Below are 53,722 nucleotides of genomic sequence, written 5' to 3'. Positions count from 1 at the left end.
GCAGCAGGCCGCGCCGCGTGCCGTGGCACCGACGCCACCACCGCCGCCGCCCAAGCAGCCGGACATCGCGCTGGAGCGCGAGAAGAAGCTCAAGGAGCAGAGGGAACGCGAGCGCGAGGAAGAGCTGGAACGCCAGCAACAGAAGAAGCTCGAGGCCGCCCGCAAGGCCGCGCAGGACAAGAAGGAACGGGAAGCCAGGGAACGCGAGCGCGAGCGCGCCGAAGAAGAGGCCGAGCGCAAGAAGGAACAGCAGCAGAAACTGGCGGAGGCGAAGAAAAAGCAGGAGGCCGAGGCCGCGAAGAAGAAGGAGGCCGAGACCAAGGCCGCCGCGCAGGCCGCGGCCGATCGCGCCGCCACCCTCAAGCGCATGCAGGCCATGGCAGGCACCGGCGGCGAAGGCAATGCCGCGCGCTCCTCGGGGCCTTCCGGCAGCTACGGCGGCAAGGTGGCGGCGGCCGTGCGGCCCAACGTGGTGTTCCCCGAGGCCGATCTGGTCAACGGCAACCCGGGCGCCGAGTTCGATGTGCGCCTCGCGCCGGACGGCACCATCGTCGGAACGCCAGCGCTGGTGAAGAGCAGCGGCCTCGGCAACTGGGACGAAGCCGCGCTGCGCGCGTTGCAGAAGACCGAGAAGCTGCCGCGCGACGTCGACGGCACCGTGCCGCCGCGCCTGATCGTCACGCTGCGGCCGAAGCGCTGAGAGAGATCGACGGCGCCGCCGTCATTCGTACACCACCGTCGCCTTGCCCGCCTCGGCCTGCGCCATCCAACTGGCCAGCGCCGCATCGGTGGGAAAGAACTTGGCGCGCTCGCCCAGCTGCAGCTCCACCTGCGCGCCGTTGCGCGCCATCGACAGGCGCACGCCCAGGCCCTGCAGCAGCTCGCCGTGCTCGCTCTGCTCGGTGCGCGGCGGAAACTCGCGCACCAGGCGCGCGATGTCGGGTGCCTTGCCGTTGACCGCCACCCGCAGGAACTTGCCGAAGCGGCAGCGCGCGGTCGCCAGGTCCCAGACCTGCTGCACCTGGAAGCGCGCCTCGAAGCCGCCGCGGCCGGGCTGCAGGCGGCCGCTGACGATGACCAGCTCGTCGTCCTTCAGCGTGTTGCGGTTGTTGTTGATCAGCGCCTCGTCGGCCGTGGCCTCGATGGAGGCCGACTTGTCGTCGAGCTTGAAGATCGCGAGCCGGCCGCGCTGGCCGTTGATCACGCGCATGTCGCTCACGATGCCGGCGATCACCTGCTGCTCGCGGCTGTCGATCAGATCGTCGATCTCGCGCTTGCAGAAGCGCCGCACCTCGTGCGCCACCTCGTCGAACAGGTGGCCCGAGAGATAGAAGCCGATCGCCGTCTTCTCCAGCGTCAGGCGCTCCTTCACGCCCCAGGGCGTGGCATCGACCAGCTCCGGCTCCTGTGTGGCCGAGCCGTGCTCGCAATCGCCGAAGATGTCAGCCTGCGCCGCATTGGCCTCGGTCGCGCTGGCGAATTCGAAGGCGCGGTCGATGGAGGCCACCAGCGCCGCGCGGTTCTGCTGCAGCGCATCGAAGGCGCCGGCCTTGATCAGCGCTTCCACCGTGCGCTTGTTGATGCGCTGGCGGTCCACCCGCACGCAGAAGTCGAACAAGCTCTTGAACGGGCCGCCCTCCTCCCGCGCCCGCACCACCGCCTCCACCGCCAGCTGGCCGGTACCCTTGACGGCGCCCAGACCGTAACGGATCACCTTGTCGGTCACCGGCTCGAAGCGGTAGTTGCCGCGGTTCACGTCCGGCGGCTCGAAGGTCATGCCGAAATTCTTCTGCGCGTCCTCGAACAACACCTTGAGCTTGTCGGTGTCGTCCATTTCCACGGTCATGTTGGCGCAGAAGAACTCGGCCGTGTAGTGGACCTTGAGCCAACCCGTGTGATAGGCCAGCAGCGAGTAGGCCGCGGCGTGCGACTTGTTGAAGCCGTAGCCCGCGAACTTCTCCATCAGGTCGAAGATCTCGTCGGCCTTCTCCTCGCTGATGCCGTTCTTGGCCGCGCCCGCACGGAAGATCTTGCGGTGCTCGGCCATCTCCTCGGCCTTCTTCTTGCCCATCGCGCGACGCAGCAGGTCGGCGCCGCCGAGCGAGTAACCGCCCAGGATCTGGGCGGTCTGCATCACCTGCTCCTGGTAGACCATGATCCCGTAGGTCTCGGAGAGCATCTCCTCCACCATCGGGTGCGGGTACTCCACCGGCTCGCGGCCGTGTTTGCGGGCCACGAAGCTGGGGATCAGGTCCATCGGACCCGGGCGGTACAGCGCGTTCAGCGCGATCAGGTCTTCCAGCCGGGTCGGCCGAGCGTCCTTCAGCATGCCCTGCATGCCGCGCGATTCGAACTGGAACACGGCCTCGGTCTTGCCTTCGGCGAAGAGCTTGTAGGTCGGCGTGTCGTCCAGGCGGATATTCTCGAAGGCGAAGTTTTCCTGGCCCTTGTGGCGCTTGACGATGAACTCCTTGGCGATCTCCAGGATGGTCAGCGTTGCCAGGCCCAGGAAGTCGAACTTCACCAGGCCGATGGCCTCCACGTCGTCCTTGTCGTACTGGCTCACCGCCGAGTCGCTGCCCGGCTGCTGGTAGAGCGGGCAGAAGTCGGTGAGCTTGCCCGGCGCGATCAGCACGCCGCCGGCGTGCATGCCGATGTTGCGCGTCATGCCCTCGAGCTTCTGCGCCATCTCGACGACGGTCCTGACCTCTTCTTCCTTCTCGATGCGCGCCGCCAGCTGCGGCTCCATCTCGATGGCGTAGTTGTTCTTGTCGCCCTCGACCTTCGGCACCGGCGGGTACTGCAGCGTGACCGACATGCCCGGCTTGTTAGGGATCAGCTTGCTGATGCCGTCGCAGAAGGTGTAGCTCATGTCCAGCACCCGGCCCACGTCGCGGATGGCGGCGCGCGCGGCCATGGTGCCGAAGGTCGCAATCTGGCTCACCGCGTCCCGGCCGTACTTCTGCTTGACGTAGTCGATCACGCGGTCGCGATTACCCTGGCAAAAGTCGATGTCGAAGTCGGGCATCGACACGCGCTCGGGATTCAGGAAGCGCTCGAACAGCAGCTTGTATTCGAGCGGATCGAGGTCGGTGATCTTCAGCGCATAGGCCACCAGCGAACCGGCGCCCGAGCCCCGGCCCGGGCCCACCGGGCAGCCGTTCTGCTTGGCCCAGTTGATGAAGTCACCCACGATCAGGAAGTAGCCCGGGAAGCCCATCTTGAGGATGGTGTTGATCTCGAACTCCAGGCGTTCGACGTAGCGCGGCCGCTCGGCATCGCGCTTCGCGGTGTCGGGGTAGAGATGCGCGAGCCGTTCTTCCAGGCCTTCGAAGGAGGCATGGCGGAAGTACTCCTCCATCGGCATGCCGTTGGGCGTGGGGAAATTCGGCAACTGCGGCTTGCCCAGCGTCAGCGTCAGGTTGCAGCGCTTGGCGATCTCCACCGTGTTGGCGATCGCGCTCGGCACATCGGCGAAGAGCTGCTCCATCTCGACCGAGGACTTGAAGTACTGCTCCTGCGTGAAGCGGCGCACCCGGCGCGGATTGCCGAGGATCTCGCCCTCGGCGATGCACACGCGCGCCTCGTGCGCCTCGAAGTCCTCGGCGGTGGCGAACTGCACCGGATGGGTAGCGACCACCGGCAGGTTCAAACGGGCGGCCAGTTGCACCGCGGCCACCACGTGCGGCGCGTCCTCGGGCCGGCCGGCACGTTGCAGTTCGATGTAGAAGCGATGCGGAAAAAGCCCTGCCAGCTGCAGCGCGAGCTCGGCCGCGCGCTCGGCCTGGCCTTGCAGCAACGGCGCGCCCAACGGGCCGGCCTGCGCGCCGGACAACGCGATCAGGCCGCCCTGCAGCTCCTGCAGCCATTCCAGCTTGCACACGGCCTGCGCCTGCCCGCGGCCCACGTTCTGGGTCCAGGCGCGCGCCAGCAGCTCCGACAGGTGCAGATAGCCTTCGAAGTTCTGTACCAGCAGCACGATGCGGCTGAGGATGCCGGGTTCGCTGCCCAGGCCGTCCACGAAGACTTCGGCGCCCAGCACCGGCTTGACGCCCTTGCCGCGCGCTTCCTTGTAGAACTTGACGCCGCCGAAGATGTTGTTGAGGTCCGTGATCGCCAGCGCCGGCTGCTTGTCGGCGGCGGCGGCCTTGACGGCTTCGTCGATGCGGTTGGTGCCGTCGACGACGGAAAACTCGGTGTGCAGGCGCAGGTGAACGAACATGGGCTCGATTGTAGAAAGCCCCCCTTCCACCCTGTGAGTTGGTGATCCCTACAATCCCCGGCCGTGCAAAAGATTTTGAATATCGCGGCTTACCGTTTCGTGCCGATCGAGGATGGGCAAGCCCTGCGCGAGGCGTTGCGCGCACGCACGCATGCGCTGGCACTCAAGGGCACCATCCTGCTCGCGCCGGAGGGTATCAACCTGTTCGTCGCCGGCACCGAGGCCAGTGTCCGGACCTTCCTTGAAGAGCTGTGCGCCGACCCGCGCTTTGCCGGCCTTGAAACCAAGGAAAGCTGGTCCGAGGCCCAGCCCTTCCGCCGCATGCTGGTCAAGCTCAAGCGCGAGATCATCCGCATGGACCATCCCGCCATCCGCCCCGCGGCCGGCCGCGCGCCAGGCGTCGATGCACCCACGCTCAAACGCTGGCTGGACCAGGGCCACGACGACGCCGGCCGGCCGATCGTGCTGCTCGACACGCGCAACGCCTTCGAGGTGGAGCACGGCAGCTTCGAGGGCGCCATCGACTGGCGCATCAGGAAGTTCACCGAATTCCCGCAGGCCCTGCGCGATCATCGCGAACAACTGGCCGGCAAGACGGTGGTGAGCTTCTGCACCGGCGGCATCCGGTGCGAGAAGGCGGCTATCCTGATGCGCGAGGAAGGTGTGGCCGACGTACTGCAGCTCGAGGGCGGCATCCTCAAGTATTTCGAGGAGGTAGGCGGCGCCCACTACCGCGGCGAATGCTTCGTGTTCGATGGCCGCGAGGCGCTGGCGCCGGATCTGCGCCCGCGCGCGAACGGAATCAGCGCCCGGGCGCAGGAAGACCCAGACCTCGCGATCAAGCGTTGAGATGCCCCCCCAAGCGCCCCCACTTCGTGTGGGTCGCTGCCCCCCGAGGGGGCCGCAGGCCGCCTCGGGGCGGCCCGGCGGCGGCCTGGGCTCACACCGGCGTGGTGCCGGTATCCGGCGGCGCCTGCACCTTGAAAGGATGGCCCGGCAGCGGGATGAACTCGCTTTCGCCGGGCACGTGGCCCATGCGCTGCGCGGCCCAGTCCTCACCCGCCTCCAAGATGCGCTCGCGCCGGCTGGAGACAAAGTTCCAGGTGATGTAGCGCGGCGCGTCCAGCGGCTCGCCGCCGATGACAACGGCGCGCACTGCACCATCCGTCTCGATCAAGACAGCCTGGCCTTCGGGCAGCACCGACATGGTGTGCTGTGCCACCGGCGCTCCGTCCAGTCGCAGCCCCGCATCGACCGGATAGAGCGCCATCTCCGCGGCCAGCGGGGGCAGCTCGAAGCGCGCGCCGGATGGCAAGGCCAGATCCAGGTAGAGCGTGTTCGAGAAAGTCTTGACCGGTGAGCGAGCACCGAAGGCCTCGCCCACCAGCACCCGAACCGCCGTGCCCTGCACTTCGACAGCCGGGATTTCATCCGCCGCGGTGTGCGCGAAACTCGGCTCGACTTCTTCGTGCGCCTGCGGCAGCGCAGCCCAGAGCTGCAGGCCGTGGTTGACGTAGGTCGCATCCAGCAGATGCTCGGGCTTGCGCTCCGAGTGCACGATGCCGCGGCCGGCCGTCATCCAGTTGATCGCGCCCGGGCGGATCTCCTGCACCACGCCGAGGCTGTCCCGATGCATCATCGCGCCCTCGAACAAGTAGGTGACCGTCGCCAGCCCAATGTGCGGATGGGGGCGCACGTCGTGCTCGTTGCCCGGCGTTTCGGTGGCCGGACCGAAATGGTCGAAGAAGACGAAGGGGCCGACCGAGCGCCGCTTCGCCGCGGGCAGCAGGCGCCGGACCTTGAAGCCGCCGCCCAGGTCCTTGTCGTGCGGCTGCAGTTGCAGCAATGGTTCGTTCATGATGATTCTCCGTGGGATTGTTCGATGGGGCCGGGTTCAGCGGCGCGATGCAGCCACCCGGGCCACCTCCTCGCCGAAGGCGAAGGCGGTCTCCAGGTCGCCCTTGGCCATCTCGGCCGGGCTGGCATCGGTGGGCGAGGTGGTGAGCAGGCCGGCGTAGCCGCCGACATAGTTGAGCGAATCGCGGCGCGCCGCCTTGTCATGGCTGGGCGGGATGCCCAGCGGCACCCACAGTCCGCCATGCTGACTGGCGAAGTGCCACAGGTACGTGAGGGTCGCGTCTTTGTCGCCGTTCATGCCGGAACTGTTGGTGAAGCCGGCGAACAGCTTGCCACGCCAGCCCTGCACGTACCAGACCTTGGAGGACGCATCGGCAAACTTCTTGAACTGCCAGCTGACCCCGCCCATGTAGGTGGGCGAGCCCATGACGATGGCGTCGGCCGCGGCCAGCAGTTCCCAGCCGCCGGCCGGCAGGTTGCCGTCGGCGTCGATCTGCAGCAGTTGAGCATTGGCGCCGTCGGCCACCGACTGCGCGACGCGCTGGGTGTGGCCATAGCCCGAATGGAAGACGACGACGATCTCGCTCATAGATAACCTCCGCGCTGCGCGCGCCGGTATTCGCCGTGGGAACGGCCCGGCGGTTCATGGAATCCCCTGCGCATGAAAAAGCGCCGCCGGGGCGATTGCCCGGCGGCGCTCATTCTCTTCGATCGGGCTCAGCGGCGATCGATGCTGAAGCGGCCGGCGCCGAAGGCGACGAAGGCCAGCAGGCCTCCCGCGACCGCGATGTTCTTGAAGAACATCAGCTGGTTCACGAAGGCCTTGTCCGCCGGCAGGGCCCAGTAGTTGTGGAAGAACACGCTGGCCGCGACGGTGAACAGCGCCAGCACGATCGCCGCGATGCGCGTCTTGTAGCCGACCAGGAAGGCCAGGCCGACGCCGATCTCCACGATGACCGCGATCGCTGCGCCCAGTTGCGGCAGCGGCAGCCCGACCGAGCCGATGTAGCCGACGGTGCCGGCGAAGCCCATGAGCTTGCCGAAACCGGCGGGAACGAACAGCAGCGCGATCAGCACGCGGCCGACGAGGGCCAGAACGTCCTGCGAGGCGCTGGAGGTTGCAGGGGCGGCGTAGGCCGATGCAGTGGTGGTGGACATGGAACGAACTCCTCAGGTTGATGAAAGAAAAAAGAAAGCGGGCTTCAAGCTGCCAGGTCGAACACGAGCACCTCGGCCTCCTTGCCGTCACCGAGCTTGAGCTGCGATTCGCCCTCGATCAGCGCCGCGTCGCCGGTTGCAAGGCGCGTGCCGTTGACCTCGAGCTCGCCCCTGACCAGGTGCACGTAGCTCTTGCGCGAGGGGTCCAGCGTCAGCTCGGCCTGCTCCTGGCCGTCCAGCAGGCCGGCGTACAGGCGCGCATCGGCATGCACCAGCACTGAGCCGTCCGCACCGTCGGGCGAGGCCACCAGGCGCAGACGGCCGCGCTTGTCGGCCTCGCTGAAGCTCTTCTGCTCGTAGCCCGGGGCGATGCCGCGCACGTTCGGCTCGATCCAGATCTGCAGGAAGTGCGTGGTCTGGTCGGGCTTGTGGTTGAACTCGCTGTGCATCACGCCCCGGCCGGCGCTCATGCGCTGCACGTCGCCGGGCGGGATCGACTCCACGTTGCCCATGCTGTCCTTGTGCGCCAGCTCGCCCGAGAGCACGTAGCTGATGATCTCCATGTCCTTGTGGCCGTGGGTGCCGAAGCCTGCACCGGCCGCCACCCGGTCCTCGTTGATCACCCGCAGGTTGCCCCAGCCCATGTGGGCCGGGTCGTAGTAGCCTGCGAAAGAGAAGCTGTGAAACGACCGCAGCCAGCCGTGATCGGCATAACCGCGTTCCTGGGACTTGCGAACCTTCAACATCATTGAACTCCTGCTCCGGGCGTCTTGCCTCGGGAGCCTTGGTATGCCGCGCCGCATGCGCAGCGGATGAGCAAGACTTTAGGTCGCGACCCTTGAAGCAAAAGCGTCTGGATTTGATGGCATCATTCAATTTATTTGAATGCTGATCGGCCATGCACAGCCCCCGCGACGTCCTCACGCCCGACGCCCTGGCCATGCTCCAGACGGTGGTCGACACCGGCAGCTTCGCCGCCGCGGCGCGCCGGCTGGACCTGGTTCCCAGCGCCCTGAGCTACCGCGTGCGCCAGATAGAGGATGCGCTGGACGTGCTCCTGTTCGACCGCAGCGCCCGCCAGGCCCGCCTCACCGAGGCCGGCGCGGAACTGCTGCGCGAAGCTTCCTGGCTGCTGAACGAAATCGACGCGGTGGCCAACCGCGTCAAGCGCGTCGCCACCGGGTGGGAACCGATGCTCACCATCGCCATCGACAGCGTGATCGCGCGCGACCCGATGCTCGACCTCGCCACCGCGTTCTTCGCCCTTGACCCGCCCACCCGCCTGAAGCTGCGCGACGAAACGCTGCTCGGCACCATCGAGGCGCTGAGCAGCGGCGAGGCCGACCTCGCCGTCGGCGCGGTGCTCGACGCCTCCAGCCTCGCCTTCGGCGCCACCGGCATCCGCAGCCGGCCGCTGGGGCATCTTCGATTCGTCTACGCGGTGGCACCGCACCATCCGCTCGCGCGCATCGAAGGGCCATTGTCCGATGCGGTGCTTCGCCAGCATCGCGCCGTCGCCGCGGCCGACTCCTCGCGCGCCGGCCCGAGCATGACGGTCAACCTGGTCAGCGGGCAGGACGTGCTGACGGTGCCCACCATGCAGGCCAAGCTCGCCGCGCAATTGCACGGCCTGGGTGGCGGCTTCCTGCCTGAACCGATGGCGCGGCCCTACATCGAAGCCGGCCACCTGGTCGAGCGCAAGACCGAACGCGCGCCGCCGCTGGCCACCATGCACTGCGCCTGGCGCGAACGCACGGCGGGCAAGCCGGGACGCGCGCTCAAGTGGTGGCTCGAGCAGTTCGAGCACGAGGGCACGCGCCGCGCACTGCTGGAGCGCCATCGCGGCCGTTGAGGTCGCGCGCCGGGTTAGAGTCCCCCCAAGCCCGTCCAACCATCGACTGCGAGACAGCACCATGACCCTCCGCCCGCCCGCCGACCGCCACCGATCCACCGCCCCGCGCCACTACGCCATCGTCGGCGCCGGCATGGCGGGCGTGGCCTGCGCCCGCACCCTGGTCCAGGCCGGGCACCGGGTCAGCGTCTTCGAACGCGAGGCCACGCCGGGCGGCCGCATGGCCAGCGAGTCGACGCCCTTCGGCCGCTTCGACAGCGGCGCCCAGTACTTCACCGTGCGCGATCCCCGCTTCGCGCGTGCCCTCGAGACCGCTACCGCCATCTGCCGGCCCTGGAGCGCCAACCTCGTGCGGGTGCTCGACCCGCACGGCCGAGTGGCCGAGGCCGCGCTGCCCGGCATGGAGCAGCACTGGGTGGCCCAACCCGGCATGGATGCCCTGGTCGCGCACTGGGCAGCTCCGTTGGGCGATGCGTTGATCACGCGCACCCGAGTCACCGCCATCGAGCCCGACGCGCTCGATGCCAAGCGCTGGCAACTGCGCACTGCGGGCGATGGCGATGCGCAGCACGTCTACTCGGGCTTCGATGGCGTGCTGCTGACGGTGCCGCCGGGCCAGGCGCGTGGACTGCTCGATGGCGGGCGCCTGTCGCCGGCGCTGCGCGAGAAGATCGAGGACGTGCGCATCGCGCCCTGCTGGACGCTGATGATCGCCTTCCCGCAGGCCAACCAGCCCGACTTCTCATACCTCGGCCCGCAGTGGAACGCCGCACGCAGCAACCACCACCGCGTGGCCTGGCTGGCGCGCGAATCCTCCAAGCCCGGCCGCGACCGCATCGAGCGCTGGACCCTGCAGGCCAGCGCGGCGTGGTCGCAGGAGCACCTGCGCGACGACTCGGCCCGCATCGAGGCCAAGCTGCTGCGCGCCTTCTCGGAGATCACCGGCATCCGTGCCACCCCCTCGCACGCACAGACGCGCTGCTGGCCCGAGGCGAAGACCGAGCATCCCGTGGGCGAACCGCACCTGTGGGACACCAAGGCCCGCATCGGTGTGGCCGGTGACTGGTGCACGGGGCACCGGGTGGAAGACGCCTTCCTCTCCGGCCTCACGCTGGCGCTGAAACTGGCCTGAAGCGAGGGGCGTGGATGACGACAGCCGTCGGCCGCTTCGCACCCTCACCCACCGGGCCGCTGCATGCCGGCTCCCTGGTCGCCGCGCTGGCGAGCTGGCTGGACGTGCGCGCGCGCGGCCCGCAGGCGCGCTGGCTGGTGCGCATCGAGGACGCCGATACCGAGCGCTGCCTGCCCGGCATGGGCGAGCACATCCTGTCCCAGTTGGCCGACTGCGCCCTGCTGCCCGATGCAACGCCGGTGTGGCAGACCCGGCGCGGCGCGCTGTATGCGCGCGCACTGGAGCACCTCAAGGCCTTGCACCTGGCCTACCCCTGCGGCTGCTCGCGCAGGGAAATCGACGCGGCGCTGGCCAAGCGCGGCGTGATGCATCAGCGGCACGGCGAGCGCATCTACCCGGGTACCTGCCGAGAGGGCCTGCACGGCAAGATGCCGCGCGCCTGGCGTTTTGCGACCGAGCAGTACGAGGCGGCCCGGACCTCGAAGCGGCTGTGCTGGACCGACCGCCGCCTGGGCTGCCAATACCAGGACGTCGCGCACGAAGTCGGCGACTTCGTGCTCCAGCGCGCCGACGGCCCCTGGGCCTACCAGCTCACGGTGGTGGTGGACGATGCCGACCAGGGCGTGACGGATGTGGTGCGCGGCGCAGACCTGGTCGACAACACCGCGCGCCAGATCCTGCTGCAGCGGGCCCTGGGCCTGCCGGCGCTGCGCTACCTGCACACGCCGCTGGTACTGGGCGCCGACGGCGAGAAGCTGTCCAAGCAGAACGGCGCCGCGCCTGTCGACACGGCCACGCCGGCCGCCGCGACGGCCGCACTGGATGCCGCCGCCAGGGCGCTGGGCCTGCCCGCGACGAACGCGACGACACCCGTCGAAGCGCTGGCAGGATGGATCGAGCCCTGGCGCGCTCTCTACAATCCGCGCCCGTGATGACCCTGCCCACCCACGACCCTGCGCGCAACGGGGAGCCGTCTGCCGACGACCCGTCGCCCCATCCCCTGCACCGCCGCCTCAAGAGCTTCGTGCGCCGCGCCGGACGCACCACCGAGGGCCAGGCCCGCGCCTTCGCCGAGCTGGGGCCGCTGTTCCTGCTGCCCTACCAGGCCGCGCCGCTGGACATCGAGGCCGCCTTCGGCCGCGCGGCACCCACCATCCTCGAGATCGGCTTCGGCATGGGCGAGGCCACCGCGCACATCGCCGCGCTGATGCCCGAAAAGAACTTCCTGTGCTGCGAAGTCCACGAGCCGGGTGTCGGGGCACTGCTCAAGCGCATTGGCGAGCAGCAGCTCGCCAACATCCGCATCTGCGCGCACGACGCGGTCGACGTCGTCGACCACATGCTGCAGCCCGGCATGCTGGCCGGCGTGCACGTGTTCTTTCCCGATCCCTGGCACAAGAAGCGGCACAACAAGCGCCGCCTGATCCAGCCGCTCCTCGTTCGCAAGCTGGCCCAGCGCCTTGCGCCCGGCGGCTACCTGCATTGCGCCACCGACTGGCAGCCCTATGCCGAGCAGATGCTGGAGGTGCTGCAAGGCGAGCCGCTGCTGCGCAACATGGCTGCGGACTACGCGCCCCGGCCGGACTACCGTCCGCTCACCAAATTCGAGAACCGCGGCCTGAAGCTCGGCCACGGCGTGTGGGACCTCGTCTTCCGGCGCATCTGATGCTCAGTGCGTGAGCCCGCTGTAGACGTTCTCGGACTGCTGCTCGCCCTGGGCCGCCAGCACGTGCTTCTGCGCCGCCATGATGAGCGCCGCGCGATAGGCGGAGCGGCTGGCGATCTTGGTGTGGGCGACGATGGCTTGCCACTCGCGTTCCAGCGTCTGCGGTGATCGGTCCACGCTGCGGTTCATCAGCGCCTGGCTCACGTCGATCAGCGCCGCGGCCGAGCCCAGGCAGAGGTTGATGGCCGACTGCGCGGCGCTGACGCGGAAGCGGTTGTCACCGTCGGCCGCCACAGGCAGCGCATCCAGCGGCAGGTTGAGCGTAGGGCCCAGGTAGGGCGCGCCCTGCATGTCGCTGTCGGCGCGTGCCAGCACCTGCTCGATGGTCGCCAGAGCGCTTTCCAGAAGGGTGTGATCAGAGGGTTTTTTCTTCATGTCGATCGCCGTGAGGCGAGCCGGAGTCCAGCGGGAATGTTGCCATCGGGGTCCACTTTTCCCTTGTGCAAAAAGCCACATACGAAAAACAAAAGTTAACAAAAATCGATGCTCCAGCGCGACAGCAACGCCAAATGCCCCCCGTGCGCTCTCGCTCCGAGGCCCGGAAGTTGCTACATTTTTATGATCTTTGTTGCGAAAGGTGTCTCATCATGGATCTGTCACGCAGGCACTTACTGGGCCGGGCCGGAACGGCCCTGCTTCTGGGCGGCGGACTGACCGCCGCCGGCAGGATCGGTCACGCTCAGACCGCAGGTGCGGCAGGATCCGCGCCGCGCACCGTGGTCCTGGGGCAGTCGGTCCCCTTGACCGGCGCGGCCAGCGAGATCGGGCTGGCCTTTGCCGCCGGCTGCCGGCTGTACGCCACCCGGTTCAACGAAGGCAACGGGGCCAGCGGCCTGCAGCTCAAGCTGCTGCAGCTGGACGACGGCTATGAAGCCCAACGCGCCGCCGCCAACGCGCGCACCCTGCTGGTCAACGACAAGGCCGACCTTCTGTTCGGCTTCGTCGGCACCGCCAGCAGCGAAGCCGGCGCAACCGCGGCGGCCCAGCAGGGCACGGTGCTGTTCGCGCCCTTCGCCGCCGCCGACAGACTGCGCGGCGCGGCCCATCCCAATGTGTTCCACGTCCGCCCGAGCATGGCCGACGAGGCCATCAAGATCGTGCGCCAGTGCGCGACCGTGGGGCAGACGCGCATCGCCTTCGTCGGCGACGACGATGCCATGGGCCGTGCAGGCCTGGCGGCCGTGGAGCAGGCCCTGGCCGACCAGAAGATGGACGCGCTGGTGGCCAAGGCGCTCGTGCCACCGGCGGGCAACAAGCTGGATGCCGCGCTGGGAGACGTGCAGAACGCTTCGCCCCAGGCCATCGTGCTGGTATCGCTCTCCGGCACCACGGCCGAGGCGATCCGCAAGCTGCGCAAGAGCGGCTACGGCGGGAGCTTCATGGCCTTCTCGATCGTCGGCATCGACCCGCTGTACGCCGAACTGGGCAAGGACATCCGTGGCATCGTGATCTCGCAGGTGGTGCCTTCGCCACGCTCATCGGCCATCCCGATCGTCAAGGAATACCTCGCGGCCATCGACAACTCCGACCAGACGGCGTCGTACGAGGGACTCGAAGGCTTCATCGCCGCCAAGGCGGTGGGCGAGGCGATTCGCCGCGCGGGGCGCGCCTTCACGCCGGCCACGCTGCAGCGCGTGATGGCCGGCATGACGGACTATGACGTCGGAGGCTTTCGCATCAACCTGCGGCCGGGACTACGGGATCCGCAGCGCACGATCGACCTGATCAGCATCACGGCGGATGGGCGCGTGCTGCGCTGAAGCCGCAAGCCCGCGCCAGTCGCCTCACAGCCCTGAACCGAGCCCGATCACCCCTCCCGGGCCAGCGCGTCCAGTTCCTTCGACAAGGCCTGCCGGGTCACCCCAGGCGTTCCGGCGGGGTTTTCCAGGGCGCCGGATTGTCCGATTCTTGACAGTTGAGCGTCATGCACGGGTCTACAGTGGCGGCACACCATGCAGACGGCAAGCAAGCCCGCCTCTCCCACCGAAGGAAGCCCCATGAACGCCACCACCCCCTCCGAAGTCCAGAAGCTCGTCTCCGCCGAGGAATGGCAGCTGCGCGTCGACCTCGCCGCCTGCTATCGCCTGGTTGCGCTGTACGGCTGGAGCGACCTCGTCTTCACCCACATCAGCGCACGCGTGCCCGGGCCCGAGCACCACTTCCTGATCAACCCCTACGGCCTGATGTTCGACGAGATCACGGCCTCCAGCCTGATCAAGGTGGACCAGGACTGCAACAAGATCATCACTTCGCCCTACCCCGTGAATCCGGCCGGCTTCGTGATCCACAGCGCGGTGCACGCGGCGCGGCCCGACATCCAGTGCGTGCTGCACACCCACACGCGTGCTGGCATCGCCGTGAGCGCGCAGAAGAACGGGGTGCTTCCGATCAGCCAGCAATCCACCTTCGTGCTCGCCTCCCTGGCCTACCACGACTACGAGGGCGTCGCCTTCCGCGACGAGGAGAAGCCGCGCCTGCAGGCCGACATGGGCGAAGCCAACTTCCTGATGCTGCGCAACCACGGCCTGCTCACCGTCGGCAAGACCGTCGCCGATGCCTTCCTCTCGATGTACACCTTCGAGAACACCTGCCAGATCCAGATCGCCGCACAGGCCGGCGGCGGCGAGCTCACGCATGTCGACCCGCGCATCGTCGAAGGCGTGGGCCAGGCCATGAAGGTGCAGACCGGCGGGCTGGGCGGCGCGTTCGTATGGCCGTCCCTCATCCGCAAGCTGGACCGCCTCGACCCGGGCTACAAGCAGTAACTGCATTTCCGGCCGACCCGTACAAACCCTGACCGCACTGACGGCGAATCGACAGCTTCGATTTCTACGATTTCTCCGAGGAGCCCGACACGCGGGCCGCCCACGGCGCAGTTCGCGCACCACCAGGAGACATCGACCATGCAGATCACAGGCATGTTGCACGGCGCGCGGCTGCTGCACTTCGCCGGCTTCCCGGCCACCGAGGTGCTGGGCCCCGCGGCCAGCGAAGAGGAGATCAAGGCGCTGATCGACAAGTACGGGCTCGTCTTCATCAAGCCCGTCTTCAAGGGCGGCATCGGCAAGAAGGGCAAGGCCGGGCTGCTGGGCCGCGCCAGCGACCTGAAGACCGCACTGGCCGAGAAGGAGCGCCTCTACTTCGCTGAGCACCAGGTCGGCCACGTCAAGGCCAAGGCCAACGGCGTCACCTTCGAGGCCGGCGTGCCTGCCAAGCACGAGGTGTATTTCTCGATCACCGACTCCACGCGCTACCGCGCGCCGACCATGACGCTCACTCACATGGGCGGCATGGACATCGAGGAGCTCGACAAGACCCAGGTCGCGACGGTCCCCTTCGATCCGCTCACCGGCCTCAAGGCCTTCGTGGTGGCCAACGCGCTGGGCGAGATCGGCGCGCCCAAGGAAATCATCTCGCCGCTGGTGCAGCAGTTGCCCAAGCTGTGGGAGCTGTTCCACGACTTCGGCATGACCACGCTGGAGCTCAACCCGATACGCATGCGCGAGGACAAGAAGGGCCGCCTCACGCCGGTGGCCTGCGACTTCAAGTGCGGCTTCGACCGCGACGACCCGCGCTGGCTGCGCCTGGGCCTGCCGCCGCACCTGTTCGCGGCCGACTATTCCGACTTCGAGCAGGAGATCAACACCCTGCGCACGCACCAGGGCCAGAGCGACGTCTACGTCATCAACGACAAGGGCACGGTGCTTGCCCCCACCTTCGGCGGCGGCGCCAACTCGCTGGTGACGGAAATGCTGGGCGACGACGCCATCATCAGCTCCGACTTCGGCGGCAACCCGCCCTACGAGAAGATGAAGGAGGTGGCGCGCATCTGCTTCAAGCATTGGCTGAAGCAGGCCAACGTGCTCTTCATCATCGGCGGCAAGAGCAACAACACCGACATCTTCGAGACCCTGCGCGCCATGGCCGATGCGCTGCGCGAGCACTTCAGCCAGCACGGGCCTACGCCCCTGTACGTGGTGCTGGGCCGCGGCGGGCCGAACCTGGTGCGCGGCATGGGCGCGCTGCGCGACACCTGCGACGCGCTGGGCCTGCCCTACCGGCTCTTCGGCTTCGACTCCGACATGAGTGAGGTGATCCAGTTCGCCCGCAAGATCAATGCGTGGATGAAGGACGGCGGGCGCGAGCAGGTTGCCGCGCGCCTCGGCATCCAGCCCACCACCGCCGCCTGAAGGAGAACAGCACATGCAAGCCAACTGGCAGAAAACGGGCGTGGGCGATTTCAAGTACCACGTCGGCATCAGCTCGCTCACGCAGGTCGCCTCGCGCGAGGACCGCGTCTGCGTGCTCAACATCCTGGGCGGCGAATCGAGCGAGGTGACGCCGGTGAGCCATGCCTACTCGGGCGGCAACGTGGTCTTCGGCACCGCACCCGGCAAGGGCGGCGCGGTGCTGGAGACGACGATCGGCAATATCCCGGTCTTCAACAACGTGCGCGACGGGCTGGCCGCCGGCCACCGTTTCAACTGCGGCGTGGTGTACCTGCCGCCCTCGGCCGCGCGCGACGGCGTGGCCGAGCTGATCCGCGTCAACCCCGACCTGCGCAAGATCTTCATCATCACCGAGAAGATCGCGGTGCACGACGCGCGCGAGATCCGCGCCATGGGCCAGCACAACGGCATCGACATCTTCGGCGCCAACGGCCTGGGCGTGGCGGACACGTGGAACCAGGTGCGCATCGGCGGCGCCTTGGGCGGCGACAAGCCCAGCGACTCGCTGCGGCCGGGCTCGATCGCGATCTTCTCCAACTCGGGCGGTTTCTCCACCACCATCGCGCAGTACCTGCGCATGGCGGGCTGGGGCACCACCACCGTGATCTCCTCCGGCAAGGACGTCTACATCCACTACGCCGCGCCCGAGTTCGCCTTCGCGCTGGCCAACGACGCACGCAGCAAGGCCGCGGTGCTGTACTGCGAGCCGGGCGGCTACTACGAGCTCGATGCGAATTTCACCAAGCCGGTGGTGGCCTGCGTGGTCGGGCGCTGGAAGAGCAAACTCACCCGCGCCGTGGGCCATGCCGGCGCGATGGCGGGCGGCTCGGACGACGCGACGGCCAAGGAGCGCTGGTTCATGGAGAAGTTCGGCGTCGACGGCGTCTTCACGCCCGACAACCCCGCCTTCTCGGCCAAGGGCGCGCTGGTGACCAACATCGCCCACATCCCGGCCGCGCTCACCGCCGTGATGCGCGCCAACGCGACTCTGCCCGACTTCGCGCCCGAAGGTTCGCTCGCACTCAAGCCGTGGTTCGGCTCCGATGAAGGCCTGGACCTGCCGGAAGAACTGAGACCACAGGTCGTCCAGGCCCTCGCGCCCTACAACGAGCAGGTCGCGCTGCTCAACACGCAGGTCGGCGGCGTGGTGCCGCGCCAGGCGATGAAGGACGCCTCCGGTGCCTCGCAGATGGATGCGAAGACCCAGGTCAGCAGCCTGCACGGCACCAGCATGCTGGACGCGGCCACGCTGCCGCTGGAATCGAACGTCGCGCTGGCCCTGGTGCACGACGCCGGCGGCGAGAACGATCGCAAGCTGATCGCCCCCGCGATCGCGGCCTACGTCAACCTCCACGGCCGGCCCGAGCTGGCCGCGGCGCAGGCCAGCCGCGAGGCCGGCAACGCGCCCAACGCGGTGCTGGCCGCCGCGGCCGCGATCGTCGGGCCGAAGCGCCAGCAGGCCGCGCGTGAAGCATTGAGCTTCATGCTGGAGCGCTTCCATGCCGCCGAGCTGGGCAACGAATTCGGCGCCTCGCTCAGCGAGAGCTTCGACATCGCCAAGGTCGATGCGGCCGGCGCGCCTGCGCTCACGGCCGACACGCCCGATCCGCGCGCGCAGGCCCTGCTCGCCGGCGTGCAGGCACGCGGCGCCCGCTCCGTCTTCCTGCGCTGGCTGCAGGGCCAGCCCGGCCATCCGACCGAAGCCGCGGTGCTGGCCGCAATCTCGGCCACGCTGGCCTGGGGGCCGCTCTCGCGCAAGCGCATCTCGCTGCTCACGGCGACGAACTTCCCGTGGTGGCTGCAGCTCTTCGGCACGCTGATCGGCGCCTCCGCCGATGCGGCGCGGCACGAGGACGGCCGCTTCTGCGGCCTCGCGCAGCAGCGGATGCTGCAGGAACTCAGCCTGGGCGAGATCGCCTTCGCCGCCCTGCTCGGCCACACCCCCGGCGAGGCCGACCTGTTCGCCTTCCAGACCCTGGTCGGCCTGCTGCTGACCAACGGCCCCGGCGCCATCTCGGCGCAGGGCGCCAAGGGCGCGGTCTCGGCCGACGGCCCCGAGCAGCCGGAGCGCGTGCAGCTCAACAAGGGGCTGGTCGGCTTTCTCACGCACACCGGCTATGCGCACGGCGGCAACGGCTACGAGGGCATCGCCTACCTGATCGAGCAGTTCAAGGGCAGCGGCCTGGACGATCCGGGCGCCGCCGATCCGGGCGTCGACCTGAAGGCGCTGGCCGAGAAGGCGGTGGCGCAGTACGCGCAGTACAAGACCCAGAAAAAGAGCGTGGGCAGCCTCGACATCGCCAAGCTGCCGGGCGTGAACCACCCGGTCTTCAAGGACAAGCCGGTCAACTTCGACCCGCGCGAGGTCTTCATCGCGAAGCTGCGCGAGGCGCGCGGCGACCACAACGTGTTCCACGACTTCTACCGCGCGCTGGTGCAGCAGCTCTTCGATGCCGGCGTCTCGCGCAACGTCTACTGCGTGAACGTGGACGCGGTGATCGCAGCCCTGCTGCTCAAGATGCTGTGGCAGCCGCTGCAGTCGGGCCAGATCGGCGAGCGCGAGCTGGAGACCGCCGCCTTCACGATCTTCCTCTACCCCCGCATGCTGGGCTGCGCCGCCGAGATCGACGACCACCTGAACCGCGGCCGCAACATGGACACGCGCACAGCGGCGTCCCTTTGCAAGTTCGTGGCCTGAGCAGGCGCGAATTCAGCTGCTGGTCAGGGTGCCGCAAGCACGCCTGAGATAGGGTCTGCAGACCCTGGTCATTTCCATTCTCCGCAAAACCTCATACACCACTGGAGATCCCCCATGAGTTCAGCCATCCTGGCCGAAGGCACCCCTGCGCCTGCGTCGAGCTCCAAGCTCGGCGCCGTGCTGCGCGTGACCAGCGGCAACTTCCTCGAGCAGTTCGACTTCTTTCTGTTCGGCTTCTACGCGACCTCGATCGCCAAGGCTTTCTTCCCGACCAGCAGCGACTTCGCCTCGCTGATGCTGACCTTCGCGGTCTTCGGCGCCGGCTTCCTCATGCGGCCGCTCGGCGCGATCGTGCTGGGCGCCTACATCGACGAGGTCGGCCGCCGCAAAGGCCTGATCGTCACGCTGGCGATCATGGCCAGCGGCACGGTGCTGATCGCCTTCGTGCCGGGCTATGCGGCCATCGGCTTCGTCGCGCCCGTGCTGGTGCTGATCGGCCGGCTGCTGCAGGGCTTCTCCGCGGGGGCCGAGCTCGGCGGCGTCTCGGTCTACCTGTCGGAAATGGCCCCGCCCGGCCACAAGGGTTTCTACACGGCCTGGCAGTCGGCCAGCCAGCAGGTGGCGATCATGCTGGCGGCGGCGCTGGGCTTCGCGCTCAACGAACTCATGCCGCCGGCGGCGCTGGAAGCCTGGGGCTGGCGCATTCCCTTCTTCGTCGGCTGCATGATCATCCCGTGCATCTTCGTGCTGCGCCGCTCGCTGCAGGAGACCGAGGCCTTCCAGGCCCGCACGCACCATCCGACCACGCGGGAGGTGGCGGCCTCGATGCGGCAGAACTGGCGCATCGTGCTGGCCGGCATGCTGCTGGTGGCGATGACCACCGCCACCTTCTACCTGATCACCGTCTACACGCCCACGTTCGGCCGCACCGTGCTGCACCTGAGCGCGAAGGACAGCCTGGTGGTCACGCTGCTGGTGGCCGTCTCCAACTTCATCTGGCTGCCGGTGGGCGGCGCGATCTCCGACCGCATCGGCCGCAAGCCCCTGCTGGTGGCGATGACGGTACTGGCCATCCTCACCGCCTATCCCACCATGTCCTGGCTGGCCGCCGCGCCCAGCTTCGGGCGGCTGCTGGATGTGCTGCTTTGGTTCTCTTTTCTCTTCGGCATGTACAACGGCGCGATGGTGGTCGCGCTCACCGAGGTGATGCCGGTGCAGGTGCGCGTGGTCGGCTTCTCGCTCGCCTACAGCCTGGCCACTGCGGTCTTCGGCGGCTTCACGCCGGCGGTGTCGACCTGGCTGATCGAGGCGACGGCGGACAAGGCGGCGCCGGCATTCTGGATGAGCTTCGCGGCGGCGTGCGGGCTGGCGGCGACGCTGATGCTCTACCGCCGGCCGACACGCTGATCAGCGACTCCCGTCCGAGGTCAACCGGCCTCGCGCCGCTCAATCGCCCCACGGGATCGGGGACATGGTTTTTGGTCAGGAGACCGGGAGGTGGGCCTCCATAGAATGCGCATCGACGCTTTTGCATCGACCCGCTTTCCCCGATACCCGCATGCTCGAGATTGATCTGTCCGCCCAGACCGAGGCGGTTCGCAGGGTCCTTGCCAACCATGGCATCCGGTCCGCACTGGCCCTGCTCAACGACCGCGCCACCTACCGCTACACCGCCCTCTACAAGCTGATCGGCGAGACCATGCATGCGACCCACGTCTACGACCGCCAGTCCGAATACCGCACCTGGCTCAAGGCGGTGCCGCTGGACAGCAGCTTCTGCCAGTGGGCGATCCGGGAGGGCGAATTCCTGACCCATCACGCCTCCGCCGATCCGCGGCTGACGCACAACCGTCCGCTCGCCGGCCTCATCGAGTCCTACTACGGCCGCGTGCTGCGGCGCAGGAACGGCACACCCTGGGGCACCTTCATCCACTTCGACCTGGAGCCGCGCGCCATCGCCGAGGGCGAGGTGCGCTTCCTGCAGGAAGTGACGCCCCTCTTCCTCGACTACCTCGACTGACAGGCCAGCCCGCAACCGGGCCGGCCCCCCGCTAGAAGTTGTGCCGGATCCCGAACTCGGTGCCGCGCGCGGCCCGGTTCGCCGCGGTGATCGTACCGGCGAGCGACTGCGTCGCACCGTTGCGGTTGCGCAGGTAGGCGAGCGTGCCGTAGAGCGCGGTGCGCTTCGACAGGTTGTAGACGTAGCCCAGCGCCAGCTTGTCGCTCGTGGGATCGGGCACGCTGCCCACCGGGTCGCGCTTGTAGCGCGCATAGGAGGCCTTGATCTCGCCCGCCCCCACCGACAGGATGAAGCCCAGCAGCGCGCCCCGGCCGTCCACCGCGCCCAGCGACTCGGTGTAGTACTCGCCCATCAGCCTGAGCCCACCGAGCGACTCGAAGGTATAGGACGCGCCGAGGTTCGACACGCGCAGGTCGCCGGTCGCGTAGCGGGTCTTGCCGGTGGCGATGGTGATGTTGACGGGCCCGCCGAGCCAGCCCACGCGGATGCCCGCGTAGTTGCCGTCATCGCGGTTCGAGATCAGCGTACCCGGCAGCACCGAGCGGTTGTCGTTCTCGCCCATGGCATACATCACCTGCCCGTAGAAGCCGCCCAGGTTCGGCGGCAGGAAGTAGCCGATGCTGTTCGACGCGCGCGTACCTGTCGCAGCCAGCAGGCCACCCAGGCCCGAGAAGTAGAGCTGGTTCGCGCCGATGCCGCCGCCGGTGCCGAAGGGGTCGTACAGCGCGGTGTTCCAGAAGGTGGGCGTGTAGTCGCGGCCCAGGCGCAACTCACCGAAGGGGCCGGAGAAGCTCACCGTGGAGCGGCGGTTGAAGCTGATCGCGCCCACGCCGGCCGCGCCGCTGGCCTGATTGTTGGTGTTCGAGTTGAAGCCGGTGCCGTTGTCGCTCTGCAGCCCGGCCTCGAGCCAGAAGCCCGCGGCCAGGCCGCCCCCCAGGTCCTCCGTGCCGCGGAAGCCCAGGCGGCTGAAGCTGTTGCCGCTGTTCGTCAATTGCCATTTGTGCGTGGAGCCGTAGCCCGAGCCGGTGGTGTAGGTGACGGCGGTGTCGATCACGCCGAACACCTGCACGGAGGTTTGCGCGCATGCGCCGGCCGCAGCCGCGCATGCGGCCGCGGCCACAAGAGTTTTCTTCATTGGTTTTGTTGAAGCGAGAGTTGGAAAACTAGATGTCCAGCACCAGGGGACCGCGCTTGCACTGCGAGACGCAGATCATCATGGTCTTGTTGGCGGCGCGTTCCGCCTTGGTGAGGATGCCGTCGCGGTGATCGATCTCGCCGGCCGAAACGATCTTCGTCTCGCAGGCGCCGCACACGCCTTCCTTGCAGCTGTGATCGGGATTGAGGCCCGCGTCGATCAGGCTGTCGAGGATGGACTTGCCGGGCGGCACCTCCACGCTCTTGCCGCTCTTCGCGCACTCGACCACGTAGGTCTCGGTGGCGCTGGGCGCCTCCACGTGCGCGGCAGCGAAGCGCTCGACGTGCGCATGGGCGTAGCCGAGCTGCTCGCAGGTCTTCTCGAAGGCGTCGAGCATGGGTCCCGGGCCGCAGCAGTAGAAGTGGCTCTCGGCACCCTTGCCCGCCAGCAAAGCGGCGAGATCGGGCGGGGCGGCCTTGTCGGCGTCGAAGTGCCAGTGCAGCGCCACGCCGTGCTCCTTCGCGAGCGCTTCGATGGCATCGCAGAAGGCGGCCTCCTTGCGGTTGCGCGCACAGTAGATCATCTCCACCGGCTTGCCGATGGCGACCAGGCGCTGCAGCATGCACCAGATGGGCGTCACGCCGATACCGCCGGCCACCAGCACCGAGCGCTCGGCGCCCTCCTCCAGCTTGAAGTTGTTGCGAGGCGCCGAGATCGGCAGCGTCATGCCCACGCGCAGCTGCTGGTGCACGTAGCGCGAGCCACCGCGGCTCTTGCGGTCGTTCGCCACGCCGACCACGTATCGCTGGCGGTCGCTGCAGGGGTTGCATAGCGAGTAGCTGCGCACCAGGCCGTTGGGCAGGTGCAGGTCGATGTGCGAGCCGGCCTCGAAGGCGGGGAAATCCACCTCGGGCGATGACGGCCGAAACTCGACGCTGACGATGCCGTCGGCCTCGTAGCGCATGGTATGCACCAGTGCGTTCAGCGTGGGGGAAGACATGGCAATGGACCTTCAGAAAGAGCGGCGGACGGATCAGGCTCCGGCCTGTTCCAGCTGGGCTTGGGCGAGATTGCGCATGTGCCGGCGCAGCCGCACGATGCCCAGGTCGTGCTGGTACAGGTTCTCGTGCCGGTTGGCATCGGGCTCCATGTCCTCCAGCATCACGCGGTCCTGCTCCAGCACGTGCCAGTGACGCGCCTCCAGGCGGTTGCGGTAGAGGAAGCGCCAGGTGTCGCGCTCCCAGCCCGGCGAGAGCTTGCGCACGCGCCAGAAGAAGGTGGCGGTCATGCCGTTCGGCATCGGCGCGAAGGAGCCGATGATGATGAAGTTGCCGCCAGGGCCGCCGGTCTTCGGATAGGGGATTTCCAGCCGCATCCAGTGCAGGCCGGTGTCGGCCCACTCGGTCCAGTCGAAGTTGACGTTGCGCTGGCCTTCCTTCTCGAACACGAAGCCGTTGTCGGTGGCGCGGATGCCGAACTTGGCCTGCGAATCGCCTTCGGCCATCGAGTGCGACTGCTTGTGCAGGAAGGTGCCGTGCATCGGGTCCATCACGTTGTCCAGCACGTAGCGGTAGTCGCCCTTCCACTCGGTGTAGCAGAGGAAGGCCGCGTACTGCGCTTCGTCGGAGAGCTCCTCGGGCAGCACCAGCGGCGGCGGCACATCGACCGGCTCCTTGGCGTTGTAGAGGAAGACGGCGCCGGCGCGCTCCTCCACGTGGAAGTGGCGCGTGGCCTGCGAGCCCTCGAGCTTGCAGCCGGGGCTGCCCGGCACCCGGGTCACCACGCCGTCGCAGCGCACTTCGACGCCGTGGTAGGGGCAGGACAGCCGGTCGCCCAGGATCACGCCCTGCGACAGCGGCGCGCCGCGGTGCGGGCAGCGGTCCTCCAGCGCATGCAGCTTGCCGGTGCCGTCGCGCCACAGCGCGATCTTGCTGCCCAGGCGGCGCACCGAGACGGGGTTCTCGCGGATGAAGTGCGAGGGGCAGATCGCGTACCAGAGATCCTTCAGCCCGATCTCGAGCAGCTGGTCCACGGGGTCCTGCGCAACGGGTTGGATGGCGATGGTGGTCATGTGCTTGTCTCCTCAGGCGGCCAGCTTGGCCATCTCCTGGCGATAGTTGTCTTCGGTCCAGGCCTGGCCGCCGGGGGTGGCCAGGCCGCTGTCGTTGAGTCGCTCGACGAGGCCCGCCAGGTCATGGACGCCATCGCCGAAGGCGCGCTCGATGGCGTCGCCCAGCAGGTCTTCGTAGGTGGTCGCGGGGCGCTGGCGCGCCTGGTGCGGTTGCAGGTAGCGGTCTTGTTGCATCGTGGGCCTCCGTGGAAGGGGAATCGGGGTATCAGGCGGCGTTGCGCCTCATTCGGCCACGATGTTGCGGGCCTTGATGATCCTGGCCCACATCGCGGTCTCGTCGCGCATGGAGACGGCAAACTCGGCCGGCTTCATGGTCGCCTCGGTCATGCCCTGGGCCTGGAGGCGCTCGCGCACCTCGGGCTGGGCCAGCATCTGGGCGGCATCCTTCGCGAGCTGCTCGGCCACGGCCGGCGGCGTGCCGGCCGGGGCGAGCAGGCCGTACCAGGAGGTCACGGCCACGCCCTGAATGCCCTGTTCCGCCAGCGTCGGGATCTCCGGCGCCGCCGGGCTGCGCCTGGCTTCGGTCACGCCCAGCACCACCAGCTTGCCGTTCTTGATGAAGGGCAGCGTGGCCGGCAGGTTGCTGAACATCAGCGGCACCACGCCGCCCAGCACGTCGTTGAGGGCCGGCGCCGTGCCCTTGTAGGGCACGTGCAGCAGGTCGATGCCGGCCTGCTGCTTGAACAGCTCGCCCGCCAGGTGCAGGCCGCTGCCGACGCCCGGCGAGGCATAGGAGAGCGTGCCGGGCCTGGCCTTGGCCTGCGCCACCAGCTCCTTCGCGCTCTTGATGCCGGCCGAGGGCGAGGCCACCAGCACGTTGGGCGCCTTCGCGAGCATGGTGACGGGCACGAAGTCCTTCTCGATGTTGAACGGGAAGTTCGGCATCAGCGTCGGGTTGATGGTCAGGTTGCCGGCCGGCACGACCAGCAGCGTATGGCCGTCGGGCTTCGCGCGCTTGACCTTGTCGATGCCGATGTTGCCGGCCGCGCCGGGCATGTTTTCGACCACGGCCGCCTGGCCGTAGCGCTTGGCCAGGCCGTCGGACAGCACGCGTGCCAGCGTGTCGACCGGGCCGCCCGGCGGGAAGGGCGAGACGATGGTGAAGCGGTCGCTCGACAGCTGCTTCTCGACCGCGCTCTGCGCATGGGCACCGGCGAATCCGAGAGCTGCGAGCGCAGCGACGCAGCATGTTCGGGAGACACCGCGGAACCGGCTTTGCCGGGCCGCTGGTGTCGCCCCCTTGAGGGGGGAGGCGGCTACACGAAGTGAGCAAGCAACGGGGGTGGTCATCATTTCTTCTCGGTGAGGAACTTGCCTTGAGGGCCATCCGCGTTCTTCTGGCGACGGGTGTTACCGTCGAGGCCCCCATCGACGGCCCACTCCGCGAACACGGTTGGTCCCGGCTCGAACTCGCGCGGCTGCCAGTCGGCGGTGAGCTGGTCCTCGTCGGCGTAGTACTCGATCAGGCCGCCGGCCGGGTTCTTGAAGTACCAGAAGTACGCCGAGGAGACGGGATGCCGGCCCGGGCCCAGTTGGGTTTCCCAGCCGCAGCGCGAGAAATGCAGGCCGCCGCCGAACACCTCGTGGATGTCGCGCACGGTGAAGGCCACGTGGTTGAGCCCGCGCTTGCCCGAGGGCAGCTGCAGCAGGAACAGGTCGTGGTGCCCGCCCTCGGGTGCACAGCGCATGAAGGCGCCGCGGTTGGGGTAGCTGTCGGAGCCGACGAAGCCGAAGCGGTCGGCATAGAAGGCGCTGGTGGCCTGCACGTCCGCGACGAAGAAGACCACGTGACCCACCTCGATCGGCGTCGCGCGCTCGTAGATGGGGGCGGCCTGGTTGATGCGCGGCTTCGCGTTCCAGGTGTTCATCGCGCCGCATTCGACGTCGATCGCGCGCTTGCGGCTGACCTGCAGGCGCACCGCCAGGCCGTTCGGGTCGGTGCAGCCGATGCGGCGTGCGCCTTCCACTTCGCCGTCGGTGAAATCCTTGTCCTTCGCGATGGCGGCGGCATAGCGCGCAAGGTCGGCCTCGCTCTCCACGCCCCACACCACTTCCAGCAGTGTGGGCCCCTCCTCCATCGCGGCCGGCAGCCCGGCCTGGCCCAGCGCGGCGACGACGACGCGGCAGCCGTTGAGGCATTCGAAGATGAACTGGTCGGCCGTCTCGGACTTCAGCGCCAGGCCCCAGTCGGAGAAGAAACGGCGGCAGGTGGCGAGGTCGTCCGCGCCGTAAGTGATCTGATCGATTCCAAGCACGCTCATGGCATGTCCCTTATTGGTTGGCCCACGGCAGGGGCTGCGCGTTGGTGCCCCAGTACATGCTCTTCTGCTCCATGTACTGGAAGATCCCTTCGCGCCCCTTCTCGCGGCCCAGGCCGCTGTCGCGCCAGCCGCCGAAGGGCGTGGAGACGGAGAACTGCTTGTAGGTGTTGATCCACACGGTGCCGGCCTGCACGGCGCGGCCGAGGCGCCAGGCGCGCTTGAAGTCGCGGCTCCACACGCCCGCGGCGAGTGCGTAGACGCTGTCGTTGGCCTGCTCGATCAATTGCTCTTCGCTGTCGAAGGGCATGGCCACCAGCACCGGCCCGAAGACCTCCTCCTGGCTGATGCGCGCGCTGTTGGTCAGGCCTTCCAGGATCGTCGGCGTGTAGAAGTAGCCGCGGTCGAGGTCGGTGCCGTGCGGGCGCACGCCGCCCGTGCGGATGTGGCCGCCTTCGGACACGCCCAGCTCCACGTAGCGCTCGATGCTCTCGCGGTGCTTGGCGGTGATCAGCGGGCCCATCTGCGTGCGCTCCGAGGCCGGGTCGCCCACGCGCAGCGCCTTGGCGGCCTCGGCCACGCGGGTGACGAACTCATCGTAGATGCTGCGCGCCACGAAGAGGCGCGAGCCCGCGATGCACGATTCGCCCGAGGAGCTGAAGATGCCGTAGAGCACGCCGTTGACCGCGTGGTCCAGGTCCGCGTCCTCCAGCACCATCGTCGGCGACTTGCCGCCCAGCTCCAGCGAGACCGGCATCATCTTGTCGGCCGCGATGTGCGCGATGTGCTTGCCGGTCGTGGTGCCGCCGGTGAAGGACACGCGCTTGACCAGCGGGTGCTTGGTGATGGCGTCGCCGATCACCGAGCCCTTGCCCGGCAGCACGCTGACGATGCCGCGCGGCACGCCCGCCTTCTCGCAGATGCGGGCCAGCTCCAGCGCCATCAGCGGCGTGACCTCGGCCGGCTTCACGATCACCGCGTTGCCCGCGGCCAGCGCCGGCGCCAGCTTCTGCGCCTCGCTGGCGATGGGCGAGTTCCACGGCGTGATGGCCGCGACCACGCCCATGGGCTCGTGCACGCTCATGGTGACGAAGGGGCCGCGCGAGGGCGTGATGGTCTCCTCCAGCGTCTCCAACGCGGCCGCGAAGAACTGGAAGGTGCCGGCCGCGCTGGCCACCAGCGCGCGCGTCTCGTTGATCGGCTTGCCGTTGTCCAGGCGCTGCTTCTGCGCGAGCGGCTCGGCCTCGTCGCGGATGAGTTGCGCCACGCGGTGCAGCACGGCGGCGCGCTCGTGCGGCAGCTTCTGGGCCCAGCCGCTGGTGCGGAAGGCTTCGTCGGCGCGCGCGATGGCCTCGTCCACGTCGGCCGCGCTCGCGGCCTTCAGGCGCGCGATCGGCTCGCCGGTGGCCGGGTACAGGCTCTCGTAGGCATCGCCGCCGCCCAGGCGCCATTCGCCGGCGATGTTGAGGGGGAGGAGTTCGTTGGAGATCATGGTGGGGTTCTTTCGCGCCGTCAGATGGCGAGGGCCGCGGCCCGGTTGCGCAGCGCACGCACGGCGCTGTAGACGGTGAGCGCCGAGGTCTTGGGATTCGCTGCCAGCGGCTTGTTGCGCATGCTCAGCTCGAAGCGCCCGAAGGCGCCCTCGGCCTCGACCGTGTGCACGTTCTCGTCGACCGACGGGTCGGCGATCAGGCGCACCTGCGTGCGGTCCAGGCCCAGGCCGGCGAGCGACACGGTGGCGGCGACGTTGGCGTTCTTGGGGTAGAGCGTGGCGGCCTCGCGGGCGCTGCCTTCGAAGATCACGACTTCGCTGCGCAGGGCGTCCAGGTCGCGCCCCTGCTCGGCCGGCGTGCCCTTCCAGGCCTTGGGCGGCTTGCGGCCGGTGTAGCGCACGCTGTCCAGTCCGCCGATGCGGGCCGCGGCCAGCGCATCGATGGCGCCGATCGCGCCGGCGATCAGCTGCACCTGCGTCTTGCCGGTGATGGCGGCGACCTCCAGCCGCTCGGCCAGGCCCTGCGCGGACAGCGCGCCCACCGAGGCGACCACGCAGGGCGTGCCGCGGCGCAGCGCCGGCAGCACGTGCTCCTCGATCGCCGCGTGGCCGGCGGTTTCGACGACCAGGTCGATGCCGCTCGCAGGCACGGCCGTCGCGGCCTGCACGCCGGGGGCGAGCTTGTCCAGCAGCGCCTGGGCCGCTTCCAGGCCCTCGGCCGGGACCACGACGGCCACAACCGCGAGCGAGGCGTCGCCCTTCAGCAGCTCGATGACCGAGCTGCCGATGGCGCCACAACCGATGAGTGCCACGCGCAGCATGTCGGGTCCTTACTTGTTGAGCGCAGGGATCTGCGTGATGGTGTTGGTCGGCGGGCCGGCGAAGGTGCTCTTGAAGCCACCGATCGACAGCATGTCGATCTCCAGCAGGAAGGGACCGCGCGCGGCCAGCGCCTCGTCGAGCTGGCCCTTCAGGTCCTCCAGGCGCGAGACGCGCGCATGCGGCAGCGCGATCGACTTGCACAGCAGCGCGTAGTCGGGCGTGTGCAGGTCGGCGTAGCAGCGGCGGCCGCCGTACTGCACGTCCTGGATGTTCTTGATCACGCCGTAGCTCTTGTCGTTCATCAGCACGATCACCATCGGTGCCTCTTCCTGCACCATGCAGGCCAGCTCGCCCAGGTTCAGGATGAAGCCGCCGTCGCCGGCCAGGCAGAAGGTCTTGCGGCCCGAGCCGGTCACGGCCGCGCCGATGGCCGCGCCGATGGCCATGGGCATGCCCTGGCCGATGCCGCCGCCGGTGGCGTGCACGCCCGCGCTGGGCTCGAAGATGCGCAGCTCTCGGTTCCCCCAGGTGCTGTTGGAGACGGTCACGTCACGCACCCAGTTGAAGCTGCGGCCCGCCACCGACTGGATCTGCCGCACCAGCTCGGCGTAGGGGCCGAGGCCGTCGCGCAGCGTGGCGACCGCCTGTTCGTGGGCGGCGCGCAGGTCGGTGAGCAGGGCCGGGTCTGCCTTGTAGTTCGCGGCTTCCAGCCGGTCGGCCAGCCCTTCGAGCGCGAGCGCGGCATCGCCGCAGACGAAGGCATCGGTCGCGTAGCAGCGGCCTTCGGCGGCTGCATCGGCATCGACGCGGTACAGCGGGCGCGGCAGCTTCAGCTCGTACTTGAGCGTCTCGTTGCCGCGCAGGCGCGAGCCGACCACCAGCATCGCATCGCAGGTCTGGTAGAAGGCCTCGACCGGCTTCTGGATGTTGTAGGCGCCGAGCGAGCCCGGATTGTCCTCGGGCACCGTGCCGCGGCCCTGCGTGGTCGTGACCACGCCGAAGCCGAGCTTCTGCAGGCGCTGGATGGCTGCACGCGCGTGGCGGGCGCCGCCGCCGATCCACAGCATCGGGCGCTTGGCCTTGGCCAGGCTGGCGGCCAGGGCATCGAGGCCGGACTTCGACGGCACCGCGGCCTCGATGGGCAGCGGCGACAGGTCGGCGGGCATCGCCATCATGGCCGACTGGATGTCGATCGGGATCTCCACGCTGACCGGGCCGGTGGGCGCGGTGAGCGCGACCTGCACCGCGCGCTTGAGCGTGCCGAGCAGGTTGTCGATGCTGCGCACGCGGAAGGCGGCCTTGGACACGGCCTTGAGCATGGTCAACTGGTCCGGAGCCTCGTGGATGTACGACATGCCCTTGTCGATGTAGGGCGTCTCGATCTGGCCGGTGAGGTGCAGCACGGGGGCGCCGGCGGTCAGCGCCTCCACCATGCTGCCGGCGATGTTGCCGGCGGCCGGGCCGGTGCTGGTCACGCACACGCCCAGGCTGGCGGTGGAGCGGGCATAGGCATCGGCCATGTTGCCGGCACCGGCCTCGCCGCGTGCCGAGACGAAACGCACCGCGCCGCGCTGCGCGAAGGCATCGAGGATCGGCATGTTGTGGATGGAGATCACGCCGAAGGCGGCCTTCACGCCACACTGTTCGAGGAAGGCGGCAACGACGGCACCGCCGGTGACCTGCGTGGGGTTGGATGGGTTATGCATAGCGGGACAAGCCTCCGGAGATATCGATGTGGCTGCCCGTCGTGTAGGACGCGAGGGGCGAAGCGAGGAAAAGAATGGCGCGCGCGGCTTCCGTCGGAAGTCCCAGGCGACCCAGGGGAATGTGTTTGTTCTTGGCGAGCTGGCCGCTCCAGGCAGACCAGTCCTGCGACTTGTCTTCGCGCGCCTCGAAGCGGCGGCGCCACTGGCCCGACTCGACCAGGCCGATCAGGATGCCGTTGACGCGCACGCCCTGCGGCGCGAACTCGGTGGCCATGGAGCGCACCAGGTTCAGCAGGCCGGCACGCGCGGCCGAGGTGGCGACCATGTGCGGCTCGGGCTGGCGCGCCAGCAGCGAATTGGCGCAGACGATCGCGGCATCGCCCAGCACCGCGTGCTGCGCCGCGAGCTGCGGCAGGAAGGCGCGGGTCGGATGGATGACGGAGAAGAACTTGAGGTGCAGCTCCTCGGTCCAGGCGCTGTCCTCGGTGTCGGCGAAGGTGGAGACGCGGCCCTGGCCGGCGTTGTTGATCAGCATGGAGGCCGGGCCGAGCGCGGCCTCGCTGGCGGCGGCGAAGGCCTTCACCGAGGCGGGGTCGAGCACGTCGCAGGTCTGGGCGAAGAGGCGCGCCGAAGGCCGCGCCTCGCGCAGGGTGGCGACCGCGCGGTCCAGGCGCTCGGCATTGCGGCCGCACAGCGCCACCGCGGCGCCGGCGGCCAGCAGGAGTTCGACGGTCGCCAGGCCGATGCCGGAGCTGCCGCCGGTGACCACGGCCACGCGGCCGGCCAGCGCGTCGGCGGCGAGGAAGGAGGGAGAAGTCGTTGTCGTCATGTCCACGTCCTCAGGCGCTGCGCAGCGGCACGACCTTGGCGCTGCCGGCGGGCGAGTAGTTCAGGAGGCCCGAGATCTCGTCGGCCGTCTCGCGCACGCGGCGCACCATCTCGTCCATGCGGTTCTCGTCGATGTGGCCGGAGGTGATGGTCACGCCCAGCGCGGCCACGATGTGGGCGCTGTGGTCGCGCACCGGGGCCGCGATGGTGGAGATGTTCGATTCGAAGAAGCCCTCGCCCAGCACGAAACCGCGCTGGCGGTCGGCCTGGACCATGTCGAACAACTCGTTGACGGTCTTGGGGGTGGACGGCGAGAAAGTCTCCAGCCGCTCTTCCGGGTAAAGCGCGCGCAGCTGCGGCAGGGTCAGGTCCTCCAGCAGGATGCGGCCCAGCACCGTCGCATGGGCCGGCAGGCGCGTGCCCACGGTGACCGAGCTGGCGAAGGGCGTGGGCGGCGCCACCTTGGCCACGTAGACGATGGAGCGGCCATCGCGCACCACCAGGTTGCAGGGCGTGCGCAGTTCCTCGCACAGGCGGTTGAGCAGCGGCGTGCCGAGCTGGGTCAGCTCCAGCGAGGCCAGGTACTCGAAGCCCAGGCGCAGCACGGCCAGGCCCAGGCGGTAGTCGCGGCCGCCCTCGGCGCGCTCGAGAAAACCCATGTTCTCCAGCGTGGTGAGCAGGCGGAACACGGTGGAGCGCGGCAGGTCGAAGCGGCGCGCCAGCTCGGGCGCGGAGAGGGTGCGGTTCTCGCGGCTGAACTCGCACAGCATGCGCAGGCCGCGCTCCAGGGCCGGCACGTTGTAGCGGTCGGCGCCCTCTTCCATTGAATCCTTGTCGGTGCTCATCGATTTCTCTTTCTTGTCGTCGGTGCGATCAGGCCGCCAGCACATCGCGCAGCAAGGCGGCGACGGTTTCGGGCTGTTCCACATAGCTCGCGTGCCCGGCACGCGGCAGTGTCTCGAGCGGCACGCCGCACTGCTTCGCCACCTCGGCGCAGGCTTCGGGCGTGGTCACCACGTCCAGGGCGCCGCAGGCCACGCGCACCGGCATGGCAGGCGGCAGGTCGGCCAACAGGTCGCCGCCGCACAGCAGCTCGACGGCCTGGCGGTAGCCATCCTCGTTCAGGCGCGCCATGTTCCAGCGCACCCATTGGCGCGCGGTGTCGCTGGCGTGATCGGAAACCAGGCGGGCAGAACGCTTCGCGGCCATGCCGGCGATGCCGAGTTGTTCCAGCGTGCCCAGGCGCTCGGCGCGCACGCGGGCTTGCGCCTCGGCACGGGCCGGCGCGCCGTAGCCGGCTGCCGGGCTGATCAGCAGCAGCTTCGAGATGCGCGAGGCCAGTGCAGACCCGGGACGGGCCGCGGCGGCGGCCATCAGCGCACCGAGCGAATGGCCGACCAGCACGCAGCGATCGATGTCCAGCGCGTCGAGCAAGGCTGCGAGGCGTTCGGCATAGTCGGCGGCCTTCGGTGCAGCGGCGACGAACGGCGTCGATGCGCCATAGCCCGGCGCGTCCCACGCGATCAGCCGGGCCTCATCTTCCAGCGCAAGTGCCGCGTCCAGCCATGAAGCCGCACCCGAACCGATGCCATGCAGGCACACCAGCGCCGGGCCGGTGCCGCATTCGCGCACCGAAACGCTCGCGCCACCGGCCACCTGCACACTGCGCGCCGCAAAGCGCGCATCGAGGCGCGCCAGCTCGGCGGCCGGCAGGGGCTGGAGGTCGGTCATGGCTGCACCGGTCATGGCGTCGCGTTCCTTGAAGCTCAGCGCTTGATCTTGGCGAGGGGGTGATCGGCGGGATAGGTCGGCGTGACGGGCTTCTTCGCACCCAGCATCACGCACATCAGCGCATCCTCGTCGCCGACGTTGATCTCCTCGCGGTACACGCCCGGCGGGACCGAGATCAGGTCGCGGTCGGTCAGCACGGTCTCGTAGCGCTCGCCCTCGGCGGTGGTCAGCACCACCTTGAGCTTGCCGCGCATCACGAAGAACACCTCCTCCACGTCGATGTGCAGGTGCGGCGGGCCTTCGTGGCCGGCCGGGATCACCATGGTCGAGAAGGTGAAGTGCTCCGAGGGCACGGTGTTGACGTCGGCGGCCACGCCGGTGCCGCCGGTGCCCATGTAGCGCATCTGCGCGCGCCGGAACTTGGGGTCGTAGTCGGCCTGGAACTTCAGGGCGTTCCAGTCGTACTGGCGGGTCGAATAGCGCGCGATGCGGCCGTTCATCCACGCTTCAAGGCTCGCGCCCTGGGGGCGGCGCAGGGTCTCGCCGACCTGGCTGTCGTCGAATTTCTTCTGTTCGGACAAATCGCTCATCGAATTACTCCTTGCAAGGAAATCAGTGCATCACGAAGCCGCCGTTGACGGCGAGCAACTGGCCGGTCACGAAGCGCGACAGGCCGGACAGGGAAAACAGCACCGCGCCGCAGACGTCCACCGCCTGCTGCTCGCGCGGGATGGCGCGGCCTTCGAGGTATTTCTGGTGGCGCGCCATCGGCACGTACTCGGTGGCCTCTACCAGCGTGAGGCCGGGCGCGACCGCGTTGACGGTGATGCCGTGCTCGCCCCACTCGCGGGAGAGCGAGCGCGTCATCGAGATCACGGCGCCCTTGCTGGAGGCATAGGCCAGCAGCTTCGGCGCGCCCCACAGGGCGGTGTCGGAAGCCAGGTTGACGATCGCGCCGCGGCCGCTGGCGGCCAGGGCCGGCTGGCAGGCCCGGCTCATGAGCCAGGTGCCGCGCACGTTGACGTCCATCACGCGGTCCCAGGTCTCGATGTCCAGCGCATGGGCATCGCGACCGCCGGAGTTGGTGATGGCGGCGTTGTTGACCAGACCGTCGAGCCGGCCCAGCAGGCGGGTCGCCTCGGCCGCGCAGGTGTCGATGGAGGCCGGGTCGCACAGGTCCACCGCCAGCGCATACGCATCGAAGCCGCCGTCGCGCAGGGCCTGCGCCTCCTGCTCTGCCAGGTCCGCGAGGATGTCGGCCAGCACCACCGACGCGCCCGCGGCGGCGATGCACTTGGCGAAGGCGAGGCCCAGCCCGCGCGCCGCGCCGGTCACCAGCACGCGGCGGCCGGCCAGCAGGTCGTTCGGCAGCTCCGCGAGCAGCGCCTGCAGGCTCTCGGGATCAGGGATGGCCTTGATGCTTTCAGTACTCATACAACCAGCTTTCCTAGGCAGTGGCGCGGCCCGCGAAGCGCGGCCCGTTCGGGGAACACCGCGGAACCGGCTTGGCCGGGCCGCCGGTGTTGCCCCCGGTGAGGGGGTTGGCGGCTACACGAAGTGAGCAAGCCTGGGGGAGAGCCATATCAGTCGGCTTGAATGCCGAGTTCCTTGATGATCTTGCCGAAGCGCTCGAAGTCCGCCGCGTTGGTCTTGGCCAGCACGTCCGGCGCGCCGCCCAGCGGAAGCGCACCCAGCACGGCCATCTTGGACACCACGTCCGGCATCTTCAGGATCTCGTTGAAGTGGGCGTTGAGCGTCTTCACGACCTCGGGCGGCATGTTCTTCGGGCCGAAGAGGCCATGCCAGGCCGTCACTTCCACGTTCCTGTAGCCCAGCTCGGCGAAGGTGGGCACGTTGGGCGCGAGCGGCGAGCGCGCGCGGTCCGCCACCGCGAGCGGCAGCATCTTGCCGCCGGCCAGGTGCGGTGCGATCGGGCCATAGGTGATGTAGGTCAGCGGCACATGGCCGCCCAGCACGTCGTTCACCGCCGGCGCCACGCCCTTGTAGGGAACGTGGCCCAGGCTCAGGCCCGCGGCCTTGTTGACCATCTCGCCCAGGATGTGCATCGGTGAGCCGCTGCCGGGGCTGCCATAGGACAGGGTCTTGTCCTTGGCGCCCTGCACGTCCTTGAAGCTCTTGAAGCCCGAGCCCGAACCGGCCACGAGGAACAGCGGCAGCGTGCCGGTCTGCACGATGGGGGTGAAGCCGCCCTGCACGTCGTAGCCGGTGCTGCTGCCGGTCTTGAGCACCAGTTGTGCGATCGAGAAGGTGCTGGGCGCCAGCAGCAGCGTGTAGCCGTCGGCCGGCGCCTTCGCCACGAAACTGCTGCCGATCACGCCGCTGGCGCCGGGCCGGTTGTCCACCACCACCGGCTGGCCGATGCGCGTGGAGAGCTTCTCGGCGAACAGGCGGGCGAGCGCGTCGGTGTCGCCACCGGCCGGATAGGCCACCACGATGGTGACGGGCTTGGCCGGATAGCCTTGGGCCCAGGCGGGGGCGGCGGCGCCGGCTGCGGCGAGGGACAGGGCCAGCGCGAGTGCCTGGCGACGGGAGGGCTTCATCATCGTGCTTTCGATCCGTGGCGAATGGTGGGTCTTGTTTGTTCCACTAATAAAACAATGATTTATTAATGGAACAAACAGGTGAAGAATAAGCCTGAAGTGGTCGATTTGTCTAGGGGTCAACCCTGGATTGAGCGCGTTAACCCTGAACTTGATGAAGGCGGAATGACAGGTCCACGCCCTGATATGGTCGCTCCCGTCAAGGGGCACGGATTGGTTGTTGATCCAGTGGCACGGGGTGATGCGGCCCAAGTCTGCTGCTGCGACGATGGATCAGACTGATATCCGTGGGTTGGTTACCACCGTGCATCGATCCGTCATGGAAGCAGCCTCGATCTAGTGGCGCAGGTTGCCCCGAGGGGTTCTGTAGATAGGGCCGGCGAGGGTTCTTCCCATCGTGATCGGGCCGCATCGCCTCGTGCCATTGGCAGTCGCTATCGAGCAGCAGGATGGGTCGCTGGCGCTGCCTGCTGGGCGATGGACCAGACGAATCCGGCCAACTCGCGTGCCACCGCCACGCAGACCTTGTTGGCCTGCAGGCCTCGCCTGGACAGCTGTGCGAATCGTGAACATAGGCGCACCTGTGCCTTCCACGCGTGGGTGCGGATGCCCGGCGGCAGCGCCTTGCTGCGCTCGCGCAACTCGTTGCTGATTCGCGCCGGGAAACGGTAGTTCCAAGCCGCCTCGGTCAACAGGCGCCGCGCGTGGGCATTGCCGGTCTTGGTGATCGAGCCGCGGCGCACGCTGTTGCCGCTGGAATGCTCCGAGGGCACCAGGCCGAGGTAGCCCATGAGCTGGCGTGCAGTGCCGAAGCGGCCGATGTCCCCGATCTCGCACACCAAGCCGATGGCGCTGACTGTGTCGACGCCGCGTAGTGCCCGCAGGGCCGCCACGACCGGCTCGAAGCGCCAGCCCTGGACTGCCTGCTGCAGTGCCGCCGTCAGCCGCTGCACGCGCTCGTCCGCAACTTGCACCGCCAGTTGATATTCGGTCATCGCGATCTGGTCTGCCGTGTGCTCAAAACGCTGATCTGCGATCCATCGTTGGTGCATCCTGGTCCAGGAGGTCTTGCCGGCATAGCGTCGGTCCTGGCGCAGCAGGAACCCCTTGAGCTGCTGGCGCACCTTCAAGCGCATGTTGACCGCGTCTTCGCGCGCGCGCCACAGGTTGCGCAATGCCTCGTGGGCTTCGTCGGGCACCCAGATGGCCTTGAGTTCGCCTGCGCGAGACAGCTCGGCCAGTCGGGCGCAATCGCGCCGGTCGGTCTTGATGCGGTCGCCCGCTCGCCGTGGGATCAAGGATGGAGCGATGATCTCGCAGCGATAGCCGCGCTGGCTCAGCACTCGATGCAGCCCATAGCCGGTCGGCCCAGCTTCGTAAACCACACTCACTTGCTGCGCGGGGCCGTACTTGCGTAGCGCCTTGAGTAGGCCCTGAACGTCAGGCCCGAGGGTTCCCACGAAGCGGCTGGGCTCTCGCCCAGCTTCGCATACGGCCACCGCAATGCTGTCCTTGTGCGCATCCAGACCCACGAAGAACTTGATACTCTCGTCCATGGCTCGTCTCCATACGGTTTGCGGCTGGCTTTGCCTCACCGCATGTGGCTCGGCGCACCAAAGTGCGCAATCCACGATACCGGAGACGAGCCCCTCGCTGACCTATCGAGCGACCATGATGTCTAGTGGCAGCACGCATCGTTCGCCGTACTCTGTATACAGAGTTCAGAATCACGTCTACCACCCGATGCCCGCCCAGCTGGTCCAGATCGCCGCCGCACCCGACCTCGTCGATCAGGTCTACCGCGCCCTGCTCGATGCCATCAGCGGCGGCTCGCTCGCGCCCGGCGAGCGCATCACGCAGGAGGACCTGGCGCGACGCCTGGCCGTTTCGCGCCAGCCGGTGCTGCAGGCGCTGCGCCTCTTGAAGAAAGACGGCTTCGTGCTCGACGCGCCCGGCCGCGGCCTGCTGGTCGCGCCGCTGGACGTGGAATGGACGCGCAAGCTCTACCAGGTGCGCGGCGCGCTGGAGGTGCTGGCCGCCAGGCTGGCCGCCGCACAGCGCGCGCGCATCGACCCGAAGCTGATCGAGCGCGGCCGCCGTGCCGCGCGCGGGCGCAGCGTGGAGGCCATGATCGAGGCCGACGTCGCCTTCCACCACGCGATCTACGCCGCCTCCGGCAACCCGCTGATCGCGCAGAGCGCCGGCCAGCACTGGGTCCACCTGCGCCGCGCGATGGGCGCGGTGCTGCAATCCGTGCCGCAGCGCGAGTCGCTGTGGGACGAGCACGAGGCGATCGCCGAGGCCATCGGTGCCGGCGACGTCGAACGCGCCGCGCAGCTCAGCGAGGCGCATTGCACCCGCGCGGGCGAGACGCTGAGCATGCGCCTCGCCGAGCGCCTTTCCAGATCTGGAGACACCGCATGAAACTCACCCCGGCGCAGCGCGCGCAGTTCGAGCGCGACGGCTACCTCTTCTTCCCCGGCCACTTCTCCCCCGATGAGACCAAGGTGCTGACCGATGCGGTGCCCGCGCTCTACAGCCGGCACGAGGCCTTCAACGTGCGCGAGAAAGGGTCGGACGCGGTGCGCACCAATTTCGCGGCGCACCTGATCAGCGAGCCCTTCGCGCGCCTGGCGCGCCACCCGCGCATGGTGGCGCCCGTGATGGATCTCTTCGAGGAGGAGGTCTACATGCACCAGTTCAAGATCAACGGCAAGATGGCCTTCGAGGGCGACGTCTGGCAGTGGCACCAGGACTACGGCACCTGGCTCAACGACGACCTCATGCCCACCGAGCGCGCCATGAACGTGGCGATCTTCCTGGACGACGTGAGCGAGTTCAACGGCCCGCTGATGTTCATTCCCGGCAGTCACGTGAAGGGCGTGGTCGAGGCGCAGCACGACCTCACGACCACCAGTTACCCGCTCTGGACCGTCGACAACGACCTGATCGCGCAGCTGGTCGAGCGGGCCGGCGGCAAAGGACACTACGACGCGGCGGGCCGCCACGTCGAGGGCGGCATCGTCTCGCCCAAGGGCCCGGCCGGCTCCATGATCCTGTTCCACAGCTGCCTGGTGCATGCCTCCGGCAGCAACCTCTCGCCCTTCAACCGCGTCGCGGTGTACCTGAGCCTGTGCGCGGTCAGCAACCACATCCGGCGCTTCAAGCGGCCGGAGTACATCGCGCACCGCGACTTCACGCCCATCGCGTTGCTGCCGGACGACTGCCTGCGCAAGCCCTACCCGGTCGAGACGCCGTGGAAGGACGGCCTGCCCGAGAGCGCCCTGCGCACCTCGCTCGAACGCATCGATGCGGTGGCCGCCTGATGAGCCTGCACCAACGACTCCAGCAGCGGGCCGCCGCGGGCAAGCCGGTGCGCATCGGCCTGATCGGCGCTGGCAAGTTCGGCGCCATGTACCTCGCGCAGATTCCTCGCACGCCCGGCGTGCACCTGGTCGCCATCGCCGACCTCTCGCCCGAGGCCGCCCGCACCAACCTCGAACGGGTGGGCTGGCCGCGCGAGCGCGCCGCAGCCCGCTCGGTGCAGGAGGCCGTGCGGCACGGCACCACCTGGATCACCGAGGACTGGCAGGCCGTCACGCGAGAGAGCGCCATCGACATCGTGGTCGAATGCACCGGCAACCCCGTGGCCGCGGTCGAGCACTGCCTCGACGCCTTCGCCCACGGCAAGCACGTGGTCAACGTCACGGTGGAGGCGGATGCCTTCTGCGGCCCGCTGCTGGCGCGCCGCGCGCAGCAGGCCGGGGTGCTCTATTCGCTGGCCTTCGGCGACCAGCCGGCGCTGATCTGCGACCTGGTCGACTGGGCCCGCACCTGCGGCTTCCCGGTGGTGGCGGCCGGGCGCGGCCACAAGTGGCTGCCGCATTTCAGCGAATCGACGCCCGAGACCGTGTGGGGCCACTACGGCCTCACGCCCGAGCAGGCGAAGCGCGGCGGGCTCAACCCGAAGATGTTCAACAGCTTCCTGGACGGCTCCAAGCCCTCGATCGAGAGTGCGGCGGTGGCCAACGCGACCGGGCTGGGCGTGCCCTTCGACGGCCTGCTCTACCCGCCCGCCAGCGTGGAGGACATCCCCTTCGTCACCCGCCCGAAGAGCGAAGGCGGCGTGCTGGAGCGCAAGGGCATGGTGGAAGTGGTGTCCTCGCTGGAGGCCGACGGCCGCCGCATCCCCTACGACATCCGCATGGGCGTGTGGGTCACGGTCGAGGCCGAGACCGAGTACATCAAGAACTGCTTCGAGGAATACAACGCCCACACCGATCCGAGCGGGCGCTACTTCACGCTCTACAAGCGATGGCATTTGATCGGCCTCGAGGTCGGCATGTCGGTCGCCAGCGTGGCGCTGCGCGGCGAGCCCACCGGCGTGGCCACCTGCTGGAACGCCGACGTGGTCGCCACCGCCAAGCGCGACCTCGCACCCGGCGAGATGCTCGATGGCGAAGGCGGCTACACCGTGTGGGGCAAGCTGCTGCCGGCCGAGCGCTCGCTGCGCCTGGGCGGGCTGCCGCTGGGGCTCGCGCACAACGTGAAGCTGGTGCGGCCGGTGAAGAAGGGCCAGAGCCTGAGCTGGGCCGACGTGGCGATGGACACGTCCACTCCGGCTTATCGGCTTCGCAGCGAGATGGAATCGATGTTCGCACCAGCGCGCGCAGGCGGCTCGAGATGAGGCTCGCGCCGCGTGCGACGAGGAGGCCGTGACGGCGTTCCACGACATGACGGCCGTCGTGCTGCGCCGCGCCATGGCCAGCGGCCAGCTCAGGGCCGAGGCCGTGGCGCGTGCGGCACTGGAGCGCATCGCGGAGCGCGAGCCGGCGGTCCACGCCTGGCGCGCGCTCGATGCCGAGGCCGCGCTGGCCGCCGCACGCGCCCTGGACGCGCGCGGCGTGCCCGGCCTGCTCGGCGGCCTGCCGCTCGGCGTGAAGGACATCATTGCCACCGCCGGGCTGCCCACGCGCTACGGCTCACCGATCTACGAGGACTTCCAGCCGGACGCCGACGCGCACTGCGTCACCTTGGCGCGCGCCGCCGGCGCCGTGGTGCTGGGCAAGACGGTGACCACCGAGTTCGCCTACTTCTTTCCCGGCCCGACGGTCAACCCGCACCGCGCCGGCCACACGCCCGGCGGTTCGTCCAGCGGCTCGGCCGCCGCGGTGGCCGACGGCATGGTGCCGCTGGCCTTCGGCACGCAGACCGCAGGCTCGCTGATCCGGCCGGCCTCCTTCTGCGGCGTCTTCGCGCTCAAGCCCAGCCACGGCAGCGTGGGACTCGACGGCATCAAGCCCTTCGCGCCTTCGCTGGACACGCTCGGCTGGCTGGCCCGCAGCGCCGAAGACCTGGAGCTCATGCGCTGCGCCATGGCCGGCACGGCCTTCGAGCCGCTGACGCCGCCCGGCTCGCGTGCGCTTCGCATCGGCGTCTGCCGCACCCATGAATGGCCGGCCGCCGATGCAGGCGGTGCGGCCGCGTTCGAGCAAGCCGTCCGCTGCCTGGCCGCGGCCGGCGCGGGCCTGCGCGAGGTCGACCTCCCTGCGTCGATGGCCGGGCTGCTGGAGGCGCAGAAGACGGTCATGGCCTGCGAGGCTGCACGCCACCTGGATGCGGAATGGCGCCAGCACCCGGGGCAGCTCAGCGGTGCGCTGCAGGCCCTGCTGGCAACGGGCCGCGCGTGCGACGATGCCGGCTACCGGCACGCGCGCGACCAGGCGGCCGAGGCCCGGCGCATGACGGGCGCGCTGATGCAGCCGTTCGACGCGCTGCTCGTGCCGGCCGCACCCGGTGAGGCGCCGGCCGGGCTGTCCGCTACCGGCGACCCGGTGTTCAACCGCATATGGACGCTGCTCGGCCTGCCTTGCGTCAACGTACCGGGGCTCTCCGGTCCGCAAGGCCTGCCGATCGGCGTGCAGCTGGTCGGCCATCCGGGCCGCGAGCGTGCCCTGCTGGAGGCGGCTGCAGCCGTTCATACGCTGCTGGCGAACGCATGATCGGCGCGCGCGCAGCCGGCAGGCGCAGGTCCGGATCCGGCCAGCGCCGGGACCGCATCGGGGCGAGGATCGGGTCGAACCCGCTTCGAGAACACAGCGCATGCGCACCGCCCTTCCCCGCCCCTTCCTCCGCCTCGCCGGCGCCAACCTCGCCGCCCAATCCGCCGAACAGCTGAGCCTGGCCGCCGTGCCGCTGCTGGCGGTGCTCGCGCTTCATGCGGGGCCGGGCGAGATCGGCCTGCTGGCCGCCGTCCAGACCCTGCCCTTCCTGCTGTTGTCCATCCCGCTGGGCCTGCTCGCCGACCGCTGGTCCCGCCAGCGCCTGATGGTGCTGGCCGAGGCGCTGCGGGCGCTGTCGCTGCTCGGCCTGCTGGGCGTGGCGGTCAGCGCCTCGCCGTCGATCGCGTGGCTGGCCGTGCTGGGCTTCGCCGGCGCCGTGGGCACGGTGGGCTTCAGCGTCGCGGCACCTGCGCTGGTGCCGTCCCTGGTCGGGCGCGCTGCGCTGGCGCAGGCCAACGGCCGACTCGAACTGGCGCGCAGCGCGGCCTTTGCCGCCGGGCCGTCGCTGGGCGGCGCGCTGGTCGCATGGCTGGGCGCGCCCGTGGCCTTCGTGCTGGCCGCGCTGCTGTCGCTGCAGGCGGTGGCGCTGCTGCTACGCATCGCCGAGCCGGCACGGACGCAGGCACCGGCCCGCCATCCGGTCGCCGAGCTGCGCGAAGGGGCCGCCTTCGTCTGGCAGCACGCGTTGCTGCGGCCAATCCTGCTCACCGCGATGGCATGGAATCTCTCGTGGTTCGTGCTGCAGGCAGCCTACGTGCCCCATGCGGTGCGCGCGCTGGGCCTGGGTGCGGAAGCGGTCGGTCTCACACTGGGGGCCTGCGGGGCCGGCATGGTGGCCGGGGCATTGCTCTCGCCGCGCATCCTGCGGTCCCTGCCTCTGGGGCGGGCAATACAGCTCGGCCCCGCGCTCTCGGTGCTGGCGGCGCTGGCGATGGTGGCCACGCTGGCCTGGCCGAGCGGTCTCCTGGCGGCGCTCGCGATGTTCCTCTTCGGTGTCGGCCCGATCGTCTGGGTGATCGCCTCCACCACCCTGCGGCAGACCGTCACGCCGCAGCAGATGCTCGGCCGCGTGTCGGCGCTGTTCCTCACAGCCAACGCCGGCATGCGCCCGCTGGGCGCGGCGCTGGGCGGCGCCGTGGGCGCGGCCTGGGGCGAGCCGGCCTGCCTGCTGCTGGCAATGGCGGGCTTCGGGCTGCAGGCGTGGCTGATCCTGGCCTCGCCGATGCGCGGGCTGCGCGCACTGCCGACGCCGGCCTGACGCAGGCATGAAAAAAGCCGGGCCCGTCGTGCGGGTCCGGCTTCGTCATGCGCCGAAGCGCTTCGCTGGATTTACAGGCCAGCCTGGCGCGTGAAGGACACGCTCGGCTTCTTGTAGGCGGCCGGCACTTCGTCGCGGAAGAACGCACGGCGGTCCAGGCTTTGCAGGGGGTCATGCGCCTTGGCGACAGCTTCGGCTTGGATCTTGGCGCGGTCGGCGGTCGAGACGATCGTCTGCACGCCAGAGTCGGCCACGTCGCTGTACGCGTTGCCGCTGCGCGCGGCGGCGACGCCTTGAGACTGCACTTCGGCACGGCTGTAGCCGTTGGTCAGCGGATGGACGCCTTCATAGGTCTCGGCGTGGGCGCCGGCAACAGCCAGCAGCGAGAGGGCAGCGGCTGCGATGAATTTCGTGTTCTTCATGGTGATCTCCTTCGGATGCTTTGTAACGATGTCGAACCGGTGTCTTGGCCTGTTCGTTCGGGTTCGCTCATGGCCAGCCCGTTGAAAGAGTATGGAGCCGATTTCTAGGTGGAAACCCTTGTTTTTGGAATCGCGGTGTCACCAAACTGGAAACAATCGCGGGGCTTGTTTTTCTGCAGAGCGCAACCAGCCCGTGTCGAAATGCCGGCTTGCCAGCCGTCATGGGCTTGAGCGATCCTGCTCGACATCCCCTCCAGGAGCTTCCTCATGCAGTACATGCTGATGTTCTACCAACCCCAGTCCGAATTCGAACAGCGCGGCAGCGCCGACGCCCAGGCCTACATGGCCGGCTGGATGGCCTACGTGGGTGCGGTGCGCGAATCCGGCATCTCGCTCGGCGGCCACGGCCTGCAGCCGCCGATGACCGGCACCACCCTGCGCATCCGCGGCGACAAGCGCCAGGTGCAGGACGGCCCTTTCGCCGACACCAAGGAGCAGCTGGGCGGCTACTTCATCATCGACGTGCCGGACCTGGACACCGCACTCGAATGGGCGGCCCGTGCGCCCTGCGCCACCACCGGCGGCGTGGAAGTGCGGCCGGTGTTCACCGCGCCTTGACCGTGGGCGGTGTGGACGGCGTGGATGGCGCGGCCCCGCCCGAAGTCCACGAGGCAGCCGAGCGCGCCGCGCGCCAGTCCTATGGCCGTCTGGTCGCCATCCTGTCCGCGCGCACGCGCGACATCGCCGCCTCGGAGGACGCGCTGGCCGACGCCTTCGCGCGCGCCCTCGAGCGCTGGCCCGCCGAGGGCATCCCGCGCCAGCCCGAGGCCTGGCTGCTCGCCGTGGCGCGCCATCGCGTGCTCGATGCCTGGCGCCACAGCCGCGTGCAGGACGAGGCATCGCAGACCCTGCTCGCACTGGCGGACACCTTCGCCGCCGACAGCGGCGGCGAGGCGGTGCCGGACGAACGATTGCGCCTCTTCTTCGTCTGCGCGCATCCCGCCATCGATGCGGCGGCGCGCGCGCCGCTGATGCTGCAGACCGTGCTCGGCCTCGATGCCGCCCGCATGGCCGGCGCCTTCCTGGTCGCGCCGGCCACGCTCGGGCAGCGCCTGGTGCGGGCCAAGGCGCGCATCCGCGCCGCGCGCATTCCCTTCGAGTTCCCGCGCGCGCGGGACCTGCCGCAGCGGCTGCAGGATGTGCTCGACGGCATCTACGCCGCCTACGGCACCGGCTGGGACGACATCGACGGCGCGGACAGCGCGCAGCGCGGGCTCACCGGCGAGGCCATCGACCTGTGCCGCATCCTCTGCGGCCTGATGCCGCGCGAGCCCGAGCCGCTCGGCCTGCTGGCGCTGATGCTGTTCTGCGAGAGCCGCGCCGCTGCGCGGCGCAGCGAGGACGGCGCCTACGTGCCGCTGGACCAGCAGGACAGCCGGCGCTGGGACCTCGCCATGCACACGCAAGCCGAGCAGGCGCTGCGGCACGCGGCCAGCCTGGGCATGGCCGGCGCCTACCAGCTGGAGGCGGCGATCCAGTCGGCGCACTGCGCGCGGCACCTGGGCGCCGAGGTCCCGGCTGGAGCCGTGGTCGCGCTCTACGACGGCCTGCTCGCGCTGCGGCCCAGCACCGGCGCCCGCGTGAGCCGCGCCTGCGCGTTGGCGCGTGCGGAAGGGCCGGCAGCCGGACTGCAAGCGCTCGATGCCATGGCCGCGAACGAGGTCGCGAGCTACCAGCCTTTCTGGGCTGCTCGGGCACATCTGCTGAGCGCCATTGGCGAATGCGATGCCGCACGCGCGGCCTATGCGCGCGCCATGGGACTCGCCACCAGCCCAGCGGTGCGCGCCCACCTAGCCTCGGAGGCCGAGCGCTGATGAAGATCACGTCACGCCCCGCTTCGGAAAATGCCGCAAGCGCTCCAGGCCGAATTGCAGCGCCAAGTGATATGGGTGAATTGGATCGCTGTACTTGGCCTTGTGCGCAGGCTTGTTGATCACGACCGCAATCAGCATGAAATCGCATGCGCCGATCAAGTCAGTTGCCCCATGAACTGCGCGCGCTGTTCAAGTGAGCGTGCCCAAGATGCCCTTGCGGCGCCGGATGTCGGAGCCTTGTTCCTGAGCCTCGACTCAGGGGCGAGCAGAATCGACCTGATGCGCGCCCTCCTCTTGAGCTTCTCCCAGCAAGAGCTCCGCCACCACCCCTGGCGCAGCGCGGCTGCCGTGCTGGCCGTGATGCTCGGCGTGGCGCTGGCCTTCTCGGTGCACCTCATCAACGCCTCGGCGCTGGACGAGTTCTCCAGCGCGGTGCGATCGGTCAACGGCCAGCCCGACCTGGAGCTGCGCGCCGCCCAGGGCAGCTTCGACGAGGCCGTGTTCGCACGCGTCGCGCAGTTGCCGCAGGTGCAGCTTGCCAGCCCCGTGCTCGAAACGCAGGCGCAGGCGCTCGCCGCCGATGGGAAGCGCCTGCCCCTGCGTCTCGTCGGCGCCGATGCGCTGGTGCTCCCGACGATCGCCCCCGCGCTGATGCCGAAGCCGGCCGCCGATGCCGAACGCCTCGCGCTGCTCGCCCCCGACACCGTGTTCCTCAACGCGGCCGCGCGCACCGCGCTCGGCGAGGACGCGACGCGGCTGCGCCTGCGCGTCGGCGGCGACACGCGCGAGCTGCGCATCGCCGGCCAGGTCGCCGCCGGCGGCGCGGCGCTGGCGGTGATGGACATCGGCGCCGCGCAGGACCTGCTCGGCCGCGCCGGCCAGCTCAGCCGCATCGACCTGCGGCTCGCGCCGGGCACCGACCGCGCCGCCTTCATGCGCGCACTGCGCGACGCGCCCGGCTGGCCGGCGAACATCCAGATCGCCGAGCCCGGCGATGCGGCCGAGCGGGTGAGCAACCTCTCGCGCGCCTACCGGGTCAACCTCACGGTGCTGGCCCTGGTCGCCCTCTTCACCGGCGCCTTCCTGGTGTTCTCGGTGCTGGCGCTGAGCGTCGCCAAGCGGGCCCAGCAGTTCGCGCTGCTGGGCGTGCTGGGCCTCACGCCGCGCGAGCGGCTGCAGCTGGTGCTGGCCGAGTCGCTGGCGCTCGGGCTGGTCGGCAGCGTGCTCGGCCTGCTGTTGGGCACGGCGCTCGCCGCCTTCGGGCTGCGGGTGCTGGGCGGGGACCTCGGCGGTGGCTATTTCGAAGGCGTCGCGCCCGCACTGCACTGGCGCTGGGGCCCGGCCCTGCTCTACGGCGGCCTGGGCCTGCTGGCCGCGGCGGTGGGCGGCTGGTGGCCGGCGCGCGCGGCGCAGTCCCTGCCCGAGGCACAAACGCTCAAGGGCCTGGGCGGCACCCACGCGCAGAGCGGAGCGCCTCGGCTCGCGCTGCTGCTGATCGCGGCCGGCGCGGCGCTGGCGACGGCACCCGCGGTGTTCGGCATTCCGGTGGCGGCCTACCTGTCGGTGGGCTTCCTGCTGGTGGGCGGCATCGCGGCATTGCCCGGGTTGATCGCGCTGCTCTACGACCGGCTCGCGCCCCTGTTCGCCCTGCGCGTGCTGCCCATGCTGGCCATCGAGCGCGCGCGCCGCATGCGCGCCACCGCGGCAGTGGCCGTCAGCGGCGTGGTCGCGAGCCTGAGCCTGGCGGTGGCGCTCACCGTCATGGTGGCGAGCTTCCGCGAATCGGTGACGCGCTGGCTGGACGTGGTGCTGCCGGCCGATCTCTACGTGCGCAGCGCCGCCGGCGGTGGCGGCGGCTCGGTGGGCGGCGAGCAGGCCGCCTTCACGCCGGCCTTCGTGCAGGCGCTGAATGCGCTGCCCGGCGTCGCGCGCACCGGCACGCTGCGCACGCGCGCGCTGCTGCTCGATCCGGCGCGGCCCTCGGTCACGCTGATCGCGCGCAGCATGGACGGCGACGCAGCGCGCGCCCTGCCGCTGCTGGGTGCCCTGCGGCCGACGCCGGCGGGCACGGTGCCCGTCTACGTGAGCGAAGCGATGGTCGAGCTCTACGGCGCGAAGCCCGGCGACGAGTTTCCGCCGCTGGCCCGTGCCTTCGGCGGCGGTACCCGCTTCTTCGTGGCCGGCGTGTGGCGCGACTACGTGCGGCAGTTCGGCGCGATCACGATCGACGCGCGCGACTTCGAGCGACTCACCGGCGACCGCAGCGTCAGCGACGTGGCGCTGTGGCTCGCCCCCGGCGCCGAGGATACGCAGGTGCAGCAGGCCGTGCGCGCACTGGCCGCGCGGCAGCTGGGCGCGGCGGAGCCGGTCGAGCTCGCCTCCGTCGGACAGTTGCGCGCGACCTCGCTGCGCATCTTCGACCGCAGCTTCGCCGTCACCTACTGGCTGCAGGCGGTGGCGATCGGCATCGGCCTCTTCGGCATCGCGGCCAGCTTCAGCGCGCAGGTGCTGGCGCGGCGCAAGGAGTTCGGGCTGCTGGCGCACCTGGGCTTCACCCGCGCCCAGGTGCTGGCGGTGGTGGCCGGCGAGGGCGCGGCCTGGACCGCGATCGGCGCGGCCGCCGGCCTGGGCCTCGGCCTCGCCGTGGCGGTGGTGCTGGTGCACGTGGTCAACCCGCAGAGCTTCCACTGGAGCATGGACCTGCTGGTGCCCTGGCTGCGGCTGGCGGCGCTGTGCGCCGCGGTGGTGGCGGCCGGCACCCTCACCGCCTGGCTAGCGGGCCGCGCGGCGGCCTCGCGGGATGCGGTGCTGGCGGTCAAGGAGGACTGGTGAGGGCATCGCGCCGCGCGGATGTCGCCGGGCGTGCGTCGCCGGCGAGCCGGAGCAGATCTTCGACTTCCCAATGGTCGTCCGCATGCAGGCCGTACTTGCAGGCGAGTACACGGCCTTGCGCATCGATCAGGAAGTCTGCCGGCAGCCCCAGAATGCCGTTCTCGGCCTTGCGGTAGAACCGACCGGTTGCCAGCACCCAGCGCATGCCGCTCCAGAACACGCCGGGGTGGAGCAGCGCACGCCAGGACGTTTCCACCCCGTAGGCGCGGTAGTGCTTCTTGCGCGGGTCTGCAATGCAATCGAAGGGCAGTTGCGCCTGGTACTTGAGCATCTCCTCGAGCGAGGAATGGAAGAACACCAGTTGCCGGATGCCGGCAGCGGCGATCTCGGCCTGGCGCAACGCCATGCTCCTCAGATGGAAGTTGCAGACGGGACAGCCGGCAAAGCGGCGGAACTGCAGGTGGGTGTAGTGCGCTTGCGGAGCCGGCACGCGAACGCTTCTGCCGGAGATCGCCTGGGCTTCGAATGCGGGCGCGGCGCGCCCCGGAGCGAGTTTCATGAGCATCTCTTTCATGGCCGATCGAAGGCCGACGATGGGGCTTTTCGATTAAACGTACAGTGTACGTATTTGACTATAATCACGCTTCCGATACCGTGTCAACGAAGAAGAGATGGGACGACCGGCGAAGTTCACGCATGCGCAGTTGCAAAGCGCAGCATTGCGGCTGCTCGACAAGCAGGGGCTCGCGGGCCTGTCGATGCGCTCGCTGGCAGCCGAGCTCGGCACCGGGGCGATGACGCTCTACAACTACGTGCCGCAGCGAGAAGGGCTCGACCTGCTCGTGATCGAAGCGGTGATCGCCGAGGTACGTTGGGAGCGCGATTCCTTCGCGGATTGGAAGGACGAGGTGCGCACGATCGCTTCTGCCCTCTGGCAGGCGTTGCGGGCCCACCCGAATGCCATCCCGCTGATCCTGACCCGCCGCAGCCGGGCGCCGGCGATGTTCGAGGTCACGGAGGCGCTGCTGACGGCCTTGGCGCGCAGCGGCCGGTCGGACACGGACTTGCTGGTCGCCTTCCGAGCCGTGTCGGCGCTGGTGATGGGCTTGGCCCAGGCCGAGCTGGCCGGCCCTCTTTCCCTGCAGGCCATGGAGTCGGCCGAGGAGACGATCGCCCGGTTCCGGGCGCTCCCCGCCGCCCGCTTTCCCAACCTGATCGACATCGCATCCGCCGCGCTTCGAAGCACGGCGGAGCAGGAGTTCCAAGCCAGCCTGGACTTGCTGCTCGCAGGTTTGTCGTGAGCGGCTTTGGTCATTCGCACCGGACTTATAAACTCGGGCGCGTGACGCATACCTCTTCCGACAGCCGCTGGCTCGACAGCGCGATCCGCCGCATCGAGGCCGACTACCAGCGCAGCGCCGACACGCACCTGATCCCGCTGCCGCTGCCCCAATTCGCCACCCACGGCATCGACCTCTACCTCAAGGACGAATCCACCCACCCCACCGGCAGCCTCAAGCACCGGCTGGCGCGCTCGCTCTTCCTCTACGCGCTGTGCAACGGCTGGGTCGGCGAAGGCACGACCATCGTCGAGTCCTCCAGCGGCTCCACCGCGGTGAGCGAGGCCTACTTCGCGCGCCTGCTCGGCCTGCCCTTCATCGCCGTGATGCCGAAGAGCACCTCGCCCGAGAAGATCGCGCAGATCGATTTCTACGGCGGCCGCTGCCACTTCGTGGACCATGCGGCCCAGGTCTACGACGAGGCCCGCGCGCTGGCGCAGCGCGAGCGGGGCCGCTACATGGACCAGTTCACCTACGCCGAGCGCGCTACCGACTGGCGCGGCAACAACAACATTGCCGAGAGCATGTTCGAGCAGATGAGTCGCGAGCGGCATCCGGTGCCGGCCTGGATCGTGGTGGGCGCGGGCACCGGCGGCACCAGCGCGACCATCGGCCGCTACCTGCGCTACCGCTGCCACGACACGCAGGTCTGCGTGGCCGATCCCGAGGGCTCGGTGTTCGCGGCTTATCACGCGAGCCGCGATGCAACCCTGACCGCGCCCGGCTCGCGCATCGAGGGCATCGGCCGCCCGCGGGTGGAGCCCAGCTTCATCCCCTCGCTGGTGGACCGCATGATCGAGGTGGCCAACACCGATTCGGTGGCCGCGATGCGTGCGCTCTCGCAGCTGCTGGGCCGCAAGGTGGGACCGTCCACCGGCACCAACTTCATCGGCATGCTCGCGCTCGCGCAGGAGATGCGTGCGGCCGGCCGGCAGGGATCGATCCTCTCGCTGCTGTGCGACGCGGGCGAGCGCTACCTGCCCAGCTACCACGACGCCGGCTGGGTGGCGCAGAACTTCGGCGACTGCAGCGCGGCCGAGCAGCGCGTGCGAGACGCGCTCGCCGGCTGATGGCCTTCATGCGGCGGCGCACCCTGCTCGCCCTGCCGGCCCTCGCGTTGCCCGCGGCCTGGGCGCTGCCGCCGCGCACCCTGCAGTTCCCGCGCGACTTCGGCAGCCATCCCGAGCTGCGCACCGAGTGGTGGTACATCACCGGCCATGCGCAGGCCGGGGAGCGCGCCTTCGGCTTCCAGCTCACCTTCTTTCGCTCGCGGGTGGACGAGGCCCAGGCCATGCGCTCGGCCTTCGCAGCGAAGCAGCTGGTCTTCGCCCATGCCGCCGTCACCGACCTCGAAGGCCGCAAGCTCTGGCACGACCAGCGCATCGCGCGCGCCGGCTTCGGCGTCGCATCGGCCGGCGAGGACGACACCGACCTGCGCCTGCGCGACTGGACCCTGCGGCGCGAGAACGGCGCCTACGTCGCGAGCCTGCCGGCCTCCGGCTTCGGCATCGCGCTGCGCTTCGCGCCCACCCAGCCGGTGCTGCTGCAGGGCCAGGCCGGCCTCTCGCGCAAGGGCCCCGAGCCCGAGCAGGCCAGCTACTACTACAGCGAGCCGCAGCTCGACACCAGCGGGCGGCTGAGCCTGCAGGGCCGCGCCTTCGAGGTGCGCGGCCGCGCCTGGCTGGACCACGAATGGAGCGAGGCGCTGATGCATCCCGACGCCGTGGGCTGGGACTGGATCGGCATGAACCTCGACGACGGCGGCGCCCTCACCGCCTTCCGCCTGCGCCGCCGCGACGGCTCGGCCCTGTGGTTCGGCGGCTCGCTGCGCGGCGCGGACGGCCGGCTGCGCGTGTTCGGCCCAGATGAAATCCGCTTCGAAGGCCTGCAGCCGTGGACCAGCCCACGCACCCGCGCCACCTACCCGCTGCGCTGGCGCATCGACACGCCGGCCGGCGCCTTCACCGTCCAGGCCCTGCTCGACGACCAGGAACTCGACAGTCGTGGCTCCACCGGCGGCGTCTACTGGGAAGGCGTGAGCGATCTGCTCGATGCCACCGGCCGGCGCATCGGGCGCGGCTACCTCGAGATGACCGGCTACGCGCAGCCGCTGAAGCTTTGAGCGCTGTTGCGCAATCATTCGACCATGAGATTCCGCTTCGTTTCGAGCACGCTGCTGTCGTGCTGCTTCTTCCTGATCGGCTCGGCCCACGCCCAGACGGGTTCGCGCCCGAGCTGGGGCGCCATCGCCACGCTCCAGGGCTGGTACGGCTACGCCTACGACCAGCCCACCCGCGATGCCGCAGAGAACGCCGCGCGCGCCCGCTGCGAGCGCGCGGCGGGACGCGCGGGCGCATGCATCGTCCGCGCCTACTTCGACCGCGCCTGCGGCGCGCTGGCGACGGGCAACTACGGCGAGTGGGGCACCGCGATCGCGCCCACCGCCGAAGCAGCGGGCAAGGGCGCGGCCGCACAGTGCGAAAGCCATCTGCCGACCGAGCCGTGCAAGGTAGTCGTGCGCGTGTGTTCGCGTTGAGCGCAAGCGGTCGATGACGGTGGATGGCGGGCCGTTCTACTGCCGCAGGCCCTCCGCTACCAATCGCCGGCGGCGGACCATCAGAGGCCCAGGTCGCTGAGGCCGGGATGGTCGTCGGGACGGCGGCCGAGCGGCCAGTGGAACTTCCGCTCCGAAGCCTGGATGGGCATGTCGTTGATGCACGCGAAGCGGCGCTGCATCAGTCCGTCCTCGCGGAACTCCCAGTTTTCGTTTCCATACGAGCGAAACCAGTTGCCGGAGTCGTCGCGCCACTCGTAGGCGTAGCGGACGGCAATGCGATTGCCATCGAAGGCCCAGAGCTCCTTGATCAGGCGGTAGTCCAGTTCCTTGTGCCACTTGCGCTCGAGGAAGGCCTGGGCTTCCTCGCGGTTGCTGGCAAATTCGACCCGATTGCGCCACTTCGTGTCGCTCGTATAGGCGAGTGCGACCTTCGCCGCATCGCGAGTGTTCCACCCTTCTTCGGCGAGTCGGACCTTCTGGATGGCTGATTCTCTGGTGAATGGCGGTAGCGGCGGGCGAGTTTCCATGGCGGGACCTCCAAGGTTGATGGGGTTTGGCATGTAGACAGACTCGTCTACATAGCCTCAATGTAGCAAACGTAGACGAAGCTGTCTACACTGGCGTCATGCCCATATCGAGAAGTCCGGAACTTGCCGAGCTGCCCGCGCGAGAGCGCATCCTCGCGACCGCTCACGACCTCTTCTATGGAGACGGAATTCGAGCGACCGGCATCGACAAGCTGATCGCAGCGTCCGGTGTCACGAAGGTCACCTTCTACCGGCACTTCCCGAGCAAGAACGACCTGATTCGTTCCTACCTCGACTATCGGCACCGATTGTGGATCGACTGGTTTCGGGACGCGCTGGCCCGGCATGGGAGCGCAAGGATTGGAGCGATGGCACTCCTTCCGACGCTGAAGGAATGGTGGTCCGACGCGCGTTTTCGCGGCTGTGCATTCATCAACGCATCGGTGGAACTCGGTACGTCCAGCGACGAGGTGCTCGAGGTGAGCCGCGTCCACAAGGAAGAGATGATCGAGGCGATCTCATCGACGCTGCCGCCGGGGCGGCGCCGGCGTGCCCTCGCGCAATCGCTGGCGCTGGCTGTCGACGGCGCGATCGTTCATGTGCAGCTGGGCATGGATGCCGAACAGGTGTCATCCGGATTCGAACAGCTCCTGAAGGCGACGCTGAAGACGAGCGCTTGAGCTGCGTCAATCCGCCTGATGGCCGAACTCGCCAAATCGTGGGCAATACCTGCCGGCCCCGAGGCGCCCACCTTCGAGGTCCTCACCAACCCCACCGCGAAGCAGCAGCGCGTCGCCAGATCGCAGCCAGCGTGTCATTGACGTTGCCCATCCGCGGCCAGGATCAGGGTGAAAGCCGTCGTTCACCCACCTGCCGACGCCGGGACCTAGGTACGATCTTCGATCGCCCGACATGGCCGGTCAGCAATGATCGGAGGTCCGCCGCGGGCAACCGCCGGTTGCGGCCAAAACCTGCCGCTCGCCCTGCTGCCGGGAAGAGCCGAGCCTGCACGGCACGTTCGGCGCCGAATACGAAGACTCATGCGCCAATGTGTGGCGACCGATCTCACGGCTGCGGCCGTGGCCGTGCTTTTGGCCCACGGTGCAGGGCGAGAACGTTTCGGACGGTCAGCCCGCCCCGCTTGACATCTTGCGGTCAGAGAGTAGCATGTATATCCATGAAGGGATATACATCATGGACCTGCAAGTGGCAAAGTGGGGCAACAGCCTAGCCCTTCGGATTCCGTCCGAGGTCGTGCGCCGGCTCGGCCTGCACGAAGGCGCAACCGTCGA

Annotated in this window: 52 protein-coding genes; 26 read left to right on the top strand and 26 right to left on the bottom strand. The window is 69.2% G+C overall.

Features of this window, described 5'->3' with window-relative positions; all coding sequences use genetic code 11:
• On the top strand, positions 1-700 hold a 700-nt coding region (gene tolA, locus A8M77_RS28665), incomplete at its 5' end, for a cell envelope integrity protein TolA (RefSeq protein ID WP_143694790.1).
• A 21-nt stretch (positions 701-721) separates the two neighbouring features.
• Here the strand turns inward: tolA and dnaE are convergent.
• Positions 722-4,222 carry a DNA polymerase III subunit alpha gene (gene dnaE / locus A8M77_RS28660; protein WP_086924866.1) on the bottom strand — a complete coding sequence of 1,167 codons (3,501 nt, stop codon included), beginning with the start codon at positions 4,220-4,222 and terminating at the stop codon, positions 722-724.
• A 63-nt stretch (positions 4,223-4,285) separates the two neighbouring features.
• Between dnaE and A8M77_RS28655 the strand changes: the two genes are divergently transcribed.
• Positions 4,286-5,071 (top strand): sulfurtransferase, encoded by a 786-nt coding sequence (locus A8M77_RS28655; RefSeq protein WP_086924865.1) that lies wholly within the window; start codon positions 4,286-4,288, stop codon positions 5,069-5,071.
• 91 nt (positions 5,072-5,162) lie between these two features.
• Here A8M77_RS28655 and A8M77_RS28650 read toward each other — a convergent pair whose 3' ends face one another.
• The 4 genes from A8M77_RS28650 to A8M77_RS28635 form a co-directional block, all read right to left on the bottom strand.
• Entirely contained in the window at positions 5,163-6,080 is a 918-nt protein-coding gene (locus A8M77_RS28650) for a pirin family protein (RefSeq protein WP_086924864.1), read from the bottom strand.
• A 36-nt stretch (positions 6,081-6,116) separates the two neighbouring features.
• Complete coding sequence (locus A8M77_RS28645) at positions 6,117-6,668, bottom strand: flavodoxin family protein (protein ID WP_086924863.1); 552 nt, start codon at positions 6,666-6,668, stop codon at positions 6,117-6,119.
• Positions 6,669-6,796: 128 nt separating this feature from the next.
• Positions 6,797-7,237 (bottom strand): DoxX family protein, encoded by a 441-nt coding sequence (locus tag A8M77_RS28640; RefSeq protein WP_086924862.1) that lies wholly within the window; start codon positions 7,235-7,237, stop codon positions 6,797-6,799.
• Between the two features lie 44 nt (positions 7,238-7,281).
• A complete protein-coding gene (locus A8M77_RS28635) occupies positions 7,282-7,983 on the bottom strand; it encodes a pirin family protein (RefSeq protein WP_086924861.1) in 702 nt (233 codons plus the stop codon).
• A gap of 152 nt (positions 7,984-8,135) precedes the next feature.
• On the opposite strand from A8M77_RS28635, the gene A8M77_RS28630 reads away from it, so the two are divergent.
• The 4 genes from A8M77_RS28630 (at position 8,136) to trmB (ending at position 11,887) form a co-directional block, all read left to right on the top strand.
• Positions 8,136-9,089, top strand: coding sequence for a LysR family transcriptional regulator (locus tag A8M77_RS28630; RefSeq protein ID WP_086924860.1), 954 nt, complete (start codon positions 8,136-8,138; stop codon positions 9,087-9,089).
• A gap of 61 nt (positions 9,090-9,150) precedes the next feature.
• Positions 9,151-10,221 carry an NAD(P)/FAD-dependent oxidoreductase gene (locus A8M77_RS28625; protein ID WP_238137010.1) on the top strand — a complete coding sequence of 357 codons (1,071 nt, stop codon included), beginning with the start codon at positions 9,151-9,153 and terminating at the stop codon, positions 10,219-10,221.
• Positions 10,222-10,235: 14 nt separating this feature from the next.
• Positions 10,236-11,153 carry a tRNA glutamyl-Q(34) synthetase GluQRS gene (gene gluQRS, locus A8M77_RS28620; protein WP_086924859.1) on the top strand — a complete coding sequence of 306 codons (918 nt, stop codon included), beginning with the start codon at positions 10,236-10,238 and terminating at the stop codon, positions 11,151-11,153.
• Positions 11,153-11,887, top strand: coding sequence for a tRNA (guanosine(46)-N7)-methyltransferase TrmB (gene trmB, locus A8M77_RS28615; RefSeq protein WP_086924858.1), 735 nt, complete (start codon positions 11,153-11,155; stop codon positions 11,885-11,887). The genes gluQRS and trmB overlap by 1 nt, the downstream gene beginning before the upstream one ends.
• A gap of 3 nt (positions 11,888-11,890) precedes the next feature.
• Here the strand turns inward: trmB and A8M77_RS28610 are convergent, their stop codons facing one another.
• On the bottom strand, positions 11,891-12,322 hold the full coding sequence (locus tag A8M77_RS28610) for a hypothetical protein (protein ID WP_086924857.1): 432 nt from the start codon (positions 12,320-12,322) through the stop codon (positions 11,891-11,893).
• 212 nt (positions 12,323-12,534) lie between these two features.
• Here A8M77_RS28610 and A8M77_RS28605 point away from each other — a divergent pair, with 212 nt between their 5' ends.
• The 6 genes from A8M77_RS28605 to A8M77_RS28580 all read left to right on the top strand — a co-directional run bounded on the left by A8M77_RS28605 (position 12,535) and on the right by A8M77_RS28580 (position 20,894).
• A complete protein-coding gene (locus tag A8M77_RS28605) occupies positions 12,535-13,707 on the top strand; it encodes an ABC transporter substrate-binding protein (protein WP_086924856.1) in 1,173 nt (390 codons plus the stop codon).
• Between the two features lie 237 nt (positions 13,708-13,944).
• Positions 13,945-14,712 (top strand): class II aldolase/adducin family protein, encoded by a 768-nt coding sequence (locus tag A8M77_RS28600; RefSeq protein WP_086924855.1) that lies wholly within the window; start codon positions 13,945-13,947, stop codon positions 14,710-14,712.
• A 138-nt stretch (positions 14,713-14,850) separates the two neighbouring features.
• A complete protein-coding gene (locus tag A8M77_RS28595) occupies positions 14,851-16,137 on the top strand; it encodes an ATP citrate lyase citrate-binding domain-containing protein (RefSeq protein WP_086924854.1) in 1,287 nt (428 codons plus the stop codon).
• Between the two features lie 13 nt (positions 16,138-16,150).
• Positions 16,151-18,874 carry a CoA-binding protein gene (locus A8M77_RS28590; protein ID WP_086924853.1) on the top strand — a complete coding sequence of 908 codons (2,724 nt, stop codon included), beginning with the start codon at positions 16,151-16,153 and terminating at the stop codon, positions 18,872-18,874.
• Positions 18,875-18,988: 114 nt separating this feature from the next.
• Entirely contained in the window at positions 18,989-20,281 is a 1,293-nt protein-coding gene (locus A8M77_RS28585) for an MFS transporter (RefSeq protein WP_086924852.1), read from the top strand.
• 151 nt (positions 20,282-20,432) lie between these two features.
• Positions 20,433-20,894, top strand: a complete 462-nt coding sequence (locus tag A8M77_RS28580; RefSeq protein WP_086924851.1) for a hypothetical protein — start codon at positions 20,433-20,435, stop codon at positions 20,892-20,894.
• 31 nt (positions 20,895-20,925) lie between these two features.
• Here A8M77_RS28580 and A8M77_RS28575 read toward each other — a convergent pair whose 3' ends face one another.
• The 16 genes from A8M77_RS28575 to A8M77_RS28500 form a co-directional block, all read right to left on the bottom strand.
• Positions 20,926-22,029 (bottom strand): porin, encoded by a 1,104-nt coding sequence (locus A8M77_RS28575; protein ID WP_086924850.1) that lies wholly within the window; start codon positions 22,027-22,029, stop codon positions 20,926-20,928.
• A 28-nt stretch (positions 22,030-22,057) separates the two neighbouring features.
• Positions 22,058-23,029 carry a PDR/VanB family oxidoreductase gene (locus tag A8M77_RS28570; protein WP_086924849.1) on the bottom strand — a complete coding sequence of 324 codons (972 nt, stop codon included), beginning with the start codon at positions 23,027-23,029 and terminating at the stop codon, positions 22,058-22,060.
• 33 nt (positions 23,030-23,062) lie between these two features.
• Positions 23,063-24,100, bottom strand: a complete 1,038-nt coding sequence (locus A8M77_RS28565; RefSeq protein WP_086924848.1) for an aromatic ring-hydroxylating oxygenase subunit alpha — start codon at positions 24,098-24,100, stop codon at positions 23,063-23,065.
• 12 nt (positions 24,101-24,112) lie between these two features.
• Positions 24,113-24,334, bottom strand: a complete 222-nt coding sequence (locus A8M77_RS28560; protein WP_086924847.1) for a recombinase-like helix-turn-helix domain-containing protein — start codon at positions 24,332-24,334, stop codon at positions 24,113-24,115.
• 48 nt (positions 24,335-24,382) lie between these two features.
• Positions 24,383-25,450 carry a Bug family tripartite tricarboxylate transporter substrate binding protein gene (locus tag A8M77_RS28555; RefSeq protein WP_238137009.1) on the bottom strand — a complete coding sequence of 356 codons (1,068 nt, stop codon included), beginning with the start codon at positions 25,448-25,450 and terminating at the stop codon, positions 24,383-24,385.
• Entirely contained in the window at positions 25,450-26,421 is a 972-nt protein-coding gene (locus tag A8M77_RS28550) for a VOC family protein (protein ID WP_086924846.1), read from the bottom strand. Before A8M77_RS28550 ends, A8M77_RS28555 begins: the two co-directional genes overlap by 1 nt.
• Positions 26,422-26,431: 10 nt before the next feature.
• Complete coding sequence (locus tag A8M77_RS28545) at positions 26,432-27,910, bottom strand: aldehyde dehydrogenase (protein WP_086924845.1); 1,479 nt, start codon at positions 27,908-27,910, stop codon at positions 26,432-26,434.
• 20 nt (positions 27,911-27,930) lie between these two features.
• Entirely contained in the window at positions 27,931-28,731 is an 801-nt protein-coding gene (locus A8M77_RS28540) for an aspartate dehydrogenase (protein WP_086924844.1), read from the bottom strand.
• A 9-nt stretch (positions 28,732-28,740) separates the two neighbouring features.
• Positions 28,741-30,438, bottom strand: coding sequence for a thiamine pyrophosphate-binding protein (locus A8M77_RS28535; RefSeq protein WP_086924843.1), 1,698 nt, complete (start codon positions 30,436-30,438; stop codon positions 28,741-28,743).
• On the bottom strand, positions 30,431-31,267 hold the full coding sequence (locus A8M77_RS28530; protein WP_086924842.1) for an SDR family oxidoreductase: 837 nt from the start codon (positions 31,265-31,267) through the stop codon (positions 30,431-30,433). The genes A8M77_RS28535 and A8M77_RS28530 overlap by 8 nt, the downstream gene beginning before the upstream one ends.
• 10 nt (positions 31,268-31,277) lie before the next feature.
• A complete protein-coding gene (locus tag A8M77_RS28525) occupies positions 31,278-32,111 on the bottom strand; it encodes an IclR family transcriptional regulator (RefSeq protein WP_086924869.1) in 834 nt (277 codons plus the stop codon).
• Positions 32,112-32,139: 28 nt separating this feature from the next.
• Positions 32,140-33,012: an alpha/beta fold hydrolase gene (locus A8M77_RS28520; protein ID WP_086924841.1), complete on the bottom strand. Its 873-nt coding sequence runs from the start codon at positions 33,010-33,012 to the stop codon at positions 32,140-32,142.
• 20 nt (positions 33,013-33,032) lie between these two features.
• On the bottom strand, positions 33,033-33,587 hold the full coding sequence (locus tag A8M77_RS28515) for a cupin domain-containing protein (protein WP_086924840.1): 555 nt from the start codon (positions 33,585-33,587) through the stop codon (positions 33,033-33,035).
• Between the two features lie 22 nt (positions 33,588-33,609).
• Positions 33,610-34,431: an SDR family oxidoreductase gene (locus tag A8M77_RS28510; protein WP_086924839.1), complete on the bottom strand. Its 822-nt coding sequence runs from the start codon at positions 34,429-34,431 to the stop codon at positions 33,610-33,612.
• A 149-nt stretch (positions 34,432-34,580) separates the two neighbouring features.
• Complete coding sequence (locus A8M77_RS28505) at positions 34,581-35,558, bottom strand: Bug family tripartite tricarboxylate transporter substrate binding protein (RefSeq protein ID WP_086924868.1); 978 nt, start codon at positions 35,556-35,558, stop codon at positions 34,581-34,583.
• A 434-nt stretch (positions 35,559-35,992) separates the two neighbouring features.
• Complete coding sequence (locus A8M77_RS28500; protein ID WP_086924838.1) at positions 35,993-37,114, bottom strand: IS110 family transposase; 1,122 nt, start codon at positions 37,112-37,114, stop codon at positions 35,993-35,995.
• Positions 37,115-37,301: 187 nt separating this feature from the next.
• Here A8M77_RS28500 and A8M77_RS28495 point away from each other — a divergent pair, with 187 nt between their 5' ends.
• The 5 genes from A8M77_RS28495 (at position 37,302) to A8M77_RS28475 (ending at position 42,878) form a co-directional block, all read left to right on the top strand.
• Positions 37,302-37,982 (top strand): GntR family transcriptional regulator, encoded by a 681-nt coding sequence (locus A8M77_RS28495; protein ID WP_086924837.1) that lies wholly within the window; start codon positions 37,302-37,304, stop codon positions 37,980-37,982.
• Positions 37,979-38,884, top strand: coding sequence for a phytanoyl-CoA dioxygenase family protein (locus tag A8M77_RS28490; protein WP_086924836.1), 906 nt, complete (start codon positions 37,979-37,981; stop codon positions 38,882-38,884). The genes A8M77_RS28495 and A8M77_RS28490 overlap by 4 nt, the downstream gene beginning before the upstream one ends.
• Positions 38,884-40,245 (top strand): NAD(P)H-dependent oxidoreductase, encoded by a 1,362-nt coding sequence (locus A8M77_RS28485; protein WP_086924835.1) that lies wholly within the window; start codon positions 38,884-38,886, stop codon positions 40,243-40,245. The genes A8M77_RS28490 and A8M77_RS28485 overlap by 1 nt, the downstream gene beginning before the upstream one ends.
• A gap of 28 nt (positions 40,246-40,273) precedes the next feature.
• Positions 40,274-41,560: an amidase gene (locus A8M77_RS28480; protein ID WP_238137008.1), complete on the top strand. Its 1,287-nt coding sequence runs from the start codon at positions 40,274-40,276 to the stop codon at positions 41,558-41,560.
• 100 nt (positions 41,561-41,660) lie between these two features.
• Positions 41,661-42,878, top strand: a complete 1,218-nt coding sequence (locus A8M77_RS28475) for an MFS transporter (RefSeq protein WP_086924833.1) — start codon at positions 41,661-41,663, stop codon at positions 42,876-42,878.
• A gap of 71 nt (positions 42,879-42,949) precedes the next feature.
• On the opposite strand, the gene A8M77_RS28470 is transcribed toward A8M77_RS28475, so the two are convergent.
• Entirely contained in the window at positions 42,950-43,300 is a 351-nt protein-coding gene (locus A8M77_RS28470; RefSeq protein ID WP_086924832.1) for an alpha/beta hydrolase, read from the bottom strand.
• Positions 43,301-43,567: 267 nt separating this feature from the next.
• On the opposite strand from A8M77_RS28470, the gene A8M77_RS28465 reads away from it, so the two are divergent.
• A complete protein-coding gene (locus A8M77_RS28465; RefSeq protein WP_086924831.1) occupies positions 43,568-43,918 on the top strand; it encodes a YciI family protein in 351 nt (116 codons plus the stop codon).
• Entirely contained in the window at positions 43,915-45,174 is a 1,260-nt protein-coding gene (locus tag A8M77_RS28460; RefSeq protein ID WP_443272865.1) for an RNA polymerase sigma factor, read from the top strand. The genes A8M77_RS28465 and A8M77_RS28460 overlap by 4 nt, the downstream gene beginning before the upstream one ends.
• Before the next feature lie 6 nt (positions 45,175-45,180).
• On the opposite strand, the gene A8M77_RS37300 is transcribed toward A8M77_RS28460, so the two are convergent.
• Entirely contained in the window at positions 45,181-45,312 is a 132-nt protein-coding gene (locus tag A8M77_RS37300; RefSeq protein WP_272947459.1) for a hypothetical protein, read from the bottom strand.
• 141 nt (positions 45,313-45,453) lie between these two features.
• Between A8M77_RS37300 and A8M77_RS28455 the strand changes: the two genes are divergently transcribed.
• On the top strand, positions 45,454-48,006 hold the full coding sequence (locus tag A8M77_RS28455; protein WP_086924829.1) for an FtsX-like permease family protein: 2,553 nt from the start codon (positions 45,454-45,456) through the stop codon (positions 48,004-48,006).
• Here the strand turns inward: A8M77_RS28455 and A8M77_RS28450 are convergent.
• Positions 47,990-48,565, bottom strand: a complete 576-nt coding sequence (locus A8M77_RS28450; protein WP_086924867.1) for a peroxiredoxin-like family protein — start codon at positions 48,563-48,565, stop codon at positions 47,990-47,992. The two genes, A8M77_RS28455 and A8M77_RS28450, sit on opposite strands and share 17 nt — an antisense overlap.
• 160 nt (positions 48,566-48,725) lie before the next feature.
• Here A8M77_RS28450 and A8M77_RS28445 point away from each other — a divergent pair, with 160 nt between their 5' ends.
• From A8M77_RS28445 to A8M77_RS28430, 4 genes are read left to right on the top strand one after another with little or no spacing between them, the layout of a single operon-like run.
• On the top strand, positions 48,726-49,307 hold the full coding sequence (locus A8M77_RS28445; protein ID WP_202820669.1) for a TetR/AcrR family transcriptional regulator: 582 nt from the start codon (positions 48,726-48,728) through the stop codon (positions 49,305-49,307).
• Positions 49,308-49,348: 41 nt separating this feature from the next.
• Positions 49,349-50,416, top strand: a complete 1,068-nt coding sequence (locus tag A8M77_RS28440) for a PLP-dependent cysteine synthase family protein (protein ID WP_192871696.1) — start codon at positions 49,349-49,351, stop codon at positions 50,414-50,416.
• A complete protein-coding gene (locus A8M77_RS28435) occupies positions 50,416-51,468 on the top strand; it encodes a lipocalin-like domain-containing protein (RefSeq protein ID WP_086924826.1) in 1,053 nt (350 codons plus the stop codon). The genes A8M77_RS28440 and A8M77_RS28435 overlap by 1 nt, the downstream gene beginning before the upstream one ends.
• A 24-nt stretch (positions 51,469-51,492) precedes the next feature.
• Positions 51,493-51,882, top strand: a complete 390-nt coding sequence (locus A8M77_RS28430) for a DUF4189 domain-containing protein (RefSeq protein WP_086924825.1) — start codon at positions 51,493-51,495, stop codon at positions 51,880-51,882.
• An 80-nt stretch (positions 51,883-51,962) separates the two neighbouring features.
• Here A8M77_RS28430 and A8M77_RS28425 read toward each other — a convergent pair whose 3' ends face one another.
• The gene (locus A8M77_RS28425) at positions 51,963-52,430 is read right to left on the bottom strand and encodes a nuclear transport factor 2 family protein (protein ID WP_086924824.1); all 468 of its coding nucleotides are present in this window, start codon (positions 52,428-52,430) and stop codon (positions 51,963-51,965) included.
• Between the two features lie 26 nt (positions 52,431-52,456).
• Between A8M77_RS28425 and A8M77_RS28420 the strand changes: the two genes are divergently transcribed.
• Complete coding sequence (locus tag A8M77_RS28420) at positions 52,457-53,110, top strand: TetR/AcrR family transcriptional regulator (RefSeq protein ID WP_337590031.1); 654 nt, start codon at positions 52,457-52,459, stop codon at positions 53,108-53,110.
• A gap of 487 nt (positions 53,111-53,597) precedes the next feature.
• Positions 53,598-53,722 (top strand): AbrB/MazE/SpoVT family DNA-binding domain-containing protein (locus tag A8M77_RS28415; protein ID WP_337590032.1); only part of this gene is annotated, 125 nt, incomplete at its 3' end.

The sequence above is a fragment of the Variovorax sp. JS1663 genome (assembly GCF_002157355.1).
Classification (GTDB): domain Bacteria; phylum Pseudomonadota; class Gammaproteobacteria; order Burkholderiales; family Burkholderiaceae_C; genus Variovorax.
The sequence above is the reverse complement of the archived record's forward strand: the minus strand, read 5'-3'. Positions and strand labels throughout refer to the sequence as shown.

Bases quoted from the DNA above. Each gene is read 5' to 3' on its own strand.
- dnaE (WP_086924866.1), bottom strand. From the start codon at position 4,222: ATGTTCGTTCACCTGCGCCTGCACACCGAGTTTTCCGTCGTCGACGGC.
- A8M77_RS28650 (WP_086924864.1), bottom strand. From the start codon at position 6,080: ATGAACGAACCATTGCTGCAACTGCAGCCGCACGACAAGGACCTGGGC.
- A8M77_RS28645 (WP_086924863.1), bottom strand. From the start codon at position 6,668: ATGAGCGAGATCGTCGTCGTCTTCCATTCGGGCTATGGCCACACCCAG.
- A8M77_RS28640 (WP_086924862.1), bottom strand. From the start codon at position 7,237: ATGTCCACCACCACTGCATCGGCCTACGCCGCCCCTGCAACCTCCAGC.
- A8M77_RS28635 (WP_086924861.1), bottom strand. From the start codon at position 7,983: ATGTTGAAGGTTCGCAAGTCCCAGGAACGCGGTTATGCCGATCACGGC.
- A8M77_RS28630 (WP_086924860.1), top strand. From the start codon at position 8,136: ATGCACAGCCCCCGCGACGTCCTCACGCCCGACGCCCTGGCCATGCTC.
- A8M77_RS28625 (WP_238137010.1), top strand. From the start codon at position 9,151: ATGACCCTCCGCCCGCCCGCCGACCGCCACCGATCCACCGCCCCGCGC.
- gluQRS (WP_086924859.1), top strand. From the start codon at position 10,236: ATGACGACAGCCGTCGGCCGCTTCGCACCCTCACCCACCGGGCCGCTG.
- trmB (WP_086924858.1), top strand. From the start codon at position 11,153: ATGACCCTGCCCACCCACGACCCTGCGCGCAACGGGGAGCCGTCTGCC.
- A8M77_RS28610 (WP_086924857.1), bottom strand. From the start codon at position 12,322: ATGAAGAAAAAACCCTCTGATCACACCCTTCTGGAAAGCGCTCTGGCG.
- A8M77_RS28605 (WP_086924856.1), top strand. From the start codon at position 12,535: ATGGATCTGTCACGCAGGCACTTACTGGGCCGGGCCGGAACGGCCCTG.
- A8M77_RS28600 (WP_086924855.1), top strand. From the start codon at position 13,945: ATGAACGCCACCACCCCCTCCGAAGTCCAGAAGCTCGTCTCCGCCGAG.
- A8M77_RS28595 (WP_086924854.1), top strand. From the start codon at position 14,851: ATGCAGATCACAGGCATGTTGCACGGCGCGCGGCTGCTGCACTTCGCC.
- A8M77_RS28590 (WP_086924853.1), top strand. From the start codon at position 16,151: ATGCAAGCCAACTGGCAGAAAACGGGCGTGGGCGATTTCAAGTACCAC.
- A8M77_RS28585 (WP_086924852.1), top strand. From the start codon at position 18,989: ATGAGTTCAGCCATCCTGGCCGAAGGCACCCCTGCGCCTGCGTCGAGC.
- A8M77_RS28580 (WP_086924851.1), top strand. From the start codon at position 20,433: ATGCTCGAGATTGATCTGTCCGCCCAGACCGAGGCGGTTCGCAGGGTC.
- A8M77_RS28575 (WP_086924850.1), bottom strand. From the start codon at position 22,029: ATGAAGAAAACTCTTGTGGCCGCGGCCGCATGCGCGGCTGCGGCCGGC.
- A8M77_RS28570 (WP_086924849.1), bottom strand. From the start codon at position 23,029: ATGTCTTCCCCCACGCTGAACGCACTGGTGCATACCATGCGCTACGAG.
- A8M77_RS28565 (WP_086924848.1), bottom strand. From the start codon at position 24,100: ATGACCACCATCGCCATCCAACCCGTTGCGCAGGACCCCGTGGACCAG.
- A8M77_RS28560 (WP_086924847.1), bottom strand. From the start codon at position 24,334: ATGCAACAAGACCGCTACCTGCAACCGCACCAGGCGCGCCAGCGCCCC.
- A8M77_RS28555 (WP_238137009.1), bottom strand. From the start codon at position 25,450: ATGACCACCCCCGTTGCTTGCTCACTTCGTGTAGCCGCCTCCCCCCTC.
- A8M77_RS28550 (WP_086924846.1), bottom strand. From the start codon at position 26,421: ATGAGCGTGCTTGGAATCGATCAGATCACTTACGGCGCGGACGACCTC.
- A8M77_RS28545 (WP_086924845.1), bottom strand. From the start codon at position 27,910: ATGATCTCCAACGAACTCCTCCCCCTCAACATCGCCGGCGAATGGCGC.
- A8M77_RS28540 (WP_086924844.1), bottom strand. From the start codon at position 28,731: ATGCTGCGCGTGGCACTCATCGGTTGTGGCGCCATCGGCAGCTCGGTC.
- A8M77_RS28535 (WP_086924843.1), bottom strand. From the start codon at position 30,438: ATGCATAACCCATCCAACCCCACGCAGGTCACCGGCGGTGCCGTCGTT.
- A8M77_RS28530 (WP_086924842.1), bottom strand. From the start codon at position 31,267: ATGACGACAACGACTTCTCCCTCCTTCCTCGCCGCCGACGCGCTGGCC.
- A8M77_RS28525 (WP_086924869.1), bottom strand. From the start codon at position 32,111: ATGAGCACCGACAAGGATTCAATGGAAGAGGGCGCCGACCGCTACAAC.
- A8M77_RS28520 (WP_086924841.1), bottom strand. From the start codon at position 33,012: ATGACCGGTGCAGCCATGACCGACCTCCAGCCCCTGCCGGCCGCCGAG.
- A8M77_RS28515 (WP_086924840.1), bottom strand. From the start codon at position 33,587: ATGAGCGATTTGTCCGAACAGAAGAAATTCGACGACAGCCAGGTCGGC.
- A8M77_RS28510 (WP_086924839.1), bottom strand. From the start codon at position 34,431: ATGAGTACTGAAAGCATCAAGGCCATCCCTGATCCCGAGAGCCTGCAG.
- A8M77_RS28505 (WP_086924868.1), bottom strand. From the start codon at position 35,558: ATGAAGCCCTCCCGTCGCCAGGCACTCGCGCTGGCCCTGTCCCTCGCC.
- A8M77_RS28500 (WP_086924838.1), bottom strand. From the start codon at position 37,114: ATGGACGAGAGTATCAAGTTCTTCGTGGGTCTGGATGCGCACAAGGAC.
- A8M77_RS28495 (WP_086924837.1), top strand. From the start codon at position 37,302: ATGCCCGCCCAGCTGGTCCAGATCGCCGCCGCACCCGACCTCGTCGAT.
- A8M77_RS28490 (WP_086924836.1), top strand. From the start codon at position 37,979: ATGAAACTCACCCCGGCGCAGCGCGCGCAGTTCGAGCGCGACGGCTAC.
- A8M77_RS28485 (WP_086924835.1), top strand. From the start codon at position 38,884: ATGAGCCTGCACCAACGACTCCAGCAGCGGGCCGCCGCGGGCAAGCCG.
- A8M77_RS28475 (WP_086924833.1), top strand. From the start codon at position 41,661: ATGCGCACCGCCCTTCCCCGCCCCTTCCTCCGCCTCGCCGGCGCCAAC.
- A8M77_RS28470 (WP_086924832.1), bottom strand. From the start codon at position 43,300: ATGAAGAACACGAAATTCATCGCAGCCGCTGCCCTCTCGCTGCTGGCT.
- A8M77_RS28465 (WP_086924831.1), top strand. From the start codon at position 43,568: ATGCAGTACATGCTGATGTTCTACCAACCCCAGTCCGAATTCGAACAG.
- A8M77_RS37300 (WP_272947459.1), bottom strand. From the start codon at position 45,312: ATGCTGATTGCGGTCGTGATCAACAAGCCTGCGCACAAGGCCAAGTAC.
- A8M77_RS28455 (WP_086924829.1), top strand. From the start codon at position 45,454: ATGCGCGCCCTCCTCTTGAGCTTCTCCCAGCAAGAGCTCCGCCACCAC.
- A8M77_RS28450 (WP_086924867.1), bottom strand. From the start codon at position 48,565: ATGAAACTCGCTCCGGGGCGCGCCGCGCCCGCATTCGAAGCCCAGGCG.
- A8M77_RS28435 (WP_086924826.1), top strand. From the start codon at position 50,416: ATGGCCTTCATGCGGCGGCGCACCCTGCTCGCCCTGCCGGCCCTCGCG.
- A8M77_RS28430 (WP_086924825.1), top strand. From the start codon at position 51,493: ATGAGATTCCGCTTCGTTTCGAGCACGCTGCTGTCGTGCTGCTTCTTC.
- A8M77_RS28425 (WP_086924824.1), bottom strand. From the start codon at position 52,430: ATGGAAACTCGCCCGCCGCTACCGCCATTCACCAGAGAATCAGCCATC.